At 42.1% G+C, this 57,671-nt stretch carries 53 protein-coding genes and 2 tRNA genes; 25 read left to right on the top strand and 30 right to left on the bottom strand.

What is annotated here, in order from left to right; all coding sequences use genetic code 11:
* The first annotated feature begins 89 nt into the window (after positions 1–89).
* On the top strand, positions 90–593 hold the full coding sequence (locus DFP80_RS20825; RefSeq protein ID WP_220150922.1) for a hypothetical protein: 504 nt from the start codon (positions 90–92) through the stop codon (positions 591–593).
* A 508-nt stretch (positions 594–1,101) separates the two neighbouring features.
* Here DFP80_RS20825 and DFP80_RS18210 read toward each other — a convergent pair.
* Positions 1,102–2,340, bottom strand: coding sequence for a helix-turn-helix domain-containing protein (locus DFP80_RS18210; protein ID WP_113918244.1), 1,239 nt, complete (start codon positions 2,338–2,340; stop codon positions 1,102–1,104).
* Between the two features lie 132 nt (positions 2,341–2,472).
* Here DFP80_RS18210 and DFP80_RS18205 point away from each other — a divergent pair, with 132 nt between their 5' ends.
* From DFP80_RS18205 to DFP80_RS18185, 5 genes are all read left to right on the top strand, one after another.
* Positions 2,473–3,768 (top strand): Lcl C-terminal domain-containing protein, encoded by a 1,296-nt coding sequence (locus DFP80_RS18205; protein ID WP_113918243.1) that lies wholly within the window; start codon positions 2,473–2,475, stop codon positions 3,766–3,768.
* Positions 3,769–3,897: 129 nt separating this feature from the next.
* Positions 3,898–4,446, top strand: coding sequence for a ricin-type beta-trefoil lectin domain protein (locus DFP80_RS18200; RefSeq protein ID WP_113918242.1), 549 nt, complete (start codon positions 3,898–3,900; stop codon positions 4,444–4,446).
* Positions 4,447–4,908: 462 nt separating this feature from the next.
* Positions 4,909–4,985: transfer RNA gene (locus tag DFP80_RS18195), tRNA-Asp, on the top strand.
* Positions 4,986–5,037: 52 nt separating this feature from the next.
* Positions 5,038–5,113: transfer RNA gene (locus tag DFP80_RS18190), tRNA-Val, on the top strand.
* Positions 5,114–5,414: 301 nt separating this feature from the next.
* Positions 5,415–6,728 (top strand): OmpP1/FadL family transporter, encoded by a 1,314-nt coding sequence (locus tag DFP80_RS18185; RefSeq protein WP_113918241.1) that lies wholly within the window; start codon positions 5,415–5,417, stop codon positions 6,726–6,728.
* 118 nt (positions 6,729–6,846) lie between these two features.
* Here DFP80_RS18185 and DFP80_RS18180 read toward each other — a convergent pair whose 3' ends face one another.
* The 6 genes from DFP80_RS18180 to DFP80_RS18155 form a co-directional block, all read right to left on the bottom strand.
* Positions 6,847–9,099 (bottom strand): phosphodiesterase, encoded by a 2,253-nt coding sequence (locus DFP80_RS18180; RefSeq protein ID WP_113918240.1) that lies wholly within the window; start codon positions 9,097–9,099, stop codon positions 6,847–6,849.
* A 111-nt stretch (positions 9,100–9,210) separates the two neighbouring features.
* Positions 9,211–10,275, bottom strand: a complete 1,065-nt coding sequence (locus DFP80_RS18175) for a DUF1513 domain-containing protein (RefSeq protein WP_241560304.1) — start codon at positions 10,273–10,275, stop codon at positions 9,211–9,213.
* Between the two features lie 60 nt (positions 10,276–10,335).
* Positions 10,336–11,394, bottom strand: coding sequence for an imelysin family protein (locus tag DFP80_RS18170; protein ID WP_113918238.1), 1,059 nt, complete (start codon positions 11,392–11,394; stop codon positions 10,336–10,338).
* Positions 11,394–12,773 carry a di-heme oxidoreductase family protein gene (locus tag DFP80_RS18165; RefSeq protein WP_113918237.1) on the bottom strand — a complete coding sequence of 460 codons (1,380 nt, stop codon included), beginning with the start codon at positions 12,771–12,773 and terminating at the stop codon, positions 11,394–11,396. Before DFP80_RS18165 ends, DFP80_RS18170 begins: the two co-directional genes overlap by 1 nt.
* A gap of 88 nt (positions 12,774–12,861) precedes the next feature.
* A complete protein-coding gene (locus DFP80_RS18160) occupies positions 12,862–14,157 on the bottom strand; it encodes an imelysin family protein (protein ID WP_113918262.1) in 1,296 nt (431 codons plus the stop codon).
* 98 nt (positions 14,158–14,255) lie between these two features.
* On the bottom strand, positions 14,256–14,831 hold the full coding sequence (locus DFP80_RS18155; protein ID WP_113918236.1) for a hypothetical protein: 576 nt from the start codon (positions 14,829–14,831) through the stop codon (positions 14,256–14,258).
* A gap of 339 nt (positions 14,832–15,170) precedes the next feature.
* Here DFP80_RS18155 and DFP80_RS18150 point away from each other — a divergent pair, with 339 nt between their 5' ends.
* Both DFP80_RS18150 and DFP80_RS18145 read left to right on the top strand, forming a co-directional pair.
* A complete protein-coding gene (locus DFP80_RS18150; RefSeq protein WP_113918235.1) occupies positions 15,171–16,355 on the top strand; it encodes a BaiN/RdsA family NAD(P)/FAD-dependent oxidoreductase in 1,185 nt (394 codons plus the stop codon).
* A 94-nt stretch (positions 16,356–16,449) separates the two neighbouring features.
* The gene (locus tag DFP80_RS18145) at positions 16,450–17,424 is read left to right on the top strand and encodes a GntR family transcriptional regulator (protein WP_206610617.1); all 975 of its coding nucleotides are present in this window, start codon (positions 16,450–16,452) and stop codon (positions 17,422–17,424) included.
* A 67-nt stretch (positions 17,425–17,491) separates the two neighbouring features.
* On the opposite strand, the gene DFP80_RS18140 is transcribed toward DFP80_RS18145, so the two are convergent.
* The 14 genes from DFP80_RS18140 to ltnD form a co-directional block, all read right to left on the bottom strand.
* Positions 17,492–18,673 carry an ABC transporter substrate-binding protein gene (locus tag DFP80_RS18140; RefSeq protein WP_113918233.1) on the bottom strand — a complete coding sequence of 394 codons (1,182 nt, stop codon included), beginning with the start codon at positions 18,671–18,673 and terminating at the stop codon, positions 17,492–17,494.
* Positions 18,674–18,692: 19 nt separating this feature from the next.
* A complete protein-coding gene (locus DFP80_RS18135; protein WP_113918232.1) occupies positions 18,693–19,676 on the bottom strand; it encodes a CobW family GTP-binding protein in 984 nt (327 codons plus the stop codon).
* Positions 19,673–19,981, bottom strand: a complete 309-nt coding sequence (locus DFP80_RS18130; protein WP_113918231.1) for a hypothetical protein — start codon at positions 19,979–19,981, stop codon at positions 19,673–19,675. Before DFP80_RS18130 ends, DFP80_RS18135 begins: the two co-directional genes overlap by 4 nt.
* A gap of 63 nt (positions 19,982–20,044) precedes the next feature.
* Positions 20,045–20,791 (bottom strand): SDR family NAD(P)-dependent oxidoreductase, encoded by a 747-nt coding sequence (locus DFP80_RS18125; protein WP_241560303.1) that lies wholly within the window; start codon positions 20,789–20,791, stop codon positions 20,045–20,047.
* An 11-nt stretch (positions 20,792–20,802) separates the two neighbouring features.
* Complete coding sequence (locus DFP80_RS18120; protein ID WP_113918229.1) at positions 20,803–21,573, bottom strand: SDR family NAD(P)-dependent oxidoreductase; 771 nt, start codon at positions 21,571–21,573, stop codon at positions 20,803–20,805.
* A 50-nt stretch (positions 21,574–21,623) separates the two neighbouring features.
* Positions 21,624–22,988, bottom strand: a complete 1,365-nt coding sequence (locus tag DFP80_RS18115; protein ID WP_113918228.1) for an MFS transporter — start codon at positions 22,986–22,988, stop codon at positions 21,624–21,626.
* Between the two features lie 19 nt (positions 22,989–23,007).
* The gene (locus DFP80_RS18110) at positions 23,008–23,886 is read right to left on the bottom strand and encodes a polysaccharide deacetylase family protein (protein ID WP_113918227.1); all 879 of its coding nucleotides are present in this window, start codon (positions 23,884–23,886) and stop codon (positions 23,008–23,010) included.
* A complete protein-coding gene (locus DFP80_RS18105; protein WP_158601375.1) occupies positions 23,879–25,228 on the bottom strand; it encodes an amidase family protein in 1,350 nt (449 codons plus the stop codon). The genes DFP80_RS18110 and DFP80_RS18105 overlap by 8 nt, the downstream gene beginning before the upstream one ends.
* A 404-nt stretch (positions 25,229–25,632) precedes the next feature.
* A complete protein-coding gene (locus DFP80_RS18100; protein ID WP_113918225.1) occupies positions 25,633–27,117 on the bottom strand; it encodes a GntP family permease in 1,485 nt (494 codons plus the stop codon).
* 36 nt (positions 27,118–27,153) lie between these two features.
* Positions 27,154–28,155 carry a D-erythronate dehydrogenase gene (gene denD / locus DFP80_RS18095; protein ID WP_241560302.1) on the bottom strand — a complete coding sequence of 334 codons (1,002 nt, stop codon included), beginning with the start codon at positions 28,153–28,155 and terminating at the stop codon, positions 27,154–27,156.
* Positions 28,134–28,910: a 2-oxo-tetronate isomerase gene (otnI, locus tag DFP80_RS18090; RefSeq protein WP_113918223.1), complete on the bottom strand. Its 777-nt coding sequence runs from the start codon at positions 28,908–28,910 to the stop codon at positions 28,134–28,136. Before otnI ends, denD begins: the two co-directional genes overlap by 22 nt.
* Entirely contained in the window at positions 28,910–29,542 is a 633-nt protein-coding gene (gene otnC / locus DFP80_RS18085) for a 3-oxo-tetronate 4-phosphate decarboxylase (protein ID WP_113918222.1), read from the bottom strand. The genes otnI and otnC overlap by 1 nt, the downstream gene beginning before the upstream one ends.
* Entirely contained in the window at positions 29,542–30,795 is a 1,254-nt protein-coding gene (otnK, locus tag DFP80_RS18080; protein ID WP_113918221.1) for a 3-oxo-tetronate kinase, read from the bottom strand. Before otnK ends, otnC begins: the two co-directional genes overlap by 1 nt.
* A gap of 1 nt (position 30,796) precedes the next feature.
* On the bottom strand, positions 30,797–31,699 hold the full coding sequence (ltnD, locus tag DFP80_RS18075; protein WP_113918220.1) for an L-threonate dehydrogenase: 903 nt from the start codon (positions 31,697–31,699) through the stop codon (positions 30,797–30,799).
* A 281-nt stretch (positions 31,700–31,980) separates the two neighbouring features.
* On the opposite strand from ltnD, the gene DFP80_RS18070 reads away from it, so the two are divergent.
* Positions 31,981–32,739 (top strand): DeoR/GlpR family DNA-binding transcription regulator, encoded by a 759-nt coding sequence (locus DFP80_RS18070; RefSeq protein ID WP_113918219.1) that lies wholly within the window; start codon positions 31,981–31,983, stop codon positions 32,737–32,739.
* Between the two features lie 103 nt (positions 32,740–32,842).
* On the opposite strand, the gene DFP80_RS18065 is transcribed toward DFP80_RS18070, so the two are convergent.
* Positions 32,843–33,703 carry an NAD(P)-dependent oxidoreductase gene (locus DFP80_RS18065; RefSeq protein WP_113918218.1) on the bottom strand — a complete coding sequence of 287 codons (861 nt, stop codon included), beginning with the start codon at positions 33,701–33,703 and terminating at the stop codon, positions 32,843–32,845.
* 116 nt (positions 33,704–33,819) lie between these two features.
* Positions 33,820–34,746 (bottom strand): LysR substrate-binding domain-containing protein, encoded by a 927-nt coding sequence (locus DFP80_RS18060; protein WP_113918217.1) that lies wholly within the window; start codon positions 34,744–34,746, stop codon positions 33,820–33,822.
* A 112-nt stretch (positions 34,747–34,858) separates the two neighbouring features.
* Here DFP80_RS18060 and DFP80_RS18055 point away from each other — a divergent pair, with 112 nt between their 5' ends.
* Both DFP80_RS18055 and DFP80_RS18050 read left to right on the top strand, forming a co-directional pair.
* Positions 34,859–36,853: a CocE/NonD family hydrolase gene (locus tag DFP80_RS18055; RefSeq protein ID WP_113918216.1), complete on the top strand. Its 1,995-nt coding sequence runs from the start codon at positions 34,859–34,861 to the stop codon at positions 36,851–36,853.
* Positions 36,854–36,881: 28 nt separating this feature from the next.
* Positions 36,882–38,399: a BCCT family transporter gene (locus DFP80_RS18050; RefSeq protein WP_113918215.1), complete on the top strand. Its 1,518-nt coding sequence runs from the start codon at positions 36,882–36,884 to the stop codon at positions 38,397–38,399.
* Positions 38,400–38,949: 550 nt separating this feature from the next.
* On the opposite strand, the gene DFP80_RS18040 is transcribed toward DFP80_RS18050, so the two are convergent.
* The 3 genes from DFP80_RS18040 to DFP80_RS18030 all read right to left on the bottom strand — a co-directional run bounded on the left by DFP80_RS18040 (position 38,950) and on the right by DFP80_RS18030 (position 40,535).
* Complete coding sequence (locus DFP80_RS18040) at positions 38,950–39,579, bottom strand: OmpA family protein (RefSeq protein ID WP_113918213.1); 630 nt, start codon at positions 39,577–39,579, stop codon at positions 38,950–38,952.
* Between the two features lie 117 nt (positions 39,580–39,696).
* The gene (locus tag DFP80_RS18035; protein WP_113918212.1) at positions 39,697–40,119 is read right to left on the bottom strand and encodes a VOC family protein; all 423 of its coding nucleotides are present in this window, start codon (positions 40,117–40,119) and stop codon (positions 39,697–39,699) included.
* Between the two features lie 98 nt (positions 40,120–40,217).
* Positions 40,218–40,535, bottom strand: coding sequence for a hypothetical protein (locus DFP80_RS18030; RefSeq protein WP_113918211.1), 318 nt, complete (start codon positions 40,533–40,535; stop codon positions 40,218–40,220).
* 86 nt (positions 40,536–40,621) lie between these two features.
* Here DFP80_RS18030 and DFP80_RS18025 point away from each other — a divergent pair, with 86 nt between their 5' ends.
* Positions 40,622–41,650 carry a nucleoid-associated protein gene (locus DFP80_RS18025; protein WP_113918210.1) on the top strand — a complete coding sequence of 343 codons (1,029 nt, stop codon included), beginning with the start codon at positions 40,622–40,624 and terminating at the stop codon, positions 41,648–41,650.
* Positions 41,651–41,698: 48 nt separating this feature from the next.
* On the opposite strand, the gene DFP80_RS18020 is transcribed toward DFP80_RS18025, so the two are convergent.
* Together DFP80_RS18020 and DFP80_RS18015 are read right to left on the bottom strand one after the other, a co-directional pair.
* A complete protein-coding gene (locus tag DFP80_RS18020; protein ID WP_113918209.1) occupies positions 41,699–42,343 on the bottom strand; it encodes an HAD family hydrolase in 645 nt (214 codons plus the stop codon).
* 150 nt (positions 42,344–42,493) lie between these two features.
* Positions 42,494–42,685 (bottom strand): hypothetical protein, encoded by a 192-nt coding sequence (locus tag DFP80_RS18015; RefSeq protein ID WP_113918208.1) that lies wholly within the window; start codon positions 42,683–42,685, stop codon positions 42,494–42,496.
* Between the two features lie 166 nt (positions 42,686–42,851).
* Between DFP80_RS18015 and DFP80_RS18010 the strand changes: the two genes are divergently transcribed.
* Entirely contained in the window at positions 42,852–43,334 is a 483-nt protein-coding gene (locus DFP80_RS18010) for a DUF2947 family protein (protein ID WP_113918207.1), read from the top strand.
* Between the two features lie 27 nt (positions 43,335–43,361).
* On the opposite strand, the gene DFP80_RS18005 is transcribed toward DFP80_RS18010, so the two are convergent.
* On the bottom strand, positions 43,362–44,072 hold the full coding sequence (locus DFP80_RS18005) for a tRNA-uridine aminocarboxypropyltransferase (RefSeq protein ID WP_113918206.1): 711 nt from the start codon (positions 44,070–44,072) through the stop codon (positions 43,362–43,364).
* A gap of 299 nt (positions 44,073–44,371) precedes the next feature.
* Here DFP80_RS18005 and DFP80_RS18000 point away from each other — a divergent pair, with 299 nt between their 5' ends.
* On the top strand, positions 44,372–45,136 hold the full coding sequence (locus DFP80_RS18000) for a DUF1499 domain-containing protein (RefSeq protein WP_113918205.1): 765 nt from the start codon (positions 44,372–44,374) through the stop codon (positions 45,134–45,136).
* A gap of 82 nt (positions 45,137–45,218) precedes the next feature.
* Positions 45,219–45,806 (top strand): TetR/AcrR family transcriptional regulator, encoded by a 588-nt coding sequence (locus DFP80_RS17995; RefSeq protein WP_113918204.1) that lies wholly within the window; start codon positions 45,219–45,221, stop codon positions 45,804–45,806.
* A gap of 5 nt (positions 45,807–45,811) precedes the next feature.
* Here DFP80_RS17995 and radD read toward each other — a convergent pair whose 3' ends face one another.
* A complete protein-coding gene (gene radD / locus DFP80_RS17990; protein ID WP_113918203.1) occupies positions 45,812–47,569 on the bottom strand; it encodes a DNA repair helicase RadD in 1,758 nt (585 codons plus the stop codon).
* 119 nt (positions 47,570–47,688) lie between these two features.
* Here radD and DFP80_RS17985 point away from each other — a divergent pair, with 119 nt between their 5' ends.
* The 10 genes from DFP80_RS17985 to DFP80_RS17940 all read left to right on the top strand — a co-directional run bounded on the left by DFP80_RS17985 (position 47,689) and on the right by DFP80_RS17940 (position 57,545).
* Entirely contained in the window at positions 47,689–48,381 is a 693-nt protein-coding gene (locus DFP80_RS17985) for a 2OG-Fe(II) oxygenase (RefSeq protein WP_113918202.1), read from the top strand.
* 123 nt (positions 48,382–48,504) lie between these two features.
* Positions 48,505–49,500 (top strand): oxygen-dependent tRNA uridine(34) hydroxylase TrhO, encoded by a 996-nt coding sequence (trhO, locus tag DFP80_RS17980; protein ID WP_113918201.1) that lies wholly within the window; start codon positions 48,505–48,507, stop codon positions 49,498–49,500.
* A 205-nt stretch (positions 49,501–49,705) separates the two neighbouring features.
* On the top strand, positions 49,706–51,928 hold the full coding sequence (dnaX, locus tag DFP80_RS17975) for a DNA polymerase III subunit gamma/tau (protein WP_113918200.1): 2,223 nt from the start codon (positions 49,706–49,708) through the stop codon (positions 51,926–51,928).
* Positions 51,929–51,945: 17 nt separating this feature from the next.
* A complete protein-coding gene (locus DFP80_RS17970) occupies positions 51,946–52,272 on the top strand; it encodes a YbaB/EbfC family nucleoid-associated protein (protein WP_113918199.1) in 327 nt (108 codons plus the stop codon).
* Between the two features lie 9 nt (positions 52,273–52,281).
* Positions 52,282–52,875, top strand: a complete 594-nt coding sequence (gene recR / locus DFP80_RS17965) for a recombination mediator RecR (protein ID WP_113918198.1) — start codon at positions 52,282–52,284, stop codon at positions 52,873–52,875.
* Position 52,876: 1 nt separating this feature from the next.
* On the top strand, positions 52,877–54,019 hold the full coding sequence (gene rnd / locus DFP80_RS17960; protein WP_113918197.1) for a ribonuclease D: 1,143 nt from the start codon (positions 52,877–52,879) through the stop codon (positions 54,017–54,019).
* Between the two features lie 28 nt (positions 54,020–54,047).
* The gene (locus DFP80_RS17955) at positions 54,048–54,341 is read left to right on the top strand and encodes a YcgL domain-containing protein (RefSeq protein WP_113918196.1); all 294 of its coding nucleotides are present in this window, start codon (positions 54,048–54,050) and stop codon (positions 54,339–54,341) included.
* Between the two features lie 17 nt (positions 54,342–54,358).
* On the top strand, positions 54,359–54,838 hold the full coding sequence (locus DFP80_RS17950) for a YcgN family cysteine cluster protein (protein ID WP_113918195.1): 480 nt from the start codon (positions 54,359–54,361) through the stop codon (positions 54,836–54,838).
* Between the two features lie 57 nt (positions 54,839–54,895).
* On the top strand, positions 54,896–56,767 hold the full coding sequence (locus DFP80_RS17945; protein WP_113918194.1) for a VWA domain-containing protein: 1,872 nt from the start codon (positions 54,896–54,898) through the stop codon (positions 56,765–56,767).
* Positions 56,760–57,545 carry a class II glutamine amidotransferase gene (locus tag DFP80_RS17940; protein ID WP_113918193.1) on the top strand — a complete coding sequence of 262 codons (786 nt, stop codon included), beginning with the start codon at positions 56,760–56,762 and terminating at the stop codon, positions 57,543–57,545. The genes DFP80_RS17945 and DFP80_RS17940 overlap by 8 nt, the downstream gene beginning before the upstream one ends.
* Positions 57,546–57,671 lie beyond the last annotated feature (126 nt).

Genomic DNA, 57,671 nt, shown 5'->3' with positions numbered 1-57,671 from the left:
AAACTGAGTTTTGTCATCTTTTTGTCATGTGAATCTTTCATTATGGGGTTATTCAATTTTAAACAATCCACTTGTAAAGGTACTATATGATGAATAAAAGCAAACTTCTTATTGCAATGTTGTTAGGCGCGTCTTTGGTCGCTTGTGCTTCTACAGCGACAGAAACGTCTACCGTAGGCAAGTACGATATTGATGGATTTAAAACACAAATAGAAGATGGTCGCCTTTGGGTGTTTGAAGATGGCTCTGAAGAATTGGCGTTTTTTGAAGCGCACGGCGAGCCAGCAAAGCAGTTTACTAACATCGGCGCAGGTCCAGAAGGAATGACGGTTAAGGCGGCGAGTCAAGAGTCTTTAGACAAATACCTAGCAGCCACTTCTGGTGCTGAATTTGATATTAAAGGCTTCAAAACCAAAGTAGAAGATGGTCGTCTTTGGGTATTTGAAGATGGTTCTGAAGAGCTGGCGTTTTTTGAAAAACACGGCGAGCCAGCAAAACAGTTTACTAACATTGGTGCAGGTCCAAATGGTATGACTGTTAAAGCCGCTAGCCAAGAGACCTTGGATAAGTATCTGTCTACTTTTAAGAAGTAAGTATAAACGCAGCCGGTTATTAGATGGTTGTTGAGGATAGTGCGAAAAGCTGGGTTGTTTGTACTTGATTTTCGCAAAATGTATTTACGTCAAGAAACTGGGGCGTTTGTATGTTCTTCCTACCACTAAGCAAGCTTATTTAGTCTTGTTTAGTGGATTTAACCGTTTCCTCTCACGGCTCAGTATCATTGAATTCACTTCCAGTAGAAGATTGACCATGTGTGAGTATCATGGTTTGTTAATGGTTCTTTTTAATCATTTCTTGATAGATTTCTTGTCTGCTCCTAGATGAGCATTTAAGACTGTACAATTACTCTACACTTTCGTTTATAGCGTCACCTTCCATCTCAAGCGTTCACGTAAAGGGTCAAGCAAGGGTTCTAAGGAATTCATTGCATCCGCTTATCTATTTCGGTTAGGAAGATTTAAATTGCGTGTTGTGCGGTATTTAGTGTGTGATTTCCTTCGGTAAGAGTCAGTAAGTGCTAGATAGGTGATAGGTCAAATATTAGCTCTCTCGTGAACAGGATATGTTTTCCGGTTTCTTAACCATTTTTCGATACTGTGATGGAGTGACGCCACAGTGCTTTTTGAAGAGGCTATTAAAGCTCGATTTTGAGTTGAACCCAGCCCGATAAGCAAGATCAATAATGGTCATTTTATCATCTTGGTTTTCAAGAAGCCTTTTTACTTCATTGATTCGAAACTCGTTCACGTACTGATAAAAATTTTTAGAAAGGCCAGTGCTGATGACTAACGAGAGTGTTCTTCTAGGTATGTTGAGCGCCTCGGCTAACGCATACACCGAGAAGTCAGGGTCCAGAAATGGCTTCTCTTGCTGTAGGTATAATTGCATATTGTTAATCGTTTCTGTGACGAAATCATTATTGATGGTAGAGGGGCGTACTGCTTCAAGCTTATTAGGTGAAAGCTCAGAATCAGTGCTTGTTTCTGCAATGATTTCATTCTCATTCATTGCCTTGTGTTCCAACTGGAATACAGGTTTCTGTTTGATGCCGAAAAAGCAAAGTAACAGGATGAAAATAGAGAAAGAAAGCATATGTCGAGTGATGGGGTCAATGTACTCGCTTGCTGAAAATTGAGCTTCATAAACGACGTTGAATAACACGAGTATCACAAATGTGATTGGAAGTGCATATATCCACCGCAAACTCACTTGGCTGTCATGTTGCGAGAAAAAATCGGCAATATTAATTCGATGCTGACGCAATGTAATGAGGGTGGCAATTGAGTAGCCAATAAAAATCAGTACATTGATAAAGCCAAAATGAAATAGTAAACCTTCTAATAGTGACATGGTGTCGTTTTCAATAACCGCGTCACCAACAACTGTCAGGTTTCTTTCTGGTTGAGGCAACATTAAGCTTGAAGGAGGCATACTTATGAATAAAACGTAGAACAACACAAATGGTAGAAAATGTAATAACTCAGCCCCTTTAAAAACGCGTTTTTCTTTGCTGATCAGCATTCGCGTGTAGCAGTATAAAATTGGGCCATTTAAGAGGTGTAATGTCGGGTTGCTAAAGAAAAACAACGTTTCAATGTTGATGTTTATGTGAGCAAGGGTGGAGTGGATAAGCGGGATGTTTAAGATAAAAAGCCACAAGCATAGCAGCCAATCCGTTTTGTGTTTATGTGACTTAGTGAGAAGGTGCGTTAAAGTGAATAATGTCAGACTCAATCCGATTAGGCTAATTTCCCAGCTGTGACTTTTATTCAAGTACAAGAACTTAACTCCTTTCAAAGTTAAAACAGTTTTATAATAAAAAGTCCAAATAGCGCGCTTTGGACGAGCTACACTTTATATACCTTTATTTTATAACTCTCAAACTATTCATTCGAGGTGAGAAGATATTATATGGATATCAACCAGTTCCCAATCCGAGCGAGAAGATCAAGCTCAAAAAACGCATTTAATCAAAAGCTCGTTTTTCCCGCTTTATCACTAGTAGCAGTAGCGATTAGTGGTTGTAGTAATGGGGGAGCCCAAACAAGCACCGCTGAAAGCGCATTGGTCAAAGAACAAAAGGTTAGCTTTGTACTGACGGATACTATGCAGGAATCTTGTTTCGATGATGATGGCTCTGAAATATCTTGCTCTTCATCATCAGGCGCATTTTATGGTCAAGATGCTCAATACGATGGAGTGAAACCATCCTATACTGACAATGGAAATAGTACGGTTACGGATAATAATACGGGAATGATGTGGCAGAAAACGCCAGACTATGAACACTATGTTTACGATGATGCTATTAGCTACTGTGAAGGCTTAACGGTAGCGGGTTACAACGATTGGCGCTTGCCTTCAATCAAAGAGCTTTATTCTATTGCTGATTTCCGAGGTGAAATTGTTGATCCCCGTGATGAAAGTATGAACACGCCTTATTTGGACACTACTTATTTCGACTTTCAGTATGATAAAAGAATGGCTTATATCGGTCAGTATTGGTCTAGTACAAAATATACATTAGGACCTGTTCATAATACTCAAAATGTAGATGCCGCTTTTGGCTTTAATTTTGCTGATGGCCATATTAAAGCTTATGAGACTGGTTATGAATTTGGGACAAAAAATCAAAACATTGAGTCTCCAGGTAACTTCGTAAGATGCGTACGAGGGGAAGAGAATGTTTATGGTGTGAATGATTTTGTCACCAATGGTGATGGCACCGTTACGGACAAAGCGACAGGGCTGATGTGGCAAAGTGCAGACGACAATGTTCGTCGAAACTGGCAAGACAGTTTGTCTTATGCAGAAAATGCAGAAGTAGCGGGTTATTCGGATTGGCGTATGCCCAATATTAAAGAGCTCCAGAGCATTGTGAAATATGGTGGTGAGGTTGGTTCATGGCCTGCTATTGATACGCGCTATTTTACACTGTCTGGCGACAATACTATAAATGATCCAAGTTGGGTTTGGAGTAGTACGACTCAAGGTGATTTTAAATATACTGCCGCGTACATTTCCTTCAGTAAGGCACTTAGCAAAAAGAACTCCTCAGCGACAGAATATTATGATTGGCATGGCGCTGGGGCTCAAAGAAGCGATCCTAAGTCAGGCACCCCTTCGGATTATGACATGGCTTCTGAAAATGCAACGGACTTGGTCATGACTAAGAATTACACATTGCTAGTAAGAAACATAAAGTAAACATCAGCTATATTTTAAAAAATAGTAACTTGGTTCAAGTTGATTTCAGCAGCGTTTGGCTCGCTGTTGGAATTACTTGAAAAGCATATAGCAAGTGCTAAAAAAATAACAATTTAATAGGATCAGATAATGGAAACTAAGAAATTAATGATAGCAATACTGTTTATGATCAGCAGCCCATTTCTTGTTTATGCCAATGCGGCTAGTGAAACGGTTGAGGTCATGCTGGCTGATAATTTGGATGATACACGAGGGTACTGTATTGATGTTGCGGGTGGACAAGGTGCCACAGCCTCTTTAGATAAAGGCTTACAAGCACATACTTGCTACCATTACACAGGTACTATCCTTGAAGATCAGGGTTTTGATCGTTTATCCATCGATCAAGATAAATTTTACTTATCTTATTTTGATGTCTGCATGTCAGTATCATCATTAGAAGCTGGCGAGAGTGTAGGGTTGGCGCAATGTGCAAACCAAGACACGCAAAAGTTTGAGTTAACCGATAGTGGTAAAATTGCATCTAAGGCAAACCCAAAGCTTTGTCTTACGGTCAGTAGTACTGATAAAAAAGAGGGCCGAGGCGGAAGTCCCGTTCATGTAATGCGATCACTTTCACTACAATCATGTGAAACTAGCGCAGATAAGTATCAAACCTGGTCGATGCACTCTCTTTAACTGATTCTACGTATCTTAAGATTATCACTTTAGGGTGGTAATCTATAAGGTTCTTATAGGATTACTAAGTGCAAACTCTAGCGTGGACTGGTGTCATTCTTGGACGACTTTTTAGATTGCAGTTTGAAGACCTTTTTCTAAAAAAAATAATGAAAGCTAGACATATCAATTTATTGTTGTATTATCTGCGCCCGTTGTCGAGCGAAGTTCAATTTACTTCCTTAACCTAAGTAGGATTAAGTTATTTGTGACTCTTCTTTTTAAGAAGAGTGTCATTTATATAATGCTTATTGTTAATGGTGTTATTTGAATCGATAAATGTTGTAATAAGTTATTGATTTTAATCGTAATTAACTTATAATGACCTTCATTGAGTGCTGAAATGCTTGTTAAGTATTTTTTCATCAACATCTTTACGATGTAAAAAAATACGTCTGATGAGACGTTAAAAATAGTTGTGTTGGAGTGGTAGTTCAGTTGGTTAGAATACCTGCCTGTCACGCAGGGGGTCGCGGGTTCGAGTCCCGTCCATTCCGCCATTTACTTTCGTTAGTGTGAAAGTAAGTTGGCAAGCGTTACCATCACTATGATGGGTGTGTAGCTCAGTTGGGAGAGCGTCGCCCTTACAAGGCGAATGTCGGGAGTTCGAACCTCTCCACACCCACCATCTTTTTATCCAGAAAACTCTTATCAACCCCTCTTTCTAATATTTAATTAATTTATGTATTTTGTGCATATTTTAGTGCTGTATTTCTTCGTAAAAAATCTCTTCTCCTTGTTTTTATTGTGTAACTTTCTGTTCTGATCAGCACATTTTTTCCTTTTTTGGCTTAATATTGTGTAAATATTGTATTGCTTAAGAAATACTTGCTGGTAATATCAGGATATGTGCTTCTATACTTGAAGCGTATAATTGACTTAATAATTAAAAATAAATTTTCCAATAAAAATAACAATGGAGCTTATTTATGACTACCTCCTCAAAATTCTTGTTTAGAGCGAGTTTTGTTGCGGCCTCTGTGGCGGCAGCGTCGTCAGCTTATTCGGCTGGTTTTGCTTTAAATGATCACAGCGCCACAGCCTCAGGTAAAGCCTTGGCAGGTGTCGCAGCTTCTAACGAAGATATTTCTGCCAGCTTCTGGAACCCTGCGCTCTTTGTGAATGCCAAAGAAACGACCGTCTATGTATCGGGTGCTTATGTCATGCCAAGCATGGATGTGACAAATATTTCTACAACGGATCCAGCATCTACAGCTATTGCTCTTCCGGGCTCCTCGGTAAATAGCGACTCTGTTGATGATACATTGGTGCCATCTTTCTATATCGCTAAGCCTTTGTCTGAAAAGACTGTAGCGGGTATTTCATTAAACGTCCCTTTTGGTCTATCGGGTGACTATGGGCAAGACTGGAAAGGGCGCTTTCATGCTACTGAGACAGGTATTCAAGATATTGCTTTAAGCTTTTCTCTTGCGCATCGTATGAGTGATTGGGTATCTGTTGGTGCTAGTGTCCAAGTGCATCGTGCAGAAGTGGTCTTGGAGTCGGCTGTTGGTACAACTGCTGCGGCAAATAGTGAAGGGATTGGTCGTATAGAGGCAGACGATGTTGGTTACGGTTATGCTTTAGGTGTAATGGTAGAGCCAAGAAAGGGGACTCGAGTCGGTTTGGGTTACCGTAGCGAAGTGGATTTTGATTTTGAGGGGGATGTTAAGTATACAGGCAGTTCAGCCGCTTTAGCTTTTTTGCAATCACGTAACTTGGTTGACGCTGATGTTACTGACTCTATTACGTTTCCTTCTGTTTTGTCTCTGAGCTTAGAGCAGGATCTGACATCCAAATTAGTATTAGGCCTTACTGCTATTCGCACTGGCTGGGGCGCGATGGATGGTATTAATATTAATTTTGAAAGTAATCAGTCCAACTCAGTGCTAACCTTTGGTTTCGAAGACCAGTGGATGTATTCTGCAGGCTTAACTTATGCTTACTCAGACAAATTAACGTTGCGTACAGGTGTGGCCATGGATAATTCACCTGTCACTGATGAGTACCGTTCTGCACGGACGCCAGATGGCGACCGTAAATGGATTTCTATTGGTGGAACGTATGACTTCAATGATATGACATCGGCCACTTTTGCCTTTACGCATGTAATGATTGACGATGTATCGGTTAATCGTAACTTTACGGCGACAGGTGAGGAGGATTCTGGACGTGGTAAAATTAGCGCAGATTATGAATCCTCAGCAAATGTTGTTTCTGTTGCGATGAACATGGCGTTTTAAACTTTCTCATCGTTAGTGAATAATTTCTATAAAAAAGCCAGAGTTCAATTTGAACTCTGGCTTTTTAGTGACTGGGGTCTGGTGTTCTTTGAAATGTTGATCTCTTATTGGTTTGATCTTAATAGACCATGCGCAGTTCTTTTGCCTTGGCGTTATTGCTTTCTGTCCAGTCGGACATAGGAGATGGTTTGCCAAAATAATATCCTTGTAACGTTTGGCATCCTAAGGAAGCTAATAGAGTGGCTTGTTCTTTAGTCTCTATTCCTTCCGCTATGACTTTCATATCGAGAGATTCCGCAAGCTGTATAGTAGATTTCACTATATCTACATGGCGCTGATCACCAGGTAATGGTGAAACAAAGCGACGATCAATTTTAAGGATGTTTGCTGGGATGTCTACAAGCTGCCCTAGTGACGCTTGGCCTGTGCCAAAATCGTCAATGGCAATAGAATAGCCATATTGCGATAAGCTTCTTAAGCGCTTGTGTATTAGTGGATGAGTCATTACTGGGCTGGTTTCTGTGATCTCAAGCTCCAGCATATTACCTAGCCATGGGTTATCGGCAATCAGAGTCATTAGCAAAGCAAAGAATGAATCATTCATTAGTTCTTGCCCTGCTAAATTGAACGCAATAGGCGTGTGAATATGCTCTTTCTGCCACTCGGTTAGGGTTGTGACGAGTTCCAGTACTAAATTTTCCGCAAGAAGAGGGAGCAGTCCCAGTTTCTCAGCTATTTTAATGAAGGTTGTGGGTGGGACGAACTTGCCGTCACACTGCCATCTAGCGAGTGCTTCAAAGGAACAGATTTGTCCGTTGGGTGATACTTGTGGTTGCAACCAAAGTGCGACTTTTTTATTTTTAATGGCGGTACTTAGCTTCAACCCAAGTTTATGTTCTTCAATGAGTTTGTGCTCAAGGCCATGATTATAGTACGAGCAACGATCTGTGCTAGTAGAGTATTCCAGCGCCATTTCACAATGTTCTAATAATTCTTCTGCTGTTCTGCCATCAGTATGGTAATAGGCCACACCGACTTGATAATCCATCGTTAATTTATCGCCATCGACCGTTATTTGACTGGGAAGTACTGAGTGAATTAGAGCTGAGAGATTTTTTTGGATTAAATACGCTTGCCCTACTGGAACAAAACAAGAGAACTTCACTCCGCGTAAACGACCTATAATGGCGTGTTCGGAAAGCTTTTTTTGAAGTGTTTTTGAGAAATTCAGGATAACTTTATTGGCGCTGTCTTTGCCATACTGTTTGTTGAGTAACTTGAATTGACTAATACGAATAATAAACATCGCACCCGTTAAATGGTTGTCTTGTTCATTGATGCGTTGATTAACCTGCCGGCAAAAGTGTCTGTGATTAGGAAGTAGCGTCAATAGATCAAAATGCGCTAAACGACTGTTAGTTTGCTGCGTGCTTTCGAGTTCTTGCTGTATTGCGCGTAACTGTGTGGTGTTTTGTAGATGAAGAACGTAATAACCGTGCTGAGTTAGTGAGGCCCTACGAAGTTCAATATGTATATTTGTTTTTTGTTTTAATGTGCATTCGGCTTTATTTGATTGCCAAAAAAAACGACCAGTATCACCAAGGGGAGATAGCCAGTCAGTAATGGTGGAATCAGATATGTTTTTTTGTGGGGAGTCTGTAAGTAGTTCGCGAACCAGTTGGTTACCTTTAAGAATTTTTCCTCGTTGGTCGCAAAGTAGAGTTGGTGTACCTGTATTTTCAAAAAATTCTTCATACATTGCGTAATTGTCATTCAGTTTTTGGTAAAGCAATCTCATGTGAGATGCATTGTTTTCGAGTGTTTGAATGATTCTTGAAACGGCTAGAGGTAAGCCTATATTGAGTGTTACGAAGGTCAATAATTGAAAATAGAAAGAAGACGCAATATCTATTTGAGCGTTATTCGATTCACTGCCTGTCATGAGATAGAAAGGATAGATATTCAAAATCATTGTGACTAAAGAGGCTCTGAAGCTGAACAGCAAGCGAGTAATGAGTGGTAGCGAGTACAGCGATACTAGAGCATATTTTTCAGCATGAAACTCATCACTTAAAGTTAGAAGCAGAAAGCTTGTGGTGATTAGCGTAATAAGAAATAAAACCGCTGTAATTTTTGTGTATTTTTTACTGAAGTAAAGTAGTCCTCCAAGTAAGCACAAATACGTACTGTTTATGCCGAGAAATGGTAGGTCTTTGTGAATAATAAGGTAGTGTATTTCTGAAACTGCAAAAATACAGATCGTCAGTGCGAGCAAAATTCGTAGGGCGCTTTGCTGAAAGGCTTTTTCATTGCCCTTTATTGAGGGATCTGAATCTACTAAAAAATAGCTTTTAAGAGAGTTGATAAACATTAATAAACTTCATAATGCGAAAAAAGAAGTCGCAGTTATTTGCGACTTCCAATAGACAGTACCTAAAAATCAATAATTTGACTATGCCAGTTTGTGATTTAAGTTAAAAAATCATGTGTTAATTTGGCGTAAATGATTGTCCCAGTGTAGCTTAGGGTGTTTTTTAATCAGTTTGCTGACGTTTTGTACAGGATTGTTTTTGAGCTGAGAGCCGATGCCGCTGGTTAATAAAAACTCATGAGGCTTATCTGTAGCAACTAGGCCGCAAACATCTCGGCAGTTTTCTATACCTAAGAAGGTTTTTGAATCCACGTGCCAATAAGCAACTAATCCGCCTCTGGGGGTGCTAATAGCAAGAATCTCACCTGAACTGTCGAAGCAAACACTTCCACAGTACTGTTTAAAGCGAACTCTTACTTCCTCTGGAATGGGTAAGTATTCTAATTCTGGCTGATCAATACGAGATAGGGCAACCAGTGGAACTTGATCCCACATTTCACCTTGATATTGAAAGCCTAAAGCCACCCTTCCATGTTGGTTTACATCAAGGTGTCGGATGCTCAATTGATGTAATTCACCGCTATTAGAGGACTGGTTTAGAATAGTGCCATCTTTTAGGCTTAGATAAGTAACGTTTGGCTTCATGGTCTCTAAGTTTAAGATTTTTCGGTCGTTATCCGGGTGTGTCTTAAGTCCGCCGTTAGCAATGACTAGCACTTGGTCATTCAAAAGTACGGATTCATGGGGGCCAATGCCATTACTACTAAAGGATTTAATCACATGACCGCTTGGCCATTCGCGTACAAATATTTTGCCTTGACCTGAAGGGTAGTGGTTTTCTTGAGTGATTAAATGGTTGCCGTCTGAGGTGAAAAGAGCGTGACCATAAAAATGATATTCTTTACTCGGCTCAATGCGGATAATTCTTTTATGGGTGGATACATCGAAAAAATCCATAAAAAAACCAGGTCTTCGGGCAACGATACCGACAATGCTCTGGCTTGGGTGGACGACTGGGGCATGGGCTCTGTCTAGCAGTTGAGAGCTCCACACAATGTCTCCTTTGTCATCGAATAAACCAAAAAAGTGCTCTTGCTGATTCAAAGAGTAAGCGGAGGCGTACAGTTTTTTACTTGCATCCTGTTGGGTTAATGTTGCCCATGACGGTGCGGTCATGACCGCACCGCTTAAAGCACTACTTATTGCAAGGAAAGACCGTCTTGAAAGCATCGTAAGTTAGTCTCCGTCTCTACTATTAAAGCCAATTTGGAAACCTAGTTGAGTGACCATGCTTGATAAGTAAGATTGGCTGTTAGAGATAGATTTTACGAGTGGTTTTGCCAGCGAGATGCGTTCTTCTTGTGTATGGTTTGTATGGAAGAAGTCACTTGGTAATTGAAGGGCCAACTTTATATTCTGTGTGAGTTGCTCATCAAATTGATCTGCTAGGGCAGGGTTGGTTTGTTTTGCTAGCTCATATAAAGACGGTGAGCCTAGATGATAAATTTCACGGTAAGACTGTAAGTTCTTTTGTATAGCTTTCAGGGATAGATCGCTTCGATAAAACTCAGCAAGCTTCAGGTTTTCTCGACCATTATAGCCAATAGGGGTTTCGAGCTTAGCGTCTTTAACCGCTGACATATGCTCAATCCATTGTTGTAGAAACAGCTCTAAGGCAACTTTTTCAGGGTCAAAGCCTGTGCCTTCTTCGTCAAATACCCAATCTTGCGCCTTTCCATTTTGCCACTGTTTAGCAACAGCAACAGAGCTTTCTAGATGATGGTCTGTTACCTTTTCAAGTAAGCGGCAATGTTCGGCAGATTTTACTGGCTCGAAATCAGGGTGGTAAAGCAGACTCTCTATTGCTGTTAGTCCGCGTACAGCAATACTAGCGGATGTCCAAAATTTTGGTGCATCCATAACTGCTGGATCGCCTTGCACTAGCGTTCTTAGTTGGCGTTGGGTTACGCCTTTTTTGTCTGGCCAATATTCAAAGGCGTAGTAGCGCATGAAATAGGTAACTGGTCCAAAGTTTAACCATTGCACCTGCTGCCAATCTAACGCATTGGCTTGGAAGGCTTCTTGTGCGTCATGCAGTGTTGCTTGGGAAGGTGAGGCGCAGAGAGTATTGGTGCGTTCTAGTAATGTTTTTGATGAGCTGGCATATGACTCGTAGCCTTGCTTTACCACATTGTTCACAATGCCATTTAATGGGCCTTCCCATTGTCCTGCAGAGACAAGTAGAGGGGTAGAGGCGCTAATGGCGAGAGCGATTAGCTTAGGAAAATATTTCATTACAGCGACTCCAAAAAGTAGATGAGTTTCTTGCGTTGTTCTTTGTTAAGGTTCTTGTAATATTTTTGGCTGCGTTTGGCTTCGCCGCCATGCCAGAGAATGGCTTCTTCAATAGTTTGAGCCCGGCCATCATGCAGAAAGCTAACGCGGCCTGAAGTTTTTTCAGATAAGCCTATCCCCCAAAGAGGTGCTGTTCGCCATTCACTAGGACTGGCCGAAAAGCTGGGGAATCCACTAGCAAGCTCTGGCCCCATATCGTGTAGTAGCATATCCGTAAAAGGGTAAAAAGTGCGATTGTTTAATGCTGCGAAATTTGAATGACTCCCAGTCTTCATTTTAGGAGTGTGGCAACTCGCACAGCTGCCATCTTCAAACAAGCGTTTACCCTCTAAAAAAGTGCTGCTGGTTAGATTACGCATTGCCGGAGGCGAAGACAATGAGACAAAAAGGTCGACCAATCTTGCTTGTTGTTTATCAACTTCTAAATGATCTAGGTGTGGGCTATTTCCATTTGGGCTTTGCATGCAATCGTGCTGAAACTCGGTGCAATCGCCTGATGGGTTAGTATTGAGGGGGGTTGATAAGCCTAAATCTGTATTAAAAGCTGATTGGTTTTGAGCGCTGACACTTGTGGCGGATGCCTTATAGCCAAATCGTCCAATCGCTCTTTCTTTCCCGCTGAACACCCAGCTTACACGGCCGCTAATGCCATCCTTGTTTTTATCATCCGGGTCGGCAGCAGAAATAATCGTTTTGTCTGGAATGTTATCCAATAAACCCATTCCAACTAAAGCTGGCGACACAAGCATAGAAAAGCCAGTGCTTGATTCGAAATCGCCATAATGAAGCGTATTCCAATGGAGGTTGGGTTTTCTTAGTTCGATCTTAGTGCCATCTTTTAGTGTTTCAATCTTTGTGCTGTAAGTGAGGTAATAATCACCTTCAGGCGAAATTCCAGGAGAGCTTTGACCTTGCAGCTGATGGCCATAGCGTTTGTCGCCAATGTGTGGGTAAATTTTATTCGTCTTATTGTTGTAAGCAGGATAAGACTTTCCTAGTCTAATTAAAAAAGAAGGGACGGACACGCCACTTACATTCGCTTCCGGAGCATGTCCTCGCCCATTATTGACATGGCAATTATTGCAGGAGCGAGTATTAAATAGTGGACCAAGACCATCACTGGCCGTGGTTGAAGAGGGTGCAGGTACCCAAAATTTTTGAAAAACACCTTCACCAATATAAAAATCGAACTTCTCTTCAATCTTGATACCGGGAAGGGGGCTTGAATAATCACTGGCAATAGCTTTGTTCTGAAAACAAAAAAAGCTGGCGTAAACGCCAGCTACTAAAAAAATACCATTTTTTACATTTGCAGTCATAAATAGACAAATACCATTAACTGACTAAATGACACATCTTCCTTGGTATCTCATTTGTTGTTTATTATAGGTGGCAGATTACTCTGTTCTATTCAAATACTGCGCTTGGGTTATCCAAACTATCGGACCCTTCAAGAGCAATGCCTTCAAGATTTAGCTCATGAATGACTTCTTCAGTGGTACGCGTTTCGTTTACCAATGAATCAACAAAAGTTTGTACTAGCTGGTTACCTTTTGTGTTATTCATGGCAATTAGAACATCAAAAGTTTGACCTTTTTCTGCGGCATCTACCATAGCCTGAGCGGCGTCTTCAGTTTTGTTAAGCTTCTGTTTCATTTCTGAATCTAGCTGTGGGTTTTGCTTTGCTACTAGATTAGATAGAGATGCGCCTTTTACCCAGCTACCATCAACACGCTTGTATTCACCTAGGTATGCATTTTTGATGCCTTTGGCGTCATAGTAATGTGACCAATGGGTATTATCAGAGAAACAGTCATGCTCTTCTTCTGGATCGTGCAGCATTAAGCCAAGTTTGGTTCTTTCGCCGCCTAGTTCACCGTACGCTAAGCTTCCCATACCTGTAAGAATAGTGGAAAGACCTTGCTCTGGTGATTGTTCTAATAGTGCCGTACGTGCAGCGCCACCTTGCTTCCAGTTATTTGCCATTTCTTCTAAATCAGAAATGAGCAAATCAGTAGCGGCTGCTAAATAGTCACGGCGACGATCACAATTACCGTTTGTACAATTATTTAGGTCGAAGTCTGTAGCAGAGCGTTCACCTGCGCCAGGGTTGGTGCCGTTTAGGTCTTGTCCCCATAATAAAAACTCAATTGCATGGTAGCCACTGGCAACGTTAGCTTCTACGCCATCGGCTTCTTGAAGACTGTCAGCAATCAGTTCAGGAGTAATATCGGTTGTATCTACTTTTACGCCACCAATTGTTAAGCTTGTTGAAGCGATAACATTTGCAGCATAAAGAGGGTTTAGATCGGATTCTGTGCCATAGCTGTCAACTGCAACATAATCGATTAAGCCTTCATCTAATGGCCAAGCGTTAACTTTACCTTCCCATTCATCCACGATTGGGTTACCAAAGCGATACACTTCACTTTGTTGGTAAGGAACACGAGCAGCAATCCACGCTACGCGAGCGGCTTTCAAGTTTGCTTCAGTTGGGTTCGCTAGGAAGGTATCAATAGAGGAGCGAAGTGCTTTCGCTGTTATTAAAGAATCGCCGTAAACAGCTTCTGCAATATCAGCATAATGGACGACAACGGAACTTGCTGTAATAGCATTTGATTCTTGTTTTACGTTAGCGGGTCCGCAAGCTGTAAGTAATGCGCCTGTCACGCATATTGCGATGGGTGTTAACAATCGTTTCATGTCTGAAGCTCCAATATTATTTTGTGCAAGCATAATATTAGAAATGAAAACGATTATCAATGGATGTATTTGCTCATTTTTTACAATATCAGTGTGATTTAATTTCCACACTGATATTGAAAGGTATTACCTGCTGTATTGTTTAGGTCATATTCACAAGCTCTATCTCTTAGAAGGTTTTGACCTTCCCAAGAAACACTCATGCTAATAGGCGATTTATTCTTATAACTAGGAATGAATCGATAAGCCGCAACCACATCCACACTACTATTTGCTCCCAATTGAACAGATTGTCCAATCAGACGCTGACGTGTTTCTGTGTTGTATAAGGTGTAATCTGTTGTGTATTCCTGATCGCCATTAGCGTGAGAGAAGTTTAACCAAATTTTACGGTAAGTTTGTGGCTCAGATGTTGGATTGGTGAAGCGTAATTTTGTGTAGATAATTTGAGAGCGGGCTAAGCTTGTTTGTGCATTTTGATTCACTTTGACATATGAAGAGTTTGATTCTTGCCACGGCATATTCGTGCCAAAAGAGGCGTCAATAATATGAATCGTTTCTTTTGCAAAATGTGTTTGTGCAATCTCAATAAGATCTTTTGCTGGTGCATACAAAGCCAAGGCGATAACACCCAGAAGTGCCACTTTATGAATAGGGGTTAATAGCTTGATCATATCCGTATCCTTAAAATATCTTTACTGTTTATTTATACAGTACTGTATATTCAAACAGTTATTTTGTATAGAGTCTTTTCCAAAAAAAGTTTGCTTTTTTAGGAAAATTATTAAACTTGACCTGAATTATGAATATTCAAAATATTTAAAATAATGTTTGATTTTATTTAGTTGATTGAAAAATAAAGTTTTTTTTGTGATTCCCACAGCCTTCTTAACGGTTTCTGTGGACAAGATTTTTCGATTCGGTTTTTGTATGTATTTGAAACAAAACTCACTGGATTCGATGGTAATAAATGTCTTAGACACTATAATGCAGCCATAATTAAAGTAGTGGGGATGGTTGTGGATAAAGTTGATGTGATCGTAATTGGTGCTGGAGCGTCTGGTTTAATGTGTGCTGCAACAGCAGGCTACCGAGGTAAGAGCGTGGTGGTGTTAGATCACTCAAATAAAGCAGGTAAGAAAATTCTGATGTCTGGTGGAGGTCGCTGTAACTTTACTAACATGGATGCCGCCCCTAAACATTTTCTATCTGACAATCCACATTTTTGCATCTCTGCATTACGTCGTTTTTCGTCGCAAGACTTTGTTGATCTAGTGGATCGTCACGGTCTGGATTATGTCGAGAAAACACCGGGGCAATTATTTTGTGAACATTCGGCAAAAGACTTGCTCGATATATTGCTGACAGAGCTTGAATGGTCTGGCGCAGAATTAAAGTTAAACACTAAAATTCATCATATTGATTTTCAAGACGGGCAGACTGTAGTTAAAACTAACCAAGGGGACTTTGCTTGTGAATCCCTCGTAGTTGCCACAGGCGGGTTGTCGATTCCAACCATGGGCGCAACAGGCTTTGGTTACGAAATTGCTAAACAAGTTGGGCACGGTATTTTACCTACTCGTGCTAGCTTGGTTCCTATTACAATACAGCCAGATCGAAAAGCACAGCTAGCTGAATTGTCAGGTATTGCTTGCGAGGTTTCTGCAACCGCAAATGACGTCACATTCCAAGAACCAATGTTGTTTACCCATCGAGGTGTCAGTGGTCCATCTATTTTACAAATTACCAATTTTTGGCAGCCGGGCGAAGCGCTTGCTATAAATATCGCCCCAACCTTGTCATTAGACGACTTACTTGACGTTCGTCGCAGCACTCCGAAAAAAAGCTATGAAGGCTTCTTATCAAATTTATTACCAAAGCGATTGGTAGAGCTAATTAAAATAGAATTCCCTTGGTTAACCGAGCGAAGCGCACAAACATCCAACGATCAAATCGACAGCCTGTTTCATTATCTTGCCAACTTTGACATCGCTCCTAATGGAACCGAAGGTTATCGTACTGCAGAAGTGACTCTAGGTGGTGTGAATACAAATGAAGTGTCGTCGAAAACTTTCGAATCGCAAAAACAAAAAGGACTCTACTTTATAGGTGAAGTACTCGACGTTACCGGCTGGCTTGGTGGTTATAATTTCCAATGGGCGTGGGCGAGTGGCTTTTGTGCAGGGAAGTATGTTTAATCATTTTATAGAAAAGTTCTTTGGAATTATTTCCTCAGTTAAATAGGCCTTAATATAGTATTGTTATGCTTAAAACGTTTTTGAGAGTATTGATTTGAAAGGAAAACTTCGGTACGAATTAATTTATCAGGTTCTGGATGACGCGATTCAGTCTGGCTTACTTTCCCAAGGAGTGGTGCTTTTAGAAGGTCCGCTAGGTGAGTTGTTTGGCACAAGTCGCGTACCTGTACGTAAAGCACTTACATTATTAAGTGAAAAGGGGAGGATTAGCCGTTTTGATGGACGTGGTTTCATTGTTGGAAATACTGAAACAAGCAATATTGAGCCGATTCGACGAGCTGTCAATAAAAATGATTTAGGGCTGGAGTCTGACCAGGAAGTTGATAATCGCAATTTAAGCGAAAAGATTTTTGAGGATTTGTTCGAACAAATCTCCACTTGTATGGTGTTTGGTCATTATAAAGTGGAAGAAGGGCGTGCCGCTGAACACTATGGTGTCAGTAAAATGGTGATCCGCGAAGCTTTATTGCGTTTACGTGATCGAGGGGTGGTTGAAAAGGAACCTTACTCTTCTTGGTTGGCAGGGCCGCTGACCGCGCGACAAATCAAAGATGATTATGAAATAAGAGCCTATTTAGAGCCTTCTGCCCTTATCGTGTCGTCACCATTCGTGGATAAATTACTTATTTCAACGATGATTGCTAAACATGAGGAAATGCTTAATGGACAAGACATGTCTATTGAGGATATTGCATTAGTGGAAGATTTTCTTCATGGGGTACTGCTTAAAAATATTGATAACGCTAAATTGCTAGATGTACTAAATCATTGTCGAAGTTCTGTTGTTTTGAATAAGGTGTTTTTTTCAAGCTTGAACTTGTCCATGGATGTGGCCGCGTTAAAAGAGCATAAATTAGTCTTAGAGTTGTTGTTGCAAGATAACATAAAAGCGGCAGCAGACAGTTTGAAAGGGCATTTACTGAATGCACAAAAACGCTCGTTGCAACGATTAAAAGTCGTCTCTGTTTTGCCTGATCCTGAACTACCTCGTTATTTGGTTAAAGTATAGGGTGCTATTATTGGTGAGCCCTTGCGTAAAGCGGTTTTGGCCTTCCGATGCGCAAGGGAGGATATTATTATTCGTCTTTTGTAAGTTCTCGCCATTTTCGTACTAGATAATTATGTTCGTCCATGACGGAGTTCCAGACAGCAATATTTGACATGCGTTGTTCATAACTGCCTCCTGAGCGTTTGCTGCCTTTGGGGATGAGAGGTTGATCATCTATACCATTTAGGTCTTTAAGGGCTGGTTTTCCTTCATACCAAAACTGCCACTCTTCTTCGGATAAATAGTTTTTGACACTGTCAGTATTTGAGATGTAATAGCCTTGTCTTGCAATGACAGAACCTGGCCAACCAGAGAGCCACCAGTTTAGGTATTTATATACGTCGTCTAATTTATGTCCTGTTGCGCATTTAGAAACCGATAGTCCGCCACACCATGCCCGATAACCTTCTTTTGGGCTGGCCATCTTGAAACCTGCGATGTTGCAGTGGTTGCGGTAATAAATCGGTGCCCAAATGCTTTGGATGTAAGAGCGTTTGGATTTAAGTAATTTAATCGATTGGTCATGATCTTTCCAAAACTCAACGAATTGACCTGCGTCTCTTTTCGTTTTTAGTATGTGAATGAGTAAATCAATTTCTGCTAAAGCCAAATTAGAGGGGTCTTTAAACTCGGCTAAGCCTGATGCGTTGATAGCAATGGCGGCATCAATAGTCCCCATTGCCGCATCATTTTGAAAAGCCGCCTTTCCTTTCATTTGCGGAGCGAGCAGCCATTGCCAGCTTTCTTCTTGTTCCCGAAGTTCAGGAGGAAGTAATGCTTCGTTATAAGCAAAGCTGTCCACGTTGTGGGCGAGCGGCAGCATGCTAATTTGTTTACTGGGGGTTGAGCCTAGCGAGCCGTCATGTTGAACATATAATCTTCCCGAGGGTTCTGACCCTTGTGCTAAGGGTTGCGATGGCAAAACTCGTCCGGTTTTAGGGAGCGAGTTGACGAGGTCCCACTGGTCTATTCTATCAACGTCTATAGGCTGTATAGACTGAGCGGGCCAAACAAAGTCGACATTGTGGAACCACTGATCGTAAATGTCATAGCTTTCGGGTTGCATCACAGCGATTCGTTGGGCGTCTTGCACACTTCGTACGATAAATTCAATGTCAATGTTGAGGTCTTTTTGTGCTTGTTCCCGGATCTTGTCGATCAAGGTAACAGACGTTCCTAAAACTCGAAGTGTGGTTTTTCCTGTTGGCATGATATCTCTCTGTGTGGTCTTAGTTTAGCGATATCTCGAATGCATTAAAGGAACGAGTGATATCTTCTGGGTCAATGTCTCGGGTAATAAAAACAAGCCCTAATTTAGCGGAGCTGAGTGATTCTTTGTCGAGTATTTCAAGCGGTGCTAATACTTTTCTGACTGCATTGAGTAAAACATAGTTTCCTGTATTTGCATCAAGTAATAGGCCTTTAACTCTAAGTATCTGATCATTATAGCGATAGAGCAACATAGAAAGCCAAATAGAGAAACGCTGCCAGTTCACGCTCCCCACCAAAATAGCTTGTGTGTGAATCTCGCTGTGACTCGTTTGTTTTAGGGCTGGTTTTCCTGTGCCTTTTGTTGAAAAAGGTAAAAACAGCATGGAATTGAGTGGAGTATTAAGGGCGAGTCTTAAGGTGTTCTCTGATGTTGCTTTTATAAAATGATCCGCGAAAGGATTAATTGTTCGGCATTTTTCTTTTAGCAAAGAGCAATTTTCCTCTGAACTTTCATCTGCTTTGGTAAAAATCAGAGTGTCTGCACTGCTTACCTGATTACTCCATTCTGTGATGTCTTCGACGTTTTTTACGCTTTCCAGAGTATCAATAGTCGCGATGATTTTACCCTTACGTACCTTGCTGGCTAGCTCATTATCGTGGAAGAGGGTGGACAATATAGGGGAAGGGTTGGCTAAGCCTGTGGTTTCTATAATGATTTGGCGAAGAGAGTGATTGATGTCGTTGGATAGCAAGTTCAATAGTGTCTGTTTAAGGTCTTCTCGTACTTGGCAACATAAGCAGCCATTTTCTAGAAGCACGGTTCCGCCATCTAAGTGTTGAGTTAAATGATGATCTATTCCAATATCGCCGACTTCGTTGATGATGAGTGCCGTTTGAGACGTATCATCGTGTTGTAGATATTCTCGTAGTAGTGTTGTTTTGCCACTGCCGAGAAAACCAGTGAGAATATGTACAGGAATTCTAACGTCGGATGTGGTCATTTCTCTAACTCCATGGATAGGTGCTTGTAAAGGTTTGGATCGAGTGGGTCTAACGCTTCGCCGATAAAAGACTCAATACTGCGCCACAGCTCATGTAAATTTGAAAAGAGCACTTGATTGCCTTTTAGGTCTTCGAGTAGATAATTCGTACCATGTATGTCACGGATTGTTAGTCGTTTAGGCGACAAAATAGTTTGTAAATATTGAATTTGAATAAGTCGATTACGTCGAAGACTGTGAGTATCTGAATGGGGATCTTGGTTCCAAAGGTCTGGCTCTGCAAAAATGCCACATAATCCGCACATATAATACACTCCGTAGAAGTAAGTTAGGCTGGGGGGTGTAAGGGCACCTCCCAGCGTTAGCGTTTAGGGCATTACATCGCCCGAATTAGGTCCTAGAGTTTGGCCGACAAAAAGGTTTCCACTCGGTGAGCTGGCAAGGAGTAATGCCGTTGGCGCAATTTCTTCGGCTTTACCAAAGCGCCCTAGTGGTAGCTCTTTTGCTTTCGCCGCTTTCCATGCACTGCTGATGCCATCGACAAGAGGGGTTTCAATTGGACCTGGCGCAATAGCATTGACCAATACGCCATGAGAAGCACATTCAATGGCAAGCGATTTGGTTAAGCCAATGACGCCCGCTTTTGCTGCGACATAATGACAAAGTTCAGCGCCGCCTTTGATGCCTAATTGAGACGAAATATTGATAATGCGCCCATGCTGTTGTTTCTTCATATGTGGAATAGCCGCTTGAGAGGCCAAAAAAACACTTCGTAGATCGATGTTAATCATGTCATCCCACATTTTTAACGATATATCTTCACAAGGGGCTTGAGTTAAAATTCCAGCATTGTTGACCAAAATATCGATGCCTTCAAATTCCATGACGCAACGGTTTACACCGGCAATAGCGCCAGTTGGTGTACTGATGTCACTGATCACTGTAATAACCTCGGCGCCTTCTTGCTTACATAATTCTGCCGACGCAATCAGTGTGGCTGGGTTTATGTCCGTCAGAACTAATTTGGCGCCAGCCTTCGCGAATTCAATCGCGATGGCTTTACCTATACCGCTGCCAGCACCACTAACTACCGCGCGTTGATTTTCTAATGTCATGATACTCTCCATTACTCAGGCCATTTAACCGTCAGTCCGCCATCTACGATCAGTGATTGGCCAGTTATGTAGGACGATTTTTCAGATGTTAAGAATTCGATAAGGTTGGCGACTTCATCGGGACGACCAACGCGGCCAAGCGGGATAGATTTCGCCGCTTTTGCGAGGCCATCTGGTCCTAAGGAGTTTTCTTTGTCTAATGACTGAGGGGTTTCAATTAATCCAGGGATGACGGCATTACAGCGAATGTTTCTATGGGCTAGCTCGACAGCAAGACTTCGGCAAATTCCTGGAACTCCCGCTTTTGCAGAGGCATAGTGAACATGGTCATGCCAGCCGTATACGCCACCCGCAATAGATGAAATAGCAACTAAACTGGCACCATCGACCAGATGCGGGCTAGCATCTCTAAACAAGCGAAAAACCCCCGTTAAATCGACATCTATCATTTCGTACCATTGCTCATCACTCATTTTGTCGATGGGAGCACTTCGCAAAAGACCTGCATTTGCAACGACTATGTTAATTTCCCCGTATTGCGTGACTGCGGTGTTGACAAAATCTAAGACAGATTCTTTTGAGGACACGTCTAAGGGTAGCCACAGGGCATTCTCTGCAGCGTCACCAAGTGTTTTGGCGGCGGCTTCAGGGGAGTGTGGATCTTTCTCAAAATAGCCCGCGACTACTTTGATACCTTGCTCGCAATACAGTTTTGTCAGAGCTAGGCCAATGCCACTGGCAGCACCACTAATAAGCGCTACTTGTGTTGTATTTTTTGTCATATAAAAGTCCTTTGAAAGCCACTCTAAAGAGTGGCATGGGTGAAGGGGAGTTATTTCACGCTTGCTGGATCAACATGGCGTGCAAAAAGAATGAGAAGACCGGATAAGAAGCAAGGTATAGAGCCGAATAGGAAAGCTGATGTTTGCCAATCACCACCGCTACTTAAAATAGCAGTCGAACCAAGGCTTGCGAAAATAGCGCCGATTGGCCCCATTGCATTAACGATGGCACCCGCTGTCGCTCTGATTGACGTTGGAAAGCTTTCACTAATGAAGAAAAGCGCCGCCGCATAGGGGCCTATTAAGAAAAACAAGCCTAATCCGTATAAAGCGACAACGGCTAGCTGATTACTTGGTCCGTAAAGCATGCCGGTAAAGGCAATGCCGCCAAGAGCCCAGCCAATTGCGATGGTGTTTCGACGACCAATTTTATCGCCTAGCCAACCGTGGCTCATGTACCCAAGGTAACCTAATAAGTTAGAAGCGACCAAGATGATCAAGGAGTTCTCAAATGACACATCGTGAACGCGCGTTAAGACTGTCGTACCAAGGACACTAAAGACTTGAATGGCAAACCAATTCAGCAACACGGCGCCACCAAGAACCAACGTAGCGCGCAAAGACGTGCCTTTAAAAGCGGCAGCAATACCAGCGCTTTCATGTTCTGCATAGTCCACTTTGTGCTCTATAGCGAGGCTTTTTGCAGAAGTATCATCTCCCGCTTCACGCAATTCACGGATACGCTTATGTACTTGGAATTGAGGTGTTTCTTTTAATTTGAGTGCAAAAAAGATCAAAATAAAAGAAGGAATAGCCGCAAATATGAAATTACCTTGCCAACCGACTATTGGTAGTAAAATAGCGGTAATGCCTGCTGCGATGAGAGCGCCGATAGGCCAGCCACCTTGAACTAAGCTATAAATGAAGCCTTTTTTCTTCTGCAGTTCCGGGTCATCGACAGCCGCATACATTTCTGTGAGATATGTTGCATTGACAGTTTGTTCTGCATAACCAAGACCTGCCACCGATCGAATGATGGTTAGTGGGCCTTTCCCTAAACCAGCGCCAAACGCGGTGAACAAAGAACATAGTCCAGCACCACCGACAGTGAATATCAGCCCTGGCTTCCTTCCCATTCGATCTACAATCGGACCAATTGCAAAGGCAACAATAGCGCCGCCAACGGCAACCCAAGTGGCTATTTTAGCTTGTTCTATTTCTGACCATCCGTATTCATTTCCCATCTGAGGAAGGAGGGTGCCAAATAGAATGAAATCATATACGGCGAGTACCCAAGCAATGAAGGCGATCCAAGTGGCGAATTTTACATCTTTACGGGTGAGTTTATTTGGAATCCACTTCGCTTTTTTGTGCTCTTGTATGGATTCTTCTTTTTGTGTTCCTAATGTGTCCATAGTGATTGCTCCGATTTTATTATTTTCTTGGGTTGCGTTTTAGGAAATCGTCAGCGATCTCGTCGAAAGTGACAAAGCGGACGCCCTCATGGCTTTTCATATGACTAATTAGGCGCTCAAGCATTAAGAGAACTTGCGGGCGACCAGAAACATCAGGGTGAACCGTCATGGTAAAGGCGGCATAATCATTTTCTCTGTAGACCCAATCAAATTGGTCTTGCCACATTTCACCGAGGTGTCGAGGGCTAACAAAGCCATGACTGTTGGGCGATTTTTTCACAAACATCATTGGCGGGAGGTCATCCAAATACCAGTTCGCAGGAATTTCAACCAAGTTTGTTTCCTCGCCACGAACAAGCGGTTTCATCCATTCGTCAGGGTGTTTGCTGTAGTCAATTTTTGTCCACTTATCACCAACACGAACGTAATAGGGATGAAAATCGTTATGCATTAAGCTGTGGTCATACTTGATGCCTTTCTTAAGTAGCAATTCATTTGTAACATTGCTGAACTCCCACCATGGAGCGACATAGCCTGTTGGACGTTTACCAGACAACTTGGTAATAAGCTCAATGGATTTGTCTAATACAATCTCTTCTTGTTCTGGTGTCATGGCGATTGGATTTTCATGACTGTAGCCATGTATACCAATTTCATGACCGGCTTGAACCACCGCTTTCATTTGCTCTGGAAATGTTTCTACGGAATGGCCTGGAATAAACCAAGTAGTTCGTAGCTCTTGTTCTTTAAAGAGTTTGAGTAGTCGTGGTGCACCGACTTCCCCTGCGAATAAACCGCGAGAAATGTCGTCTGGAGAGTCTTCTCCTCCATATGACCCGAGCCAGCCCGCAACTGCATCAACATCAACACCGATAGCGCATAAGATTTCTTTAGCCATTGTTATTTCCTCTTGCTTGATTAAAAAGTGAGGTAATGAAAGGTTCTATCGTCATGGCATGACGAAGGAGCTCGGTATCATTACCGGAGCACTGCGAAAGCAGTAAACTTGTTGGTAAACCGTTGGAATTTAAGCCATTAGGTAGCGCAATGCCTGGGCAATCTAAGTAGCTTCCAATCATGGTTAAGCGAAGTGCTTTAAGATTATGTTCATTGAATGACTCTACTGACTGAGTAATATCCGATAGCAGCGGAGCTGTTGTCAGTGTTGTTGGCATCAGTAGCGTGCTGCCTTTTAACTCTTTAGCCAGTTGTCTCTTTAAGGTTTCCCTTTGCTGATATAAGCGAGATACATCTGCGGCTTCGATACGGTTAGAGTTTTTTAAGCGCTGGGCAACCAAGGGGTCGATGGATGATAATGACTGCTTAATAAGGTCTTCGTAGGTGACATAGGCTTCGATGCTTCCTAGCCAGCCTATACGATTCACTAATTCAAGCGTTTGGTTAAGTGTGTTTACCCTATGGTTTTCTACCTTTATGCCATGTTTTCTTAGTGCCTCAATGGAGGTAAAGAAAGCGTTTTTTGTAGCTTCATCCATCGCAAGTTGGTTGCAGAACTTCTTGTCAAATACCAGCTTGAATTGCGTATTTTGTGGTACGGATGTCGTGTTTTGGTTTAGTAGATTGTCGATGTAACAAACATCTTTGAGTGAAGCGCAAATAGGTCCGGTTGTGTCTAAAGATGGAGATAAGGGGGCAATGTTAGAATTGTCGTAACGTGAACTTGATGCTCGAAACCCCACCAGCCCACAGTATGACGATGGAATACGAATAGAACCGGCCGTATCAGTACCCAGGGCAAAAGATACAATCCCTTTCATAACGGCAGCGGCAGATCCACAAGATGACCCACCAGTAATATAGTCTCTGTTGTCTACTTTTTGTGTAGGAGTTCCAAAGTGAGGATTGAGGCCTAATCCAGAATAAGCAAATTCACTCAAATTTGTTTTGCCAATTAATACAGCCCCAAACTTAAGCAACTCTGAAACCTGAGGAGCCGTTGAATTGGCTGGATCAGTGAAAAGTTTTGAACCTCTAGTGGTGATATAGCCCTCAATATCAAATAAGTCCTTTACGCCAAATGGAATGCCATCTAGCTCACTTATTGGGGCGTGATCTAGCCAGCGTTGAGTGGATTGCTGAGCTTGTAGCAATGCTTCTGTTTCGCATATCTGTATAAACACTTCTGGATGCTGTTTGGCTTTTTCCAAGGCAAATTTAGCAATGTCCAAAGGCGTAAATTGCTTTTTACGGAATCCTGCTTGCAAATCGTCAATGTTCATTTTTATTTTGGATGATTTCATAATCTATAAATGTATATTTAATAAAAAGTACATTTTTAATGTAGATCAATTTAAGGATTAAATGCAACATAAAAAAATATTTTTTTTAAGTTATTGTTTTTAAATGATAAAAAATATCTAAGATAAGGTTTTGTGAAATGAATGGACGCATCTAATTTGTGCTTGCACTGTCAGTTTTGCCTTTTTTTGGTGCGCATTGTTTTTAATCTATTTCTTATGTGTAGAGATATGTAAGAGGCTTTAAGGTAAACTGAGGATTGCGTTCGTTGTTATAAAAAGTAATGTGTAGTCAGTATTTTTACATGAATTTTTGACTGGAAACTTAATAAAAAAAGGGCCGACATTTCACTGTCGGCCCTTTGATGCTTATTTAATTATATCTATTAAGCTGTCTTGATTTGTGACTTGCTTTGGCTTTTCACAAACAAGATACAACCAGCTAATACGAGTAACGGTAGTACAGGATCGTAGATGTTTCCTAGGCTGCCGAATATTAGGTTCAAGATCATGATAAGTGATCCGCCAATAGCCCAAGCTATCGTTGTTGGAACTGTCCAGATTACCAATTGCTTTTTCACTTCAGTAACGCCCATCAAACGGTTAACAATGTGGAATAGGCTGTCATTAAAGTAACCAGCGAACAAACTACCCATAGTTGCGGCAGACGCAGCAAACAGCATGTTAACACCTTGCATTTCTGCTAGTACTGGCGCTGAGATAGAGGCTGCAGTAATCATCGACACCGTGCCACTTCCTTGGATAATTCTAACTAAGGTCGCAATAATGAATGGGATCATGATTGGCGATATAGAAAGAGCAGCAATTTGGTTAGCAATTTCTGCACCTGCGCCAGATTCACGCAATACGCTGCCTAATGCTCCACCTGCACCCGTTACCAAAAGAATGATGCCACAAGTAGATATGCCTTCTTCTAGTTTTCGGGTTGTTGTCTCTTTATCCAAATAAGGCGTTAGCGTATACACAGCAAGTAATGTACTGATTGAAAGCGCAATAATAGGATTACCAAGGAAGTTAAAAGCAACACCAACGATGCTAGTAGATAAGCCTTCCATACCAAATTGTTTCTCGGCAAGACTCATAAGTGACTTAATTAAAATTAAGACAATTGGAACCACAATCGGCATGATTGATTTAATCAGCGAAGGAAGTTCTTTAGACTCCTTAGAAGCCATGTAATCATCATGGATTTTCTTAAGATCGTCATCAGCGGCTAAAGTTGGTGAAACTGAAAATTCAGGGAAGTGTTTTTCCAACCAGCGAGCATACAAAACAATACCGTATACACAAGGAATGGCGATTAACAGACCAAAACCAAGCATAGAAGCTAAGTCGACATTAAAGATACTTGCTACGCCCAATGGGCCAGGTGTTGGTGGAATACAGTGATGGGCAACAACCAAACCACCAGCAAGCGCTACTGTTAAGGTTAAGATAGAACGATCGGATTTTTTTGCTAAAGACTTAGCAATCGGATACAAAATTATCAGTGCGCTGTCCACAAAAACAGGAATACTGACGATGTAGCCTGTAATAGCTAAAGCCATTTCCTCTTTTTTCTTCCCTAGCCATTTGATGAAGTGATAGGCAATCGATTCACCGGCACCAGAGGTTTCTAAAATCGCTCCCATCATGACGCCCAAACCGATAACAATACCGATACCGCCTAATGTTCCACCAAATCCTTTACTGATGGCTGACATGGTTTCATCAACACTCAATCCACCGATTAAACCGGCAATGCATGCTGCAATTAGCATGGCAATTAATACATGAACTCTCGTTCTTAATACTAAAAATATTAAAACGAATACAGCTATTATTAAGCCGATTACAGATATAGGTAGCATGGTTTTATTTCCTTTATTTTTATTAGAGATTGTTTTTTATTTTACTGACTCTACATATTCACTGAATATCGAATTGAAGTTGTTATCTTTTATAAAACCTAGAGATAACTCTTTTTCGTTATTAATGGATCTTGGCCAACTTGAAACGATTTTTTCGATCTTTGAGTCTTTTTCATAAGAAATAAAATCAAGATAAGATTCGCCATGTTCGCTGGAAAGGCACTCAATCATTTCTTTTGGTGATGTTTGTAAGCCGGGTAGGTTAATGGTTCTAAATCCCTCTAAACGATCTGTATTGATCTGGCTGGCATGAACAATATTTTTAATGACAGTGTTTGGGCTGGATACCCACAGCGGTAGATTTAGATCTACTGGACAGTTGGTTTTCTCATGCTTTAGGGGCTCGCGAATGATGCCACTAACAAAAGAAGACGCTGCTTTATTTGGTGCTCCTGGGCGTATGCAAATGGTAGGTAAGCGCACAGATACAGCATCAACAAAGCCTTTTCGCGCATAGTCATTCACTAATAATTCACAGATGGCTTTTTGAGTGCCATAAGATGAACTAGGTTGCATCGCTGTCATGTAATCGATTTTTTCTGGTAGTTGTCCGCCGAATACAGCAAGAGAGCTTGAAAAAACAAAGCGAATATTTGTGTTGGCTTCGCGGCAACGATCCAATAAAAGTTGAGTCGCTTTTAAATTAACCAACATACCAAGTTCAAAATCTTCTTCTGCATGGCTTGATACGATTGCCGCAAGATGAAAAACATGAGTTGTTTCTTTATCAATGATCTTTTCAACTTCTTCTGCAACGGTAATATCAGCAATAATAGATTGGATTTTGTTACTTGTTATCAAGTCTGGATTTAATGAAACTCTATCAATGATTTTAATACTGTTTATTGTAGGGAAGTTTTCCAATAAATTTTTTAATAGTTCAGTACCTAAAAAACCAGCTCCGCCAGTAATGATAATATTCATATTTTTATCCTTATACTTTTTATTTTGATTTTTTATAAATAAGGTTTTACCCAAGCTAAGCCACTTTCTGTGGTGTTTTTTGGGTTGTATTCACAGCCAATCCAACCCTTATATCCAGACTCGTCCAATATGTTGAATAGATGCGGATAGTTGATTTCACCTTCAGATGGTTCATGTCTTTTAGGGACAGATGCAATTTGAATATGACCGGTGACATCGGCAAGATCTTGAATTAGGTGGGTTAGATCACCATCCATAATTTGAGCGTGATAGATGTCGAGCTGTAGTTTGACGTTTGGTCGATCTACTTGCCTTATTAGCTCGGCAGCTTCTCTTTGATGAGCAATAAAATAGTTAGGAACATCACGGTTATTCAGTGGCTCAATCATGAGCTCGATACCGTGCGTAGCAAATTCGTCTGCGGCAAAGCGAATGTTATTTATGAATGTGTTGATATGTTCTTCACGGGTGAAGTTTTGATCAACAATGCCAGACATCGCATGTACTTTTTTGCAGTTAAGTGCTTTTGCGTAGGTTAAAGCGGTTTCTACACTTTGTTGGAATTCTTTTTCATGGCCTGGAATAGCTGCAAAGCCTCGTTCACCTGCATCCCAGTTGCCAGGAGGCATGTTAAACAAAGCCTGTTCAAATCCATATTGCTCTAATTTAGACGCTAAAACATCGACGTCAAAAGCATAAGGAAATAGATATTCAACAGCTTTAAAGCCAGCATTGTGTGCTCGTTCAAAGCGTTCTAAGAACGGCACATCGGTAAATAACATGGTTAGATTTGCTGCAAATTTAGCCATTATTTGCCTCTCCCTTTTAGATCAGTTACTTCGTCATCGGTTAAATAACGGGTAGGTTTGTTTGCTAATAAAAAGAACAATTTAGCGGTTTCTTCTAGCTCTTCTGCATTATCAACAGCGTCTAAAAAATCGCTGCCAGTAATGATTGGCCCATGATTAGCTAGTAAAAATGCTCGATATTTGCCTGCCAGTTTTGCAAGGTCTTCAGCAATATGTGGGGAGCCTGGACGATAGTAAGGAACGACCGGAAGCTCACCGACTCGCATCACGTAGTAAGGCGTAAATGCTTTGATGGCGTTATTAGGATCTAAATTCTCTAGACAAGAAAGTGCCGTTAAATAAGTAGAGTGCAAATGCACAATAGCGTTGCAGTTTGGATCTTTCTCATAAATGGCTAAATGAAAAGCCACTTCTTTTGAAGGTCGTTTACCAGATAGGTGGTTACCGTTTTTATCAACGACAGACAGGTCTTCTGCAACTAAGCGACCAAAAGATGAACCTGTCGGTGTTGCTAAGAAATGACCATTAGGTAGTTTCAACGATAAGTTACCGGCACCACCTGTTGCGTAGCCACGATCGAACATAGAGCGAGCTAAGTCGACCATCTGTTGTCTCAATTCAGCTTCATTCATTAAAAGTACCCCTGAGCGGTAGTGAAAAAGTGCTCATCGCCAAAATTGCCAGATTTAAGCGCAAGTGATAAATCTTGATTGATGGCTTTTACCCAAGGCACGCCAGGGGCAATTTGAGGGCCGATGTGAAAGCTATCGACTTTTAGGCTTTGAGTTACAACGCCTGATGTCTCGCCACCTGCAACGATAAAATTACGTATGCCGGAATCTTGCAGCTTGATAGCCAGCAAACTAAAGAGAGTTTCAACTGCTTGGCTGGACGTCTCTGCGCCGTATTGCTGCTGAATCGTTTTGAGTTTTTCAGCGTCTGCCGTGGCATAAACGATAGGAGCCAATGACTCGTTAGTATGGCTGATAACCCAGTCAAACACGTCGTTGACATAGTTTTCATTGCTCATACACTGCTCAATATCAAGGGCAAAGAAAGGCGCTTTGGCTTTATAAAGCTCAACTTGCTTGTTTGTCATAACAGAACATGAGCCTGAAAATATGACAGTTGGTGCTTTGGCTGGGTGACCTGCTTGTTTTGCTTGGGTTTGGTCTTGTAAATGTTCATCCCAGTTTTTTGCAATACCTGCAGCTAACCCTGAACCGCCAGTGACTAATTTCAATGAGCGAGCGGCTTTGCCAATTTCGTTAAGGTGTTCTGCTTTAAAAGCATCAACGACTGCGTAACGTTTCCCTTGTGCTTTTAGCTCAGCGAATTCACCAATAATGGCGTCTGCGCCTTGCTCAATACTTTGATAATTAATCAGCCCTGTTTTGCCTTTAGATTGCGCGTCCATCAAATCCATAAGATTAGAATTCGTCATTGGGGTGACTGGATGGTTGCGCATACCCGATTCACTGAGTAGCTGACCAAGCACAAAAAGGTGGCCGTTAAAAACCGTGCGTCCGTTAACTGGAAGGGCAGGGCAGACAATAGTAAAGTCTTCGCCCAATACATCCAAAAGCGCATCCGTTACTGGACCGATGTTGCCTTTAGCAGTGCTATCAAAGGTTGAGCAGTATTTAAAATAGAATTGCTGACAGCCTTGTGCTTGAAGCCATTTCAGAGCCGCAACAGACTGTTCAATCGCTTGTTCGGTCGGGCATGAGCGCGACTTTAGACTCACGACAACTGCGTCTGCATTTATCTCCATATTTGCCGAAGGAATACCGTTCACTTGAATAGTACGCATGCCATTTTCAACAAGAAAACCTGCAATATCGGTAGCACCAGTAAAGTCGTCAGCAATAACACCTAATAACATATTACTTCTCCACGCCTGGTAAATTGATGCCATCAAAGATCTTGATAACCGCGCTGTCATCTTCTTGGCCGAAACCTGCGTTACTAGCAGAAAGGAACATATGTAAAGCGGTGCTAGATAAAGGAAGAGGGAACTTCAATTCTTTGGCAGTATCTGCAACAAGGTTTAAGTCTTTAACAAAAATATCCACCATAGATTTAGGTGAATAGTCGCCATCGACAACATGTTTCATGCGGTTTTCAAACATCCAAGAGTTGCCTGCGGCATTGGTGACAACGTCATACATAAGATCAAGCGGGATGTTTGCACGAGCAGCAAGCGCCATCGCTTCTGCACCAGCGGCAATATGTACACCAGCGAGCAATTGATGAATGATTTTAACCGTCGCACCAAGGCCAATCTCTTCGCCAATGTTGTATACTTTAGCCGCTGTCGCATCTAGGACAGGCTGTAGTTTCTCGAAGGCTTCTACTGATCCGGATGCCATGACAGTCATGTCACCTGTTGCCGCTTTCGCTGCACCGCCAGACACGGGCGCATCGAGCATCAATAATTGGTGTTGAGAGAGCTTTTGGTGAATGGCTTTCGCATCTTCAGCGGAAATAGTTGCGGATACCATGACAGCAGTTTGTGGTTTTAGTAAAGCGGTTAAGCCGCTATCAAATAATACGGAGTTAACTTGTTTTGCGTTTACGACAAGTACCAAGACGGCGTCTAGTTGATCGGTAAAATCTAAAGCACTACTGGCAACTGCTTTAGCACCGGCAAGGTTTAGCTCTTCTAGTGCCTTAGGGTTTAAGTCAAAACCATAGACGTCTAATCCTGCGTTGATACAAGACTTGGCCGCGCCCATGCCCATTGAGCCTAGTCCGATCACGCCGACGGATTTCGCTTTATTTGTCATACAATACCTACTGAATTATTGTTAGTTTATGTTCAGATTTGTGATTTTATAATCGATGGTAATGATTAAAACGCTTTATTTCACATATTTCAACAATAATTAACACATATTATGAAAGGTTTTTGTGTTTTTTGTCTATGCGCTGTGTTGCTATAGTGATGAATAGCGTGAAAACTAATGCTTTCATGGATTGTATCGATATTTTTTCACATAAATTCACATAGCGATTTTTTTTTGTTAAGCTGCAGTGGAAGTAATTTTGTGAATTGAACGGCGGAAAGATGATTCCAGTAGAGCGGCAAAGAAAGATCCTGACATTATTAAAGAATCAAGAAGTAGTGAGTATTTCAGAGTTAGTTGATTTATTTAATGTGTCTCATATGACTATTCGTCGAGACATTGAAAAACTTGAGGCTATTGGCAAAGTTAGTTCAGTTTCTGGAGGTGTGCAGCTAGCAAGGAACATTCATATTGAGCTCTCGCATGATATTAAAATCACCCAGTTTGCCGCTGAGAAAGAGCAAATTGGCAAGTTGGCATCGAGTATCATTGCTCCAAATATGACGATATACCTTGATGCAGGCACCACAACGTTAGAAATTGCTCACCAAATAACCCAAAGAAATGACCTGCTCATTATCACTAACGACTTTGCTATATCGGCTTACTTAATGGCGAATTCGGCTAACGATATTTACCATACAGGTGGAAAAATCGACCGACAGAACCAGTCTACCGTTGGATCAAAAGTAGCTGATTTTTTATTAAGCATGAACATTGATATTGCCTTTATCTCGACCTCGTCTTGGAATTTAAAAGGGCTATCTACGCCGAATGAAGATAAAGTCATTGTTAAGCATGCTATTGCCAAATCATCGAAAACTGTTTGTCTGGTTTCCGACACCTCTAAATATGGGAAAATTGCCGCCTTTCATGCATTGGATATGGAGCGAATTGATACCATTATCACCGACTCAGGTCTGCCAGAAAGTGCGTTCAATGAATTGAGAGATAAAGGTATTGATATTTTAACGGCTTGATTTTTCGGTTGCCGCTCTCTAATCAGGAAAAGAAAAATAGGAGAGGGAAGATAGACAGGCATTTGAATGCCAGTCTATCTTCTCTCTTATCCTTAAACAGTCATTACTTTATCACTTTATAAACCGCGGCAATGTCTTCCTCCGCAAAGCCTGCTTTTATCGCTTGTTTAAAGGCTTCATTGGCAATCGCGGCGGTTGGCAAAGGTTGCTCAAGTTGATCGCCTAGGGCAACGGCAAGGCGCAAATCTTTTTGCATGTGTTTAAGGGGAAAACTGGTGGTGTAGTTTTCATTCAATAACATGGCGCCTTTGCCTTTAAACATCGGATTCGCCATAGCGCCAGCATCGACTATGTCTAAAATCTGCTGACCGTCTAAACCAGCTTTTTGTCCCAAAGACATGCCTTCGCTGAAAATGCTTAACATGCCGCCCATCATCATATTGACCACGAGTTTCATGTTAGCGCCTTGGCCGACGTCGCCAAGATACGGTGACATTTTTCCCATCACTTCAAACGCGGGTTTAACATCGTCATAAAGAGATTGATCGCCTGCGGCTAGAATGATCAAAGTACCATCTTCAGCGGGTTTTTTTGTACCGGAAACCGGTGCTTCTAAAAATCGTCCGCCTACTTGGGTAATTAAACCGGCAATGGTTTTTGAGGTGTTGTCGTCTACGGTAGACATATCAACATAACCACGACCAGCGCCCATTCCTGCCATAACGCCGTTTGGACCTTGGCAAAGCGCCAACGCGGCTTCAGGGTCAGACACCATCGCAAAGGTGATATCACAGCTAGCCGCGACGTCTTTTGGTGTTGTACCTTGGCGAGCTCCCAAGGCTACTAACTCAGCGCACTTGGCTGAATTTCGATTCCATACCGTCACATCGAATCCAGCCTTAACTAAATTCGCCGCCATCGCCTTACCCATGATGCCTAAACCTAAAAAACCAATACTAGCCATACAACTCTCTCTTATTTGGTGTTATTTCTGACAGTGTAACAAATAGAAAAAGCCATCGTCTTTAAATAATAGCCAGGCAAAATCATCATGGTATCGGTAGAGTGAAGTGCGAGGCGTTAGACTTTGCTGTGATTTTGGTTGGCCACCAATTCCATAACCCAGTTGATAAAAGATTCGGAGCTATATTGGTTGGCGTTTTCTGTTCGCGTCAGGAAAAATGCGTTGTTGTTGCATTCTATGGGTGGAGTAAGCGCAACTAAGCTGCCTTCTGTTATTAGGTCTTTAATATGCCAATCCCAGGCGAGAGCAATGCCTAAGCCATTTTGGGCGGCATGAACGACAGCAATCTGATCCTCCATCTGAATTTGGTTTAATGGCTCTTGATAATTTATTCCTGTATGCGCCGCCCATGTACGCCAGTTTTCCCAAAAATCAGGTGCATCTTTTAGTCCTAGCAGAGGCTGCTGCCAGATGTTGTCTAGATTTTGACACTCAGGGCGTTTTGTTAGAAAGCTAGGGCTACACACTAATAGCATGCGCTCGTTAAACAGTAAAAAATTGTTCTTGGAGGACGTTTTTAAGGAGGAGTAATAAAACGCGACATCATATTCATCACTTTTCACTTCACTCATATTGCGCTCATTATTAATGCTGATATTGAGCATGATGTCTGGGTATTTATCTCGGAAGTCATCTAAATGAGGGATTAACCAAAAATGGCTGAAGCAGGTGCCAATTTCTAAATTCAGAGGGAGAGGAGAGACTTTATCATCCATTTTTTGGGATTCTTCTGCCAATAACGTCAGAGCTTGACTGACACTTTTTAAATAAATTTGCCCCTTTTGGGTTAATTCCAGCCCCGTTTTTTTACGGATAAATAATTTGGTGTTAAGGAAGCTCTCTAGTTGTTTGATTTGTTTACTGACAGCGGTTGGGGAAACACATAGCTCATTAGCGGCGCTGGTTAGCGTGCCAAGACGAGCCGATGCTTCAAACAAAATAAGGCTGCTTAAAGAAGGAATTGTTCGGTTATTTATCGGCATGTAAATATTAACCCTGAACTTTTAGTTCAAGGTAGCCTAACAAAATAGCGTTTTACTTACAATTCAAGCCTCCTAATATGGATATAAAACACAAATAAAACGAAAGGATTGTATGCAAAACGTCAAACATATACATCATGCTATGTTGCCATTACCTGATGGCACTAAGCTGGCTTATCGCGCTTGGTTGCCAAGCGATGCTAATGACAAACCCGTCCCTGCTATTTTGGAATTTTTACCATATCGAAAAAACGATGGCACGATCGTTCGAGATGAAATAACCATGGCGCAAACTGCTGAGCAAGGCTATGCCTGTATCCGCGTTGATCTGCGAGGCTGTGGGGAATCAGAAGGACATACAACGGACGAATACACCGAGCAAGAGTTGCAAGATGGTTTCGATATTATCGCTTGGTTGGCGGAACAGCCTTGGTGTAGTGGTGACGTCGGTATGGTGGGGATTTCATGGGGTGGGTTTAATTCGCTGCAAGTCGCAGCACTTAATCCGCCGGCACTAAAAGCCATTATTACCCAATGCTCAACCGATGATCGTTATGCTACAGATGTGCATTATATGGGAGGCTGTTTGCTGAACGATAACCTCGATTGGGCATCGTTTTTCTGGGCGTATGCGCAAGGCCGAGCACCAGATGCTAAGTTAGTTGGCGATGGTTGGAAAGAACAGTGGTTAGATCGTTTAAACCAGATGCCATTTTTGGCAAAACCTTGGCTCACCGAGCAAGTACGCAATGACTATTGGAAACATGGCTCCATATGCGAAAACTACGGTGATATTAAAATTCCTGTTTATGCGATGAGTGGTTGGGCTGATAATTATCGTAATACTGTATTTAGCCTGCTCGAAAATCTTGATGTGCCTTGTAAGGGGCTAGTTGGCCCTTGGGCACATAAATATCCCAATATCGCGTATCCAAATCCTAAGATGGACTATGTAAAAGAATCTGTGCGTTGGTGGGATCGCTGGCTAAAAGGCATTGAAAACGGCATCGATGATGAACCGGAATTAAGCTACTACATGCAAGACAGTGTTCGTCCTCAGTCAGATTATGACCAACGTTCTGGACAATGGATTTCAGAGCCTGTTTGGCCATCGCCTCAAACCGAGTGGAAAACCTTTTTTCCATCGAACGGACAATTGCTCGAAACACAGCAAGACAATGCTATAGCACAGAAAGTTTGTTCACCTCAGACCGTTGGCCTAAATGGTGGACGTTTGTGTGTTGGGATTCGTCTAGAGATGGAACAGCCTGCGGATCAGCGAGCGGATGACGCCGGCTCACTCTGTTTTGACACCTTGCCTTTAGGGGACGATTTAGCGATTGCAGGGCAAGTGATCGCGAATCTAGCCATTCGCAGCGATAAGCCCGCAGCAAACCTAGCCGTGCGAGTATGCGATGTTCATCCAGATGGTGCTGTGACGCGTATTAGTGTTGGTGTGCTAAATCTAACACATCGTGATAGCCACGAGTTTGTTGAGCCGCTAACGCCTGATGAGCTGTATCAGGTCGCCATTCCTATTAATCATGTTGCCTACAAGGTGCCAGCAGGCCACCGCTTACGAATTTCTATATCGACGGCTTGTTGGCCGCTCATTTGGCCATCTGCCGATCATGCTACGGTTACTTTAGAGTCGACACTGAGCAATATCAAGGTACCTCATAGAACAAGTCTAGTGACGGAAGTGCTGCCGCCTGCGTTGGGTACGCCTGTGGCAATTGATGGTGAAACATTACGCCCCACTAACAGTGAGCGCGTGGTTCATCAGGATTACAAAACGGGTTTGGTAACGCTGGAAACACATGACGATTTTGGTCGACAGCATTACAACTCTTGTGACACTGACATTGATATGTCCATGAGTCAGTGGCAGACGATTCACCCTGAGGATCCGCTTACAGCAGAATCTAAGCTGGTGTTTGATTTAACTATGGGTCGAGAAGGCTGGTGGACAGGTTTGAAAGGCGTCTATCACATGCGCTGTGACCATGATTATTTTTATGTCACTAGTACGTGGCAAGCCTTTCATGACGACGAGCTGGTTTTCAGCAAAGAGTTTGAAGAAACCATCAAACGAACGGGTGTTTAATCGATTATCTTTTTGAGGATATTATTTCATGTTTAAGTCACTAAGACCGCTGGTCTTTTTTCCAACCTTTATTATTTTGGTTGGTGCATTAATATTCAGTTTGGTGGATTTGGATCTCTTTACACAATACACCAAAATAGCCAATAACTTCGTACTGTCGCACTTTTCTTGGTTATTTAGCCTAGGTAGTTTTTATCTGTTAGTGCTGGTTGTCATTACTTATTTTTCTAAACTGGGAAATGTCAGAATTGGTGGCGAAAGTGCCACGCCAAAGCTCAGTAAATCTCGCTGGTTTATGATTGTATTATGTACAACCTTAGCAGTTGGGGTGTTGTTCTGGACAACAGCTGAACCGCTTTACCATTTACATTCACCGCCAGAAAGCTGGGGCATAGAGGGTAATAGTCCAAATGCTGTCTTGTTTGCTTTTTCTGCGATGTTTTTGCATTGGGGGCCAACGCCTTATTCTATTTATGCTGTTCCAGCATTAATTTTTGCCTTAGTGTTCCACAATCTAAAGCTTCCATATTCCATCAGTAGTTCATTACGCCCCGTTTTCGGTAAATACGTGACTGGTCGTATGGGTGATGTAATCGATGCGCTGGCGTTGTATTCGTTAGTGGTTGGTATGGCATCATCGTTAGGTACTGGCGCGTTAACCCTTCTGGGTGGTGCTAGTCAATATTTGCCAATAGAACGTAATGCGCTGACTCTGGGCATTATTATCGGCGTGATAGTGCTGACCTTTGTGTTGTCTGCTGCACGTGGTTTGATCAAAGGCATCGCGCGTTTATCCATGGTCAACTTTTGGTTATTGATTGGATTGTTTGCTTTTACTCTGATCTTTGGTCCAACGCTTTATATGTTAGGTATTGGCGTGGAAGGTCTTGGTGCTTTCTTGCAAAACTTCTTCCGTCTCAGCTTATTTACTGGGCAAGCGGCCAGTGATCCATGGCCACAATGGTGGAGCGTATTCTACTGGGCGGTTTGGTTCGCTTGGGCTCCCATTACCGCGATGTTCCTAGGTAAGATTGCTCGTGGCTATACCGTACGTGAGTTTATCCAGGTAAACGTCATCTACCCAAGTTTGTTTGTGTTGTTATGGATTTCTGTGTTCTCTGGCGCGGCCATCTTTATGGACCAAACTAGCAACGGTGGTTTGTATGCTATATTGAATGATGGTGGCATAGAGCAATTGCTTTACCATATCTTTGGTGAGTTGCCGCTTGGTTCAATAACGTCATTGATTTTAGTATTTATTGCTTTTATCTCTTATGTAACCGCCGCCGATTCCAGTACCGACGCCATTGGTGATTTGTGTGTGAAAAACTTCAATGCTGACTCACAAGAAGGAACGGGATTGCCAATTAAGGTGTTATGGGGAACCATCATAGGTTTGGTCGCTTGGATTATGGTCAGCACCGTAGGCGTGGCGGGCGTTAAGTCCTTATCGAACCTTGGCGGCCTACCAGCAACCTTGATTATCCTATGTTGTAGTTTCACCTTGGTTAAATGGATTAAGAATCCCGCGTTATTAAAAGGTTAACTAGATAACTTCACCTCAGTAAACAAAATGGCTTGGCACTTTCGCTAGGCCATTTTTAGTTCGCGGTCTTGCAACTACTCAATTTTCATCAGTCTTTTTTAGTTGTGCAAGTAATGCCTCTAAAAAAATAGCGATCTGAATCGACAGAAAAGATTTGACAGAACTTATCCAATTTTTTGGGTTGCGACTCTTAACAAAGGCTAATACATCCGCTTCATAAAGAGCAGATTCTTGATGATAACCTTCGCCTGAGCCTTGTACCCAATCATTCGATACCATCTGTTTGATGATGTCGTCCTGAAATATTCTGTCCTGTGTCGCGTCATTTATTATTTAATCCTGTTTATCGCTTTTTGGTGAGCGAGGCTTATGTTCTAAATGTGTCGGTGGGCTCTAGGGAGAGTAGTTTTTATATCACCAACTTTATCTGTGTTTAGATTGATCATTTCTCATAATTAAAACCAGAATGTTAATAACTCCCAATCCCCAAACCAAAAAAAGCCAGTCATTTATCATGACTGGCTTTTCGGGTGTTCTATTTGCTAAGCGCTTAGTTTCTGTTGTTCAGCGCTGTGCTGGCATTTTTGTCCACGCTGTAGATTGTCCAGCGTTCGTTGGCAAATTGTTCTTTAGCGAAGACTTCCGCAACCACTCGGCGGTTGAGCTTACGACCGCTTTCTGTGTCGTTGTCAGCGATAGGTCGAGCGGCACCGTAACCAATACCTTTGACACGATCTGCTTTGATCCTAAAGCTGTCTACAAGAACATCGGCAATGGCTGAAGCGCGTTGCTGAGACAAATCGCGATTTAGCTCTGCAGAGCCTTGGCTATCTGTGTGTCCTTCGATTACCACTGTGCTTGAAGGGTGATCTTGTAAGAACTTTGCCAAGCCTTTCAATTCTGAATAAAAGCGAGGTTTGATGTCAGCTTTGCCACTATCAAATAGAATGTTTAATTCTACAGACAGGAGTTTTGTTGTTTGGTTAGGACAGCCGTAGTTGTCTACCGCAGCCCCTTCCGATGTATCAGGGCAAAGGTCACGTGCATCAATAACGCCATCTCTGTCCACATCTGTCAGGCGTGACTGTACATTTGAAGCATATAGACTTTCAGCGGCAGCAAACTGGCCGTAGAGAAGTAATGTTCCTGTAAATGCGATGGTTTTAATGAGTGTCTTCATGACCCTATTGCTACCTTATAAGTTTTGACTCTTTTAGCTTAGAAAATACTTGGCTAGATAACTACCGTATATTTGTATCTTTCTTTAAGCAAACGGACGTTTTGTAAACTTATGTAACTACCAGCTACCTGTATTTTCCATAGAAGCCCATGGTTCGGCGCTTTCAAGAGACCCATCTTTTTGTAATAGTTCGATTGAAATACCGTTTGGGTCTTTAATAAAGGCCATATGGCCATCGCGTGGTGGTCGTAAAATGGTCACGCCCATAGATTGTAGCTTTTCACATACTTGGTAAATATTATCGACTTCAAAGGCCAGGTGACCGAATTGGTCTCCGCCAGTGTACGCGCGATCACTCCAGTTATGAGTTAGTTCAACTTCTGGTGCGCCTTTTTCAGTTGCGTAATAGATAAGTGAAAATTGGCCTTTTTCACTGTCTATACGTCTTGTTTGAATCAGACCTAGCCCTTCTGTATAGAATGTATGACTTTCTTCTGGTTTATCTGTTCTTATCATGGCGTGTAGATATCGAATAGACATGATAACTCCCTAATTTGGTTTAAAACGATGTGGAGGCATTATTGCAGCATCGGCTCAGTAATTCAAAGCCATAGTAATAGAAGACTCTTTTTATCTTCTTATTCTTCCCAGACCCAGCGAAGAGGGTCACCAAAGTCATCATAGATGATTTTTTTCTTAGGCCGCTTCTTTGGGGTTGTGACTGCTGGAGATTTGTTGTGTTTTCGCTGTTGGATAGCGGCTACAACGTGATTTAATGGCGTGCGGTCTTGTTTTGGCTCGTTAAAGCCTATGTGGCTCGTGTTATACTTACCATCAACTAAACCGGATTCACCCATGTCGACTTGCTGGATTGTTCCGTTTTTCTTGATAAATTGATCTACCAGAGACTCAAGTTCTTCTCGTGTGTCTCTTTTGGTGGTTTTTGGTTTTATCATAGCGTTTGGGTTTGGGAAGATCCTTCAGTAAGTCGATGGGTTAAAAATTGATCGTAATCATCCATATTAAACGTAAGAGGTAGCTGGTGTCTATTAGCAACTTAATTGTGCATGAGATTCAAAAGCATGAAGGCGAGCGCAAAGCGATACTTATTGCGCGTCCAAATGAGAACCCTGTTGATGGGCAGGCCGAAGCATTATCTGCCCAGGTAACGAATCTATTTAATCGTTCAGGTATGAATACTGGGCGCTTTGTTAACCCTCAGGGAAGTGAGGAGGGGGCGCAATTACCCGCTTTGCTATTTAAGCATTTCAAAAACGACACCTTTGTCGATTTTGCTGGTTTTACCAAAGATTGCGCTGCTGAGTATCTGAAGTATTTAGAACCTGTTGAAGAGGCTGAAGGTGGTTTGTTGTGGTTTAATCATTACGAACTTCACGATACGCATTTTTTATACATAGTGATGTTAAAACGCAAAAAAGGCATTGGCCTTGGAGCCGATCTTAGTTTGTCACAAATCGAACAAATTGAGATGGAAAAGCTACACATGTCGCTGCGTATCAATTTGACGGCGTGGCAAGCTGGCGATGAAGGTCGTTATATTTCATTTCGCTTTGGTCGTGCGCCTAAATTCGAGAGTGAATATTTTACTCAGTTTATTGGGTGTGACGAACCTAAAGTCGCAGCAAAAGAAACACGTAAACTGGTGGATTTAACGGCGGCGTTTTGCCAATCGGAAGGTTTGCCTTCTAAACAAGCGAATGAGTTTAAAAAGGTCGTTTCAGAACATTGCCAGGCGAAAGCACAAGACCGTGAGCCTCTGGCGATTAAAGAAATTGCTTCTCAGGTTGAATCTCGATTCTCTGTGGAACAGGCCAATAAGTTCTTAGAAATTGCGGATTCAGATAGTTTTAAGATGGAAAAAGAAATTTTCGTCGAAAAAGCAGCGCTAAAAAAATTGACTCGTTTGTCAGGCAGCTCTCGTGCTTTGACAATAAGTTTTGATAGTGATTTGTTGGCGGAGTCGATTGTGTTTGATGCAGACTCAGGCACATTGACTATTAAAGACTTGCCAAAGAGTCTGCTAAAACAATTGCAGGCTATGTCTAACTGAGTTTTTTATTGCGCAGGCTCAGTTAGCTTCAAAGAGTTAGAGGGTTTATTAAAGACCTAATAAGCCTTCTAGTTCCTTCATAGTTTTAAAGCATTCGGTTGCGCCTGCTGCCGCTTGCATTTTTTCATCAAGAGTTTCACTAAACGCGAGCACTCGCATGCCAGCTGCTCGTCCTGCTGTAATTCCTGCGATAGAGTCTTCAATAACTAAACAATCTTTTGGGTCGACATTTAGTGCTTTTGCAGCTTTTAAGTAAAGGTCTGGGGCTGGCTTGCCGTTTTCCACGTCTTCGACACAAAAACGGGTAGAAAATTGTTCAGACAATTGGATCTTGTCTAGTTTGAAGTTCATTTCTTGGCGGCGTGCATTGGTCGCCATTGCAATAGGTGTTGTTATTTTGCCGAGTAAATCTCGCACACCGTTAATAGGTTCTAGGTCCGCTTCGATGGTGGCGTGAAAACGTTGTCTATAATCGTCATCAAAGTTTTCTGGTAATGGCTTGCCGAGTAATTTTTCGGCGTTGATTAGGTTTTCTTTGTTGGTGAATCCGGTGAATTTTGCGTGCAAAGTCTCGTCGTCGAGTTCTAGGCCACACTCACTTAGCATGGATTTTAAAATAGTATTGGATATGTTTTCTGTGTCGACAATGACACCATCGCAATCAAAGATTATTGCTTTGTAAGAGTAAGTCATAAAGAACATATTTTGTTGTGAATGAGTATTGATGATAGCGAATTTGGGGGGCGTTAAGGAAGGGAGGGAGTTTTATTATTTTTCTCCCCTTAAAAAGATCTATTTACGATAGACTAACACCCAATTATTATGGGCTTATTCTTGTAAGGCTTAGTGGCTTGCTTGACCAAGTTGCTGAGGACGAGCGCTTACTTTCTTGATTGCTTTTACAGTAGTCTTAAAGAAAGCAACAACCGCTTTAACACGACGAGCACGTCTTTGACGGCGAGCGTGATCTTCAACTGTGGTGTCTGCGTAGCCCCATTTTGCTAATAGTGCTTCGTATTGTTGTTGAGAGTCCATAGTGTTCTCCTGATTTTCTGATTTGATAAATGTTGTTTTATTACAACAATGATAATATTAGTTAAGCTTGACCGATTGAACAAACGATCCTTTCTCACTTGTTAGGTTAGTTTTTTTCATCATTATTTATATCTATTTAGTTAAGACTATATTTAAGGAAATTTCTTTGTACCAATCGTTAGAACAGTTTTCAAAGAGTTGGATTTTTAAACGTAATGATCCCAAAGTTGAGCAGGAAGACTTGCAGCAAATTCGTTTGTTAAGTGAGCAGCGTGCTGGGCAGATTTGGCGTGATTATATTAGTGATGAGCAAATACATCCCGATCATTTTTCGGATCGGGATTGGTTGAAGAAAAGCAGTGCGCAGGCCCCAGAGGGTAAGCTTCAGTGGGAAAAAGCGTGGGATAGTGATCAGGCGTCCCTACCTGATGGAGTGTTAGGGCATTTCTCTAATTGGGGAGATGATACGACCGTCTTTTTTTGTTGCCATAATGAGCTGATTTTTGAACTTAATTGGGGTGTTTTTAAGCGTACTTGGAAAGCATTTTTATTCTTAGATAATGGCCCTGTCTTGGTAGGTAAAAAGAAAAAGCAAGCGGCACAGTTTCATTCCAACGGTTGGGTGAATTTGTTGTTTAGAGAGTCCTGATGGAGAAGACTCTTTTGTAATTTACTTTCAAAAGATGTCGCTGTTGCCACGCTTTCGGCTAATTAAGCAGTGTTCATTGAACACTTGATAGTAGTTAAGTAATCGCTGACTGTGTTCGTCATGGCCTAGCGTGTCAAGTAGCATAGCCGTAACTTCGGCGGTGGCAAATTGAATTTGATGGCTCGAGTGCCTAACGAGAAAAGAACGCTGAACTTCAGTGTTTATTTCAAAGTGTGGAATGTCTCTTAGCCACTCACTTTGATGAAACATTTTACTAGCCTGTTTCCATGTTCCATCCAAAATAATAAAGGTGTGCTTCTCGTCGCCTCTATCGTTTGATGGGGTGGTCTTTCTTAGTTTTCTATTCTGTGCTTTTGCGGTTTCGGTGTTGGGGAATAATATCGTGCAATTGCCGCGCTTTCTTTCTATGTGGTCTAGTAGAGTTTGCTGGGGTTCGGTTCTGCTCCATATGTAGGCTTGAGTGTCGTTTGGAAATAAATCTGCAATCAGTCTGCCGCTGTTAGTGGGCTTGTGAATTTCATCACGATGAAAAAGCAGAATAAATTCGATAGGGGAGGTTTGGCTCTCTCGTCGATCGCAAAAGCAGGCAAATTCTGCCATTAAGCAGTGAGTGCAGCGGATGGCATTGGCGCCTCTTGCTATGAAGGGTCTCGTGGAGTTTGCTTTACATTGTTCGCGCAGTATATCAACGCAATGCTTTTGGTGGGTAGCCGTCATATCGTTATGCTCTATTTTTAACTGGGCAATTATCGATCTTTTGTTTTAAATGTCTAGTGTTCTCATAAAGCGAATTCAGCTTTTCATTACCCTTTTAGTAGAGTGAAAGCGAGCGTCATTAATTAGGTTAAATGTTTCAAATTGTTAATGAAAATGGCCCTTATTTCGGCATTTTGTAGAAAACCTTACATAAAATATGCAAATACAAAGGAATGCGATAAAACAGGCTTATTGCTTCTGTTCGTTATCATCAAGTCGCGATAAGGTGTGAGATATTATTTTTTCGCTATGAGTTGTCTATGAGTCGTTATATCTCACCGGTTTTATACATTCTTCTCATGTTGGTTGGTTGTATTGCATTTATATCTATTGCTGGTGTTCGTGTTGGGATTTTTGAGCCAATTACAGGTTTTTCTATGCTTCGAAAAAGTGTATTGGCTTCTTTGATTTTGTCTTTACTAGCTGCCGTGTCACTAGGTGTTTGCTGGAAAGAGCGAAATATAGCGTGTCAAAGGTTTTTCTTTTTAGTGTTGATTGTGTCATTAGTGTACAGCAGTATGTGGATTGGCTTTTATTTGCAGCGTGCCAATTTGCCGGAGATAAACGACATTACAACCGATACGGTTGTTCCTCCTACCTTTCTCAATGTTAATTTTATTCGAAAATCTCAAGAAAATGATCTGAGTTACAATAGTGAATGGGCTCCCATTCAGCGCAAATATTATCCTGAAGTCCAGCCGTTATTTTTCTCTAAAAATACGTCAGCCGTTTACTCTGCGATTGAAAAGCTTGTTGAAGCGCGTGGCTGGGATGTGGTGGCTACGTATTCTGGAGCCGGGATTATTGAGGCGACTGCTCGCACGCCGATTTTCGGTTTCCGAGATGATGTGATTATTCGTATTACAGAAATTGATGCGGACAAAGTGAGAGTGGATATGCGTTCTTGTTCTCGTGTAGGGAAAGGTGATTTTGGTGTAAATGCTGAACGAGTCGTATCTTTTATGGCGGACCTTTCTGATTCACTATCTCGCCCTCCAATGCCAGATCTAAGCTCCATGCGTTAATCTGCTATGCATTAAATTACACTCGTCTTTGAAAATCAGACAAGATAGACTCTCTTAATATCTTACTTAGGGGAATGTTCAGGTGAGTCTTCGTCAGCAACAAAAAGCCAATACTCGATCTAAAATCAAAACTATTGCTAAGCAGGCATTTTTGACGCAAGGCATTGAGGCAACCAGTACTCGTTATCTAAGTGATCAAGCTGGTATTGCTGTGGGGACCTTGTTTGTTCACTTTCCCGATAAACTTTCCTTGGTTAAAGATATCTTTTTTGATGAGATGGATGTGGCGCTGCGTGCTGCGGTTGCTTCTCAAAAAGTCAGTTCCTCTCCGATCGATTATCTTTTGCAGATGGCTCAAGTCTTATTTGATTTCTACGATGAATATGCTGAATTTACTCGCCAAGTATTATTGGATAGTTTGGCAAAGGGCGGTTTTCATACCAATCAAATGGCGGTGATTTCAGAAGGTATTGTTAAGCGTTTCAAGCAAGTGGGAGTTGATGATAAAACGGCCAGTATCTTTGCGGAAAATATGATTTCTAACTATTGGTTTGTTTTATTAACAGGAGTGCCTAAAGGGGTTCTTGGGCAGGTTGCGATCGATCATCTGAAGCGAATGAACCTGCCGTTTGAAATGTCTTATCGTAATGCGTTAAAAGCCAAAGGCTAATGATTTTAGCTAAGTTGGTTGGCTTTTCGATAAGGCCCTTGGTAATCGAATAATCGTTCGGTGACCTGCCAATGTTGCTTTTGCTTTTTAGCAATGACGAAGTCAGGTGCAGGAAGGTAAGGTAGAAAGGGTTTCACTTCCTCTAGTTTATCAAATTCAATTGTTTGGCTTCCGTCGGCAATTCTTCGAGCGAATAAGTTATTAAATGCCTGTCGTGATTTCTTGAAATTAAACCGAAATGTCTCTGCCAGTGTTAGGCCGTCTTCATCATGATAGGTGATCTTAATGCTTTTTTCTTTGATGTTTATTTCTGGCGTAATGGCGGAGCAGCGTAACACCTTATTATTTTTTAGGTTAAGTGCGCTTCGTAGTAAGTCATCTGGATCAATCAGCTTTTCTGTGCAATGTTGGCATTGTCGTGCGGCGATGTCATTTTCTTCATTACAGTGAGGGCAGCGTTTAAAGCGAAAGCGATGTGTACACTGTGTTTCACCATGCTCTGTTTCAACTAGGCCGTGACAGCGGCGGCCAAAATGCTCAAGAATGTTCCCTTCGGTGTCTTTTCTTCCCCAGAACGTATTGGCAAAGTCGCACGCAGGACAGTGGATTTGTACGGCAACAGAGTCTTGTGTTGGGCGCTTTTCACCAATTTCGGGCTGAAAGATATTGTAGCCATTATTCGTATAATCCAAGACTAAGCAGTCTTTTTTGCCGGGACTTAAGCGTAAACCGCGTCCGACAATTTGTTGAAATAAACTGATTGATTGTGTGGGTCGTAATATGGCAATTACGTCTACGTGTGGCGCATCAAAGCCTGTGGTTAATACTGAAACATTAACAAGGTATTTGATTTCTTTATTTTTAAAGGCGGTGATTAATGAGTCACGTTGTTTGAGCTTGGTTTTACCTGTTATTAAAGCGGTTTTATCTGCTGGTAAGTAGCTGACGATTTCTTTGGCGTGATCGATGGTGGCGGCAAAGATCATTACGCCTTGGCGATCTTGGCTAAGTTGTAATATCTGTTCGGTAACGGCTTCGGTGACTCTTGGGTGTTTATGGATCAGTTCATTTAATGCTATGTCGTCGGTGTTTTGCTCGCCGTCCAAGCTCTCGGTTAGTAAGCTGAAATCATAATGGGCGATCGCCGCGTCGTAATGTATTGGTGGCGTCAAATAGCCTTTTTTCACCATGTGTTGGAGTGGCAACTCAAAAATACATTTCTTGAATAATGAATTGGTGCAGGTGCGTGTGTAGCCATGATAATGATTTTGGTAGATCCAGCCGCTACCTAGGCGGTAGGGTGTGGCGGTCAAGCCGAGAATTTTTACCTTTGGGTTTAGGGTTTTAAAGTGTTCGATAGTTTTGTTGTATTGGCCACTTTCTTCCATGCCGACACGATGGCATTCATCAATAATGATCAAGCTTGCTGGTTCGTTAAAATTATTAAGATTTGCAGATAGCGATTGGATGCTAGCGAAGGTGGTTTTTTCTGTGCTGGTTTTCTGGCTTAGCCCAGCGGAAAAAATCCCCGCTGATGCGCCTGTCGCCAAAAATTTAGCGTGGTTTTGTTCCACTAGTTCTTTCACGTGTGCTAGACAGATAACTCGCCCCTTGGCTAATCGACTAAGCTCTGCTATTACTAAGCTTTTTCCGGCGCCTGTTGGAAGTACAATAACGGCTGGGTCGTCGCTATTACGAAAGTGCCTCAAAGACGCCTCAACGGCTTGAATTTGGTAGTCTCGTAATTGAAAGGTTTGGGTCATTTTATTTCAAATCTATCAGGTGAAATCTTGGTGTGTTGTGTCTTTGGCTACAGTATCATACCCGCTCTCGTAATTTTGTCTTTTTACAAGTGATCTTTTTATAAGTGACGAACCCATCTATGTCTATTAAAGTGCTGCCTGCTAAAAGTTTATATGTTGAAAACTCTATTCCTGCTTTTAGTCGAGAAGAGCCATTTGCGAATTTATTAATGGACTTACAAACTAAAGGTTGGAGTATACAAGACGATTTTTTTTCAACGGATTTTACTCAAGCATTAATGGATGAGGCAGAAAGCATACAAAATGCGGTCATGCTGCAGGCGGGTATTGGTCGAAAGAAGGATCATCAAATTGTTTTAGATGCTCGACGTGATTATATTCAGTGGATTGACCCAGATAAGCCTATTCGTACCGATTTTTTAAAAATGATGGCTGAATTTCGTGTTGCACTCAATCGTCATTTGTTCTTGGGGTTGTTTGATTATGAGGCTCACTTTGCTCGTTATGAAGAAGGTGCTTTTTATGAAAAGCATATTGATGCATTTAAGGGTGAGAGTAACCGTATTTTGTCGACGGTATTGTATTTGAACGAAGATTGGCAAAACAGTGATGGCGGTGAATTGATTGTCTACGATGAACATGACCCTGCTATCGAAGTGGGGCGGTTTTTCCCAAAAAAAGGGCGCTTGGCAGTGTTTTTGAGTGAGTGCTTTTATCATGAAGTGATGGTGGCGAAGCGAACGCGACACAGTATTGCTGGCTGGTTTCGTGTCAACAACACCACAGGCTCTGCACTTGATCCTGAGCAATAAATTTACTCCTGTTTTTATGTGGCTTTTTGGGATTTAGTCTCGAAAAATGGTTTATAAATCTTTATAATTCGCGGCTTGTTTAATTGCTCTGGTTTTACGTTCCAGATCGCATAGGAGAAAGTCATGTCTAAAGTCGTTGTGTGTGCCCTTTATAAATTTGTTGCCTTACCTCATTTTGAGTCCCTTCGTGAACCACTTCAGAAAACTTTAGAAGATAATGGTATTCGCGGTACCTTGCTGCTCGCAAGTGAAGGTATTAATGGTACGGTAGCTGGTTCTCGTGAAGGTATTGATAGCATGCTGACTTGGTTAGATCAGCAACCAGGTCTGGATAAGATAGTCACCAAAGAGTCTTATGATGAAGATATGCCTTTTTATCGCACGAAAGTGAAGCTTAAAAAAGAAATCGTTACCATGGGGGTGGAAGGCATTGACCCCAAACGCGTGGTGGGCACTTATGTTAAGCCGGACGAATGGAATGCTTTGATTTCTGACCCTGATGTGGTGTTGGTCGACACTCGTAACGATTATGAAGTACAAATCGGTACATTCAAAAATGCTGTAAACCCGAAGACAGATACCTTTCGTGAGTTCCCAGCATACGTGAAAGAAAATATGGATCCGGCAAAACAGAAGAAAGTTGCTATGTTCTGTACTGGTGGGATTCGTTGTGAAAAATCTACGGCTTACATGTTAGAGCAAGGTTTCGAAGAGGTATATCACCTCGAAGGCGGTATTTTGAAGTACTTGGAAGAAGTGCCAAAAGAAGAAACCATGTGGGAAGGTGAATGTTTCGTTTTTGATAATCGTGTGTCTGTAAATCACGACCTACAAAAAGGCGAATACGACCAATGTCATGCGTGTCGTATGCCGATTACTGAGGAAGAAAAGCAAAGCGAGCATTACATTCAAGGTGTAAGTTGTGTTCATTGTGTTGATAAATTTACCGACGAGCAGCGCCAACGCTTTATTGAGCGCGAGCGCCAAGTTCAGCTTGCTCGTTCTCGAGGTGAAGAGCATATTGGTGCAGAAGTATTGGATGCGGTTGAAAAACATCGCCTTGAAAAAACGCTAGAAAAAGAGCGTCAGCGTAAAGTCCGCGAAGCCAAAGCGAATTAGTAAGCTGTTTTTTGTAGGATCTATCATTTGGTTTTTCAGGTGATAGATCGACAAAAAAATGTTGTAAATTTAAGCTATTGATCTTTATAGCGAAGTTTTTTGTTATTTCCCCTAATTACCTACTGTCCTGTGCACTAAGAGTGGTTTCGAAATTGCTCGTACTGCCGTACAATAAAAAATCGCTTTTTATCAGCCAGTATCTATCATGAGTTATCAAGTTTTAGCACGTAAATGGCGCCCACAGACTTTCCTTGAAATGGCTGGGCAAGACCATGTACTTCAAGCGTTGGTGAATGCTTTACGCCAACAGCGCTTACATCACGCCTATTTGTTTACCGGGACACGCGGTGTCGGTAAAACCACTATCGCGCGTATTTTCGCCAAATGCTTGAACTGTGAAACCAATGGTATTTCCCCAGAGCCTTGTGGAACTTGTGATAGTTGTCGAGAAATTGCTGAAGGTCGTTTTGTTGATCTGATCGAAGTGGATGCTGCATCTCGTACCAAGGTAGAAGATACCCGCGAATTATTAGAAAATGTGCAATATGCGCCAACTCGTGGCCGCTTTAAAGTCTATTTGATAGATGAAGTGCACATGTTGTCGACTCATTCCTTTAATGCGTTATTAAAAACCCTTGAAGAGCCGCCAGCACACGTCAAATTTTTGCTAGCGACGACAGATCCACAGAAACTCCCTGTGACGATTCTTTCCCGTTGTTTGCAATTCAATCTTAAAAATATGTCCCCACAACGAGTGGTGGATTATTTGCAAACCGTGCTCACTACAGAAGACGTCAACTTTGATCAGCCTGCGTTGTGGCAAATTGGCCAAGCGGCAAATGGCAGTATGCGTGATGCCTTGAGTTTGACGGATCAAGCGATTGCTTTTGGTAATGGAAAGATCTCGGAAACTGGTGTTACGGCAATGTTGGGCTTAGTGAATCAAGCGCAAGTATTGGATTTATTAGAAAGCGTTGCGTCTAAAAACGCTGCGCAAGTATTGAATAGAATAGAGCAGCTTGCTGATTATCAACCAGATTTTACGGCGATTTGTGGCAGCTTGTTGGATGTATTACATCGTGTGGCGATAGAACAGCAAGTGCCAGGCGCATTAATGGATCAGCTTGGTGACTTGGTGCGTATTCAAGCCATTGCAGCAAGTGTAAGTTCTGAAGAAATACAAATTATGTATCAGAGCTTATTGATTGGCCGTCGTGATTTACATTTGGCGCATTCAGCTCGTGCGGGGTTTGAAATGTTGATGCTAAGGCTGATTGCCTTTCGTCCTGCACCGCCAATGACCGTTAGCCATAATGCGCCGCCAGTGGTGGATGTTCAAACAGAGGCGGCACCAGTATCGTCAGTTGAAACACTGAATCAAATGGCAGAAAGCAGCCCCTCTTCACAGGTGGCGCCGGAAAAAAAAACAGTAATCGTTGAGCAAGCAGAGCCTGAGCGGGCACAAGAAGAAATGGCCCCGCTGACGGTGCCGGCTGAGCATCCGCCTTGGGAAGAGGCTCCTCAGTCTGTTGCTGCAGAATCCGCTCTTGTTGAGCAAGATGTTGTTGAAAATGCCACTACTACAGAGGGTGTCGTGGACAGTGTTCAGGTTGAACCGCATCAACAGCATGTTGAAGATCTTGCCTCGATCAATGTTGAGTCTACGAGCGCGCATAATGACGAAACGGTAGAGCCGGCTAATTTGCAAGAGTCAGGTATTCAGGCTAACACGGTGAGTACGTCAGAAAATGACGCTAAACCTTTTGTCGTTGCACAAGAGAGGTTCGCAGAAGACTCGTCAGATGACAGTGACGAGAATGATGAAGATGATGACGAAGCGGAAGAACGCGCTATTGCTGATATCGTCGATCCATTTAATCCTGCCGCGGAATTGGTTGATGCGTTAGGTGCGGAACCTATTGACTCTTCAACCGTCGAAGAAGAAAGCAAAGAACCAGATATGCGTCTAGCCAAAGTGCCGGATACCATTTCACAGCCTGCATTGGGTATGCCATTACCTGAGATGAGTCATTATAATGAGCTAACTATGAAGCTTTGGTGGCTGGTGGCTCCGCGTTTGCCTTTGACAGGTTTAGTGCAAAATATTTTAATGAATTCCAGCTTGGTAGATGCAAGTGATCAAGGCGTTCGCCTTGAGGTGCCTTTAGAATATGGGCACATGCTAAACCAGGTGCGTTACGAGCAGATACAAGGTGCGTTGAGTGATTTCTTCGGGATGACGGTGCCCTTAATTATAGATACAGTGGAGGACACCACGGGGGTGACTGCAGAAGAGTTTGCTGCCAGTAAACGAGCAGAAGCCTTACAGGTGGCGATTACACATTTGAATTCACATCCAGTTGTGCAGGCTTTGTCGGCAACGATGGGCGCACAGCTGGTTTACGATACGGTTAAAGTTAAAGCTTAAATTGGAGAGCAAAAGTTATGTTTAAAGGTGGTATGGGTAACATGATGCGCCAAGCGCAGCAGATGCAAGAAAATATGCAGAAAGCGCAAGAAGAAATCGCTAACATGGAAGTAGAAGGTCAAGCGGGTGCTGGCCTTGTGAAAATCTTAATGACAGGCCGTCATGACGTGAAGCGCGTGTCTATTGATGATTCTTTGGTTGGTGACGACAAAGAGATGTTAGAAGATTTGATCGCGGCGGCTGTCAATGATGCTGTGCGTAATATCGAAGTGACTCAAAAAGATAAAATGGCTTCGGCAACGGCAGGTATGTCTTTGCCACCCGGCTTTAAAATGCCTTTTTAGGAGTGAGCTTTGTTTAGTCCCTTAATTAAAGAATTGATTGAATCATTACGTTGTCTGCCGGGTGTTGGGCCAAGATCAGCTCAAAAAATGGCGTTGTACTTATTGGAACGTGATCATCAAGGGGCGGATAGGCTGGCAAATGCATTGCGAGAGGCGCTTGATAAAGTTGGCCGCTGTTCAAGTTGCCGCACTTTGACCGAAGAGGCTGAGTGCCAACTTTGTACAGATCCAGATCGCGACTCAAAGCATTTATGTATTGTCGAAACTCCAGCAGACGTTGTTGCAATTGAATCTGCTGGAAGTTTTTCTGGGCGTTATTTTGTTTTGCTAGGGCATTTGTCTCCTATTGATGGTATTGGCCCTGAAGAATTGGGCTTAGATCGTTTGGAGGCGTTGGTTCAGCATAATAAAGTGGAAGAAGCGATAATTGCTACTAACTCAACAGTAGAAGGCGAGGCAACTTGCCACTATATTGCTGAAAAATTAAAAACATTGAACATCAATGTCAGTCGTATTGCCCATGGTGTACCTATGGGTGGCGAATTGGAATATGTTGATGGAAACACTCTGGCTTTAGCGCTAGAGGGACGGAAGAAGCTCTAGTATGAATGATCAAGATGATGCTCTGAATATTGTATGGGTTGCGGATAATGAGTCGCTGGTGAGTTGGTGTGATTACTGGGCTGATTTGCCGGTTATTGCGGTCGACACAGAATTCATTCGTCGTACAACCTATTTTCCAATTACGGGGCTTATTCAAATTAGTGAAGGCGAGAAAGCCGTACTGATTGATCCGTTGAATATTGATGAATGGGAGCCTCTTCGTAATCTGATGGTGAACCCTTCAGTAATGAAGGTCTTTCATGCTTGTTCTGAAGATTTGGATGTTTTTGACCGTTTGCTAGGTGTGTTGCCAGCTCCTTTTTACGATACTCAAATTGGTGAAGCCTATGCTAGCGCCCAATGGTCGCTGAGTTATGTGAAATTGATTCATGAATATTTGCAGATTGAAGTGGCAAAAGATGAGACCCGTTCTGACTGGGTTCAGCGTCCGTTAACCGATGCGCAAAAACGTTATGCTGCACTTGATGTTGTCTACTTAGCCAAAGTTTACCCAATGCAAATTGCCCGTTTAGAAGCAAAAAATATGCTCGAATGGGTAATGGAAGATTGTGATTCATTGAAATGGCAATATCAGATGAACTCTGACCCAAAGCAAAATTGGGATGGTGTTAAAACAGCGTGGCGTTTGTCTCCAGCGGGTTTAACCCTATTGCGTTTGCTGTTTATTTGGCGCGATGAGCAGGCTCGTAAAGAAGACGTTCCAAAAGGGCAGATCTTAAAAGATCGTACTCTTTGGTCGCTAGCGAAAACCTTACCAACACACCATAAAGCGGTTTCTGAAGCGGAAGAGTTAACGGGGCGTCAGCACCGCTTGTATGGTGATGTTATTTTGCAAAACGTTGCCTTGGTAAATGAATTGTCACCTGATGAATATCAGTTGCCGTTGGAGGTGCCTTTGCCCTCTCAGGCGGGAGAATTAACTAAGGGGATTAAGTCTTTTGTTCGTGAAAAAGCAGAAGCATTGAAAATCGCACCAGAAGCCATGATGAAGCGTAAGCTGTTAGACCCTTTAGTGCGTCATTTGTATGATGGTTCTGAAATTGATTGGCAGAATCCTGCATTAACTGGCTGGCGACGCGACGTAATTGTTGATCCAGTTCTAGAAACATTTAAAAAGTCCTAATATGGCGTTACAGCGCCAAGGGTAAAATATGAAACAGCATTTAATCGTAGAAGTATTTCGTTCTAGCAAGCATGATGGAATGTACTTGTATGTTGAAAAAAGCAAGGGACTGAAAGATATTCCTGAAGAATTAATGTCTCGATTTGGTAAAGGCATTAGTGCGATGACTATGTTATTAACCAATGAAAGTAAGTTAGCTCGAGCAAGACCTGAAAAAGTAATTGAAGGTATTCGAGAAAAAGGTTTCTATTTGCAATTGCCACCGGCGAAAGATGACTATTTGTTGGATTTGTATAAAACACCAACAGAAGCGGTTTATTAACTATCTGGATTTAGAGAATGATTGCAAAGCGTTACGAACCTTTTTGGAAAACCACACCATTAGAGCAGATGTCTCAAACTGAGTGGGAATCCATTTGTGATGGTTGTGGGAAATGTTGTCTGCAAAAGTTGCAAGATGATGAAACAGAAGAGGTTTTTTATACCAATTTGTCTTGTCATCAACTCAATGTGACTTCCTGTCAGTGTAAGGTCTACGACACTAGGCAAGATAAAGTATCAACTTGTATTACGTTAACGCCAGATCAGATTGATGAGTTTCATTGGTTACCTGATACCTGCAGTTATCGTGTTTTACATGAAACCAAAATATTGCCAGATTGGCATCCTTTGGTGGTTGGTAGTGATAAAGAAATGCTTCGTCAAGGGCTGACAGTTCGCCATTATGCGGTGAGTGAAAATTCCGTTGACGAAGAAGATTGGGAAACTCATATAATCAAATGGGTACATGGTATGCCGGAGCCGTATGAAATAACTTGAGTACGACGAATGGTCGCTAATTTCAGCAAAGTAAAGTTGTTCAAGGAGTTCGCAAGCGTGAAGTGGTTGAAAATAAATACTGTGTTGTTAGTGGCTGTTTTATTCTTCTGGATGCCATCAAGCCAAGCGGATACTCAATTCCGCGTTATTGTGGACGCCTCTGGCAGTATGTTAATCAGTGATCCTGATAAGCTAACCTCTGAGGCATTACGGTTGATTTCAAATCTTGCCCCTGAAGAAAAAGCCACGTTGGGTATTTGGTTGTTTGGTGAAAAGCCGAGGGTTCTTCTGCCTGAAGCTATTGTGAACAAAGCCAACAAAGTAAAATTGGCCAGCTATGTCGACAGCTATGTTACGCAAGACCTCAAAACCGATTTAGAAGCCATTGTGAAGCTGCTCTTAGACACGCCAGACTCAGGTAATCTAGAGCCTGGTTTTAATCGTCATTGGATCTTGGTGACCGATGGCATGGTGGATATCAGCTTAGATGACGCTGTCAATAAGGCTTCACGTGACCGCATCCTCAACGAGCTAACTGCCAACCTAGAAGAGCGTGGAATCCATCTTCATACTATTTCGATGACGGGTTACACCGATAAAGCCTTGCTTGAATCACTTTCGCTTCGCACTAATGCAACACACACTGAGGTTGCGATTCCTGAAGATTTATTAGATACCTTTGATCGTATTTTTACTCAAGCTTCTCCTTCGAATGAGTTGCCATTTGACGGCAATCGTTTTGTTGTAGACGACGCGATCAAAGAGCTGACATTAGTCGTGTTCCACGAGAATGGAATACAGCCCCATATTATAAAACCAGATGGCACTCTTTTGTCTTTGGTGAGTAATAAAAATGTGTTGGTGTCTGCATCAAACCATTACACCCTAGTTACAGTTCGATCGCCTGATTCCGGAGCATGGCAAGTTAATAATGTTGATCTTGAACGAAGTAGCATAAGAGTGATTACGGATTTAAGCGCTAAAGCAACGCAGATTGCGCCAGTGATATTTCAGAATGAGCCTATATACTCTACCGTCGCTTTATTCCAAAAAGACAGCATCATAAAAGATGACAAAATATTGAATTTGCTCAGTGTTGAGCAAACACTAGTACGTTTAAGTGGAGAGCAAAAAGAAACCGTTTTATCTCATCAAATGGACAGAGCGAATGATCAGTTTAAACAACGTTTAGAGGGGATTGTTGAGCCCGGAAATTATGAATTAATAAGTCGGATCGACGGAAAAACCTTCACTCGTCAACTAAGTCAGTTTTTTACCGTACATCCTGCTATAAATTTTGAAGGAACCAATCCGAGCGGTAATTTAGTCGCCTTTTCCGCTAAACCAGTGAATCTTAAATTGAACATGTTACGTTCTAACGTAAAACTTGAATTCACCTATCGCAATGGCACTACAGAAATTGAGGAGATGCCACTAGTAGGTCAAGGTTATTGGGAAAAAATCATTCCGGTGTCAGCAAACGATAATGTTAAAGTCCGTGCGCATTTAATTGGCTTTACTCAAACGGGGTTGCGTTTTGAATATTGGACGCCTATTTGGCATTTCAATCGACAAGGAAATGAAGTGCCATCGGTTGGGTTAGAAGATGTGGCTTCATTGGGGAAAATCCTTATTCCAGTCGCATCCTCTAGCAAGGATGTAATGCCAGTGTTGGTTCCACCCTCTGTTTCTGTGGTGAGCGAGGTAGAAGAAAGCACTCGCTCTGAAGTTGATGTAAAGGAAGAGTCTACCGTCGAATCGACAACCGACATGGTATTAGATGAAGCGAGTAACCTTTCAAAGAATGAATGGATCCTGTATGTCGCATTGAATGTAGGTGGCATTTTAGTGATAGCTGGCGGTATATTTTTATATCGTCGTATAAAGAAAAATAAATCGATTAAGAGAGATAACCTAGACGATGTGTGAGTTATTAGGCATGAGCGCCAATGTGCCAACGGATATATGTTTTAGCTTTTCTGGTTTGCGTGCTCGTGGCGGACGTACAGGCCCTCATAAAGATGGTTGGGGAATGGCCATGTATCGTGATGGTGATGTGTGGGCGATTCATGATCCAAGGCCTAGCGCTGATTCAGATATGGCGGAAGTCATCAGTAACACGTCATTAAAATGTGACATAGTGATTAGCCATATTCGGCAAGCGAATGTCGGTGCAGTCAGTCTATTAAACACACATCCTTTTAATCGCTTGTTTTGGGGGAAAACTTGGACTTACGCTCATAATGGTCAATTAGAGTCATCAGGTTCATTACCAATAGAGCATTATCACCCATTGGGCAGTACGGATTCAGAGCGAGCGTTTTGCTGGATTGTTGAGCAACTACAAACCCGTTTTGGTGAGCAAGAGCCTGCTTTGGATGATGTATCTGCCGTGCTTTCGGAGTTAGCTTTGCAGCTTAAAGCCATGGGCGTGTTTAACATGATGCTTTCTGATGGCGTACGCTTATATTGTTTTTGTACTACCAAATTGCATTGGATTACCCGCCGAGCACCCTTTAAAAAAGCGACCTTGTCGGACGAAGATGTCATTATTGATTTCAAAGAAGTCACCACCGACAAAGATGTCGTCACCATGATTGCTACTCAGCCATTAACCCATGATGAAACTTGGCAACAGATGGAAGAAGGGGAGTTGTGCGTGTTTGAAGGTGGCGAAGTTGTCTGCCAGATCAAAGCGAACCTTTGAGGATCGCAAACTCGGTTCCCTCCCATTTATTCAAGGGGAGATACCATCTTTCAAAGCAAGCCTTTTTTAGTCATTTAGACTATTTGAGGCTTGTATTCGCTTTGATGTTTCACAACACCAAAACAA

The sequence above is a fragment of the Marinomonas rhizomae genome (genome assembly GCF_003315485.1).
Lineage (GTDB): Bacteria > Pseudomonadota > Gammaproteobacteria > Pseudomonadales > Marinomonadaceae > Marinomonas > Marinomonas rhizomae.
Note: the sequence above shows the minus strand (reverse complement) of the source record. Positions and strands in the feature narration are given on the sequence as shown.

What these genes read in the sequence shown, in the direction of transcription:
- DFP80_RS18060 (WP_113918217.1), bottom strand. Translation starts at nt 34,746, where the DNA reads ATGCCGATAAATAACCGAACAATTCCTTCTTTAAGCAGCCTTATTTTG.
- DFP80_RS18005 (WP_113918206.1), bottom strand. Translation starts at nt 44,072, where the DNA reads ATGACGGCTACCCACCAAAAGCATTGCGTTGATATACTGCGCGAACAA.
- DFP80_RS18160 (WP_113918262.1), bottom strand. Translation starts at nt 14,157, where the DNA reads ATGAAACGATTGTTAACACCCATCGCAATATGCGTGACAGGCGCATTA.
- DFP80_RS18110 (WP_113918227.1), bottom strand. Translation starts at nt 23,886, where the DNA reads ATGGCTAAAGAAATCTTATGCGCTATCGGTGTTGATGTTGATGCAGTT.
- DFP80_RS18015 (WP_113918208.1), bottom strand. Translation starts at nt 42,685, where the DNA reads ATGGACTCTCAACAACAATACGAAGCACTATTAGCAAAATGGGGCTAC.
- trhO (WP_113918201.1), top strand. Translation starts at nt 48,505, where the DNA reads ATGTCTAAAGTCGTTGTGTGTGCCCTTTATAAATTTGTTGCCTTACCT.
- dnaX (WP_113918200.1), top strand. Translation starts at nt 49,706, where the DNA reads ATGAGTTATCAAGTTTTAGCACGTAAATGGCGCCCACAGACTTTCCTT.
- DFP80_RS18000 (WP_113918205.1), top strand. Translation starts at nt 44,372, where the DNA reads ATGAGTCGTTATATCTCACCGGTTTTATACATTCTTCTCATGTTGGTT.
- DFP80_RS18030 (WP_113918211.1), bottom strand. Translation starts at nt 40,535, where the DNA reads ATGATAAAACCAAAAACCACCAAAAGAGACACACGAGAAGAACTTGAG.
- DFP80_RS18050 (WP_113918215.1), top strand. Translation starts at nt 36,882, where the DNA reads ATGTTTAAGTCACTAAGACCGCTGGTCTTTTTTCCAACCTTTATTATT.
- DFP80_RS17950 (WP_113918195.1), top strand. Translation starts at nt 54,359, where the DNA reads ATGATTGCAAAGCGTTACGAACCTTTTTGGAAAACCACACCATTAGAG.
- DFP80_RS18070 (WP_113918219.1), top strand. Translation starts at nt 31,981, where the DNA reads ATGATTCCAGTAGAGCGGCAAAGAAAGATCCTGACATTATTAAAGAAT.
- DFP80_RS18125 (WP_241560303.1), bottom strand. Translation starts at nt 20,791, where the DNA reads ATGACATTAGAAAATCAACGCGCGGTAGTTAGTGGTGCTGGCAGCGGT.
- DFP80_RS18040 (WP_113918213.1), bottom strand. Translation starts at nt 39,579, where the DNA reads ATGAAGACACTCATTAAAACCATCGCATTTACAGGAACATTACTTCTC.
- DFP80_RS18105 (WP_158601375.1), bottom strand. Translation starts at nt 25,228, where the DNA reads ATGAACATTGACGATTTGCAAGCAGGATTCCGTAAAAAGCAATTTACG.
- otnC (WP_113918222.1), bottom strand. Translation starts at nt 29,542, where the DNA reads ATGAATGAAGCTGAATTGAGACAACAGATGGTCGACTTAGCTCGCTCT.
- DFP80_RS18130 (WP_113918231.1), bottom strand. Translation starts at nt 19,981, where the DNA reads ATGTGCGGATTATGTGGCATTTTTGCAGAGCCAGACCTTTGGAACCAA.
- otnK (WP_113918221.1), bottom strand. Translation starts at nt 30,795, where the DNA reads ATGTTATTAGGTGTTATTGCTGACGACTTTACTGGTGCTACCGATATT.
- DFP80_RS18180 (WP_113918240.1), bottom strand. Translation starts at nt 9,099, where the DNA reads ATGTTTATCAACTCTCTTAAAAGCTATTTTTTAGTAGATTCAGATCCC.
- DFP80_RS20825 (WP_220150922.1), top strand. Translation starts at nt 90, where the DNA reads ATGAATAAAAGCAAACTTCTTATTGCAATGTTGTTAGGCGCGTCTTTG.
- DFP80_RS18100 (WP_113918225.1), bottom strand. Translation starts at nt 27,117, where the DNA reads ATGCTACCTATATCTGTAATCGGCTTAATAATAGCTGTATTCGTTTTA.
- DFP80_RS17970 (WP_113918199.1), top strand. Translation starts at nt 51,946, where the DNA reads ATGTTTAAAGGTGGTATGGGTAACATGATGCGCCAAGCGCAGCAGATG.
- DFP80_RS18020 (WP_113918209.1), bottom strand. Translation starts at nt 42,343, where the DNA reads ATGACTTACTCTTACAAAGCAATAATCTTTGATTGCGATGGTGTCATT.
- DFP80_RS18205 (WP_113918243.1), top strand. Translation starts at nt 2,473, where the DNA reads ATGGATATCAACCAGTTCCCAATCCGAGCGAGAAGATCAAGCTCAAAA.
- DFP80_RS17985 (WP_113918202.1), top strand. Translation starts at nt 47,689, where the DNA reads ATGTCTATTAAAGTGCTGCCTGCTAAAAGTTTATATGTTGAAAACTCT.
- radD (WP_113918203.1), bottom strand. Translation starts at nt 47,569, where the DNA reads ATGACCCAAACCTTTCAATTACGAGACTACCAAATTCAAGCCGTTGAG.
- DFP80_RS18055 (WP_113918216.1), top strand. Translation starts at nt 34,859, where the DNA reads ATGCAAAACGTCAAACATATACATCATGCTATGTTGCCATTACCTGAT.
- DFP80_RS18120 (WP_113918229.1), bottom strand. Translation starts at nt 21,573, where the DNA reads ATGACAAAAAATACAACACAAGTAGCGCTTATTAGTGGTGCTGCCAGT.
- DFP80_RS18175 (WP_241560304.1), bottom strand. Translation starts at nt 10,275, where the DNA reads ATGACCGCACCGTCATGGGCAACATTAACCCAACAGGATGCAAGTAAA.
- DFP80_RS18170 (WP_113918238.1), bottom strand. Translation starts at nt 11,394, where the DNA reads ATGAAATATTTTCCTAAGCTAATCGCTCTCGCCATTAGCGCCTCTACC.
- DFP80_RS18155 (WP_113918236.1), bottom strand. Translation starts at nt 14,831, where the DNA reads ATGATCAAGCTATTAACCCCTATTCATAAAGTGGCACTTCTGGGTGTT.
- DFP80_RS18035 (WP_113918212.1), bottom strand. Translation starts at nt 40,119, where the DNA reads ATGTCTATTCGATATCTACACGCCATGATAAGAACAGATAAACCAGAA.
- ltnD (WP_113918220.1), bottom strand. Translation starts at nt 31,699, where the DNA reads ATGACAAATAAAGCGAAATCCGTCGGCGTGATCGGACTAGGCTCAATG.
- DFP80_RS18135 (WP_113918232.1), bottom strand. Translation starts at nt 19,676, where the DNA reads ATGACCACATCCGACGTTAGAATTCCTGTACATATTCTCACTGGTTTT.
- DFP80_RS17955 (WP_113918196.1), top strand. Translation starts at nt 54,048, where the DNA reads ATGAAACAGCATTTAATCGTAGAAGTATTTCGTTCTAGCAAGCATGAT.
- DFP80_RS18065 (WP_113918218.1), bottom strand. Translation starts at nt 33,703, where the DNA reads ATGGCTAGTATTGGTTTTTTAGGTTTAGGCATCATGGGTAAGGCGATG.
- DFP80_RS18150 (WP_113918235.1), top strand. Translation starts at nt 15,171, where the DNA reads ATGGTTGTGGATAAAGTTGATGTGATCGTAATTGGTGCTGGAGCGTCT.
- DFP80_RS18200 (WP_113918242.1), top strand. Translation starts at nt 3,898, where the DNA reads ATGGAAACTAAGAAATTAATGATAGCAATACTGTTTATGATCAGCAGC.
- rnd (WP_113918197.1), top strand. Translation starts at nt 52,877, where the DNA reads ATGAATGATCAAGATGATGCTCTGAATATTGTATGGGTTGCGGATAAT.
- DFP80_RS18115 (WP_113918228.1), bottom strand. Translation starts at nt 22,988, where the DNA reads ATGGACACATTAGGAACACAAAAAGAAGAATCCATACAAGAGCACAAA.
- DFP80_RS18165 (WP_113918237.1), bottom strand. Translation starts at nt 12,773, where the DNA reads ATGACTGCAAATGTAAAAAATGGTATTTTTTTAGTAGCTGGCGTTTAC.
- otnI (WP_113918223.1), bottom strand. Translation starts at nt 28,910, where the DNA reads ATGGCTAAATTTGCAGCAAATCTAACCATGTTATTTACCGATGTGCCG.
- DFP80_RS18140 (WP_113918233.1), bottom strand. Translation starts at nt 18,673, where the DNA reads ATGCCAACAGGAAAAACCACACTTCGAGTTTTAGGAACGTCTGTTACC.
- DFP80_RS17940 (WP_113918193.1), top strand. Translation starts at nt 56,760, where the DNA reads ATGTGTGAGTTATTAGGCATGAGCGCCAATGTGCCAACGGATATATGT.
- DFP80_RS18185 (WP_113918241.1), top strand. Translation starts at nt 5,415, where the DNA reads ATGACTACCTCCTCAAAATTCTTGTTTAGAGCGAGTTTTGTTGCGGCC.